The 57500-nt window shown below is 69.1% G+C and carries 47 protein-coding genes (1 of these 47 running past the window's edge); 21 read left to right on the top strand and 26 right to left on the bottom strand.

Annotation, left to right across the window (positions count from 1 at the left end; translation table 11 throughout):
- The 4 genes from AC1DBE_RS10265 to sufU form a co-directional block, all read left to right on the top strand.
- On the top strand, positions 1 to 1396 hold the 3' portion of the coding sequence (locus tag AC1DBE_RS10265; RefSeq protein ID WP_476970429.1) for a helix-turn-helix transcriptional regulator. 1319 nt of this gene lie to the left of the window's left edge; 1396 of the gene's 2715 nt are visible here — the last part of the coding sequence; its start codon lies beyond the left edge, outside the window; the stop codon is at positions 1394 to 1396.
- A 60-nt stretch (positions 1397 to 1456) separates the two neighbouring features.
- Positions 1457 to 4252: a LuxR C-terminal-related transcriptional regulator gene (locus tag AC1DBE_RS10260; protein WP_476970428.1), complete on the top strand. Its 2796-nt coding sequence runs from the start codon at positions 1457 to 1459 to the stop codon at positions 4250 to 4252.
- Positions 4253 to 4784: 532 nt separating this feature from the next.
- Positions 4785 to 6092 carry a SufS family cysteine desulfurase gene (locus AC1DBE_RS10255; RefSeq protein WP_476970427.1) on the top strand — a complete coding sequence of 436 codons (1308 nt, stop codon included), beginning with the start codon at positions 4785 to 4787 and terminating at the stop codon, positions 6090 to 6092.
- A gap of 12 nt (positions 6093 to 6104) precedes the next feature.
- Positions 6105 to 6575, top strand: coding sequence for a Fe-S cluster assembly sulfur transfer protein SufU (gene sufU, locus AC1DBE_RS10250; RefSeq protein ID WP_476970426.1), 471 nt, complete (start codon positions 6105 to 6107; stop codon positions 6573 to 6575).
- 107 nt (positions 6576 to 6682) lie between these two features.
- On the opposite strand, the gene AC1DBE_RS10245 is transcribed toward sufU, so the two are convergent.
- Genes AC1DBE_RS10245 through AC1DBE_RS10235 form a run of 3 tightly spaced genes read right to left on the bottom strand, consistent with a single transcriptional unit; the run spans position 6683 to position 8993 of the window.
- A complete protein-coding gene (locus tag AC1DBE_RS10245; RefSeq protein WP_476878853.1) occupies positions 6683 to 6904 on the bottom strand; it encodes an SCO4848 family membrane protein in 222 nt (73 codons plus the stop codon).
- A 3-nt stretch (positions 6905 to 6907) separates the two neighbouring features.
- Complete coding sequence (locus AC1DBE_RS10240) at positions 6908 to 7405, bottom strand: DUF2505 domain-containing protein (RefSeq protein WP_476878852.1); 498 nt, start codon at positions 7403 to 7405, stop codon at positions 6908 to 6910.
- A gap of 46 nt (positions 7406 to 7451) precedes the next feature.
- Positions 7452 to 8993, bottom strand: coding sequence for an SDR family oxidoreductase (locus tag AC1DBE_RS10235; RefSeq protein WP_476970425.1), 1542 nt, complete (start codon positions 8991 to 8993; stop codon positions 7452 to 7454).
- 220 nt (positions 8994 to 9213) lie between these two features.
- On the opposite strand from AC1DBE_RS10235, the gene mfd reads away from it, so the two are divergent.
- Together mfd and AC1DBE_RS10225 are read left to right on the top strand one after the other, a co-directional pair.
- Entirely contained in the window at positions 9214 to 12855 is a 3642-nt protein-coding gene (gene mfd, locus AC1DBE_RS10230; protein WP_476970424.1) for a transcription-repair coupling factor, read from the top strand.
- A 6-nt stretch (positions 12856 to 12861) separates the two neighbouring features.
- Positions 12862 to 13692, top strand: coding sequence for a metal-dependent hydrolase (locus AC1DBE_RS10225; protein WP_476970423.1), 831 nt, complete (start codon positions 12862 to 12864; stop codon positions 13690 to 13692).
- A 124-nt stretch (positions 13693 to 13816) separates the two neighbouring features.
- Here AC1DBE_RS10225 and AC1DBE_RS10220 read toward each other — a convergent pair whose 3' ends face one another.
- The 6 genes from AC1DBE_RS10220 to nirB form a co-directional block, all read right to left on the bottom strand.
- On the bottom strand, positions 13817 to 14041 hold the full coding sequence (locus AC1DBE_RS10220) for a hypothetical protein (protein WP_476878849.1): 225 nt from the start codon (positions 14039 to 14041) through the stop codon (positions 13817 to 13819).
- Between the two features lie 63 nt (positions 14042 to 14104).
- Positions 14105 to 14830, bottom strand: a complete 726-nt coding sequence (gene deoC / locus AC1DBE_RS10215; RefSeq protein ID WP_476970422.1) for a deoxyribose-phosphate aldolase — start codon at positions 14828 to 14830, stop codon at positions 14105 to 14107.
- A 114-nt stretch (positions 14831 to 14944) separates the two neighbouring features.
- Entirely contained in the window at positions 14945 to 15814 is an 870-nt protein-coding gene (locus AC1DBE_RS10210; RefSeq protein WP_476970421.1) for an FAD-dependent oxidoreductase, read from the bottom strand.
- A gap of 151 nt (positions 15815 to 15965) precedes the next feature.
- A complete protein-coding gene (locus AC1DBE_RS10205) occupies positions 15966 to 17114 on the bottom strand; it encodes a uroporphyrinogen-III synthase (RefSeq protein ID WP_476970480.1) in 1149 nt (382 codons plus the stop codon).
- Between the two features lie 14 nt (positions 17115 to 17128).
- Positions 17129 to 18157 (bottom strand): uroporphyrinogen-III C-methyltransferase, encoded by a 1029-nt coding sequence (gene cobA / locus AC1DBE_RS10200; RefSeq protein ID WP_476970420.1) that lies wholly within the window; start codon positions 18155 to 18157, stop codon positions 17129 to 17131.
- 2 nt (positions 18158 to 18159) lie between these two features.
- Positions 18160 to 20838: a nitrite reductase large subunit NirB gene (gene nirB, locus AC1DBE_RS10195; protein WP_476970419.1), complete on the bottom strand. Its 2679-nt coding sequence runs from the start codon at positions 20836 to 20838 to the stop codon at positions 18160 to 18162.
- A 295-nt stretch (positions 20839 to 21133) separates the two neighbouring features.
- Between nirB and nirD the strand changes: the two genes are divergently transcribed.
- Positions 21134 to 21517: a nitrite reductase small subunit NirD gene (gene nirD, locus AC1DBE_RS10190; protein ID WP_476970418.1), complete on the top strand. Its 384-nt coding sequence runs from the start codon at positions 21134 to 21136 to the stop codon at positions 21515 to 21517.
- On the opposite strand, the gene AC1DBE_RS10185 is transcribed toward nirD, so the two are convergent.
- Complete coding sequence (locus AC1DBE_RS10185; protein ID WP_476970417.1) at positions 21514 to 23256, bottom strand: phospho-sugar mutase; 1743 nt, start codon at positions 23254 to 23256, stop codon at positions 21514 to 21516. The genes nirD and AC1DBE_RS10185 overlap by 4 nt on opposite strands.
- Positions 23257 to 23454: 198 nt before the next feature.
- Here AC1DBE_RS10185 and AC1DBE_RS10180 point away from each other — a divergent pair, with 198 nt between their 5' ends.
- The gene (locus AC1DBE_RS10180) at positions 23455 to 23934 is read left to right on the top strand and encodes an RrF2 family transcriptional regulator (RefSeq protein WP_476970416.1); all 480 of its coding nucleotides are present in this window, start codon (positions 23455 to 23457) and stop codon (positions 23932 to 23934) included.
- A gap of 87 nt (positions 23935 to 24021) precedes the next feature.
- On the opposite strand, the gene AC1DBE_RS10175 is transcribed toward AC1DBE_RS10180, so the two are convergent.
- Complete coding sequence (locus AC1DBE_RS10175) at positions 24022 to 24840, bottom strand: purine-nucleoside phosphorylase (protein ID WP_476878841.1); 819 nt, start codon at positions 24838 to 24840, stop codon at positions 24022 to 24024.
- 76 nt (positions 24841 to 24916) lie between these two features.
- Here AC1DBE_RS10175 and AC1DBE_RS10170 point away from each other — a divergent pair, with 76 nt between their 5' ends.
- Entirely contained in the window at positions 24917 to 26338 is a 1422-nt protein-coding gene (locus tag AC1DBE_RS10170) for an NAD(P)H-quinone dehydrogenase (RefSeq protein WP_476970415.1), read from the top strand.
- A gap of 169 nt (positions 26339 to 26507) precedes the next feature.
- Here the strand turns inward: AC1DBE_RS10170 and AC1DBE_RS10165 are convergent, their stop codons facing one another.
- Together AC1DBE_RS10165 and AC1DBE_RS10160 are read right to left on the bottom strand one after the other, a co-directional pair.
- Entirely contained in the window at positions 26508 to 26741 is a 234-nt protein-coding gene (locus AC1DBE_RS10165) for an HNH endonuclease (protein ID WP_476878859.1), read from the bottom strand.
- Positions 26742 to 27188: 447 nt separating this feature from the next.
- A complete protein-coding gene (locus tag AC1DBE_RS10160) occupies positions 27189 to 27914 on the bottom strand; it encodes a hypothetical protein (RefSeq protein ID WP_476970414.1) in 726 nt (241 codons plus the stop codon).
- Positions 27915 to 28311: 397 nt separating this feature from the next.
- Here AC1DBE_RS10160 and AC1DBE_RS10155 point away from each other — a divergent pair, with 397 nt between their 5' ends.
- Genes AC1DBE_RS10155 through AC1DBE_RS10145 form a run of 3 tightly spaced genes read left to right on the top strand, consistent with a single transcriptional unit; the run spans position 28312 to position 30622 of the window.
- A complete protein-coding gene (locus AC1DBE_RS10155; protein WP_476878838.1) occupies positions 28312 to 29133 on the top strand; it encodes an amino acid ABC transporter substrate-binding protein in 822 nt (273 codons plus the stop codon).
- A 36-nt stretch (positions 29134 to 29169) separates the two neighbouring features.
- Positions 29170 to 29835 carry an amino acid ABC transporter permease gene (locus AC1DBE_RS10150; protein WP_476878837.1) on the top strand — a complete coding sequence of 222 codons (666 nt, stop codon included), beginning with the start codon at positions 29170 to 29172 and terminating at the stop codon, positions 29833 to 29835.
- The gene (locus AC1DBE_RS10145; protein ID WP_476903689.1) at positions 29822 to 30622 is read left to right on the top strand and encodes an amino acid ABC transporter ATP-binding protein; all 801 of its coding nucleotides are present in this window, start codon (positions 29822 to 29824) and stop codon (positions 30620 to 30622) included. Before AC1DBE_RS10150 ends, AC1DBE_RS10145 begins: the two co-directional genes overlap by 14 nt.
- A 45-nt stretch (positions 30623 to 30667) precedes the next feature.
- On the opposite strand, the gene AC1DBE_RS10140 is transcribed toward AC1DBE_RS10145, so the two are convergent.
- Genes AC1DBE_RS10140 through AC1DBE_RS10130 form a run of 3 tightly spaced genes read right to left on the bottom strand, consistent with a single transcriptional unit; the run spans position 30668 to position 35865 of the window.
- A complete protein-coding gene (locus AC1DBE_RS10140) occupies positions 30668 to 32221 on the bottom strand; it encodes an FAD-dependent oxidoreductase (RefSeq protein WP_476903690.1) in 1554 nt (517 codons plus the stop codon).
- Positions 32218 to 34419 carry a molybdopterin oxidoreductase family protein gene (locus AC1DBE_RS10135; protein WP_476970413.1) on the bottom strand — a complete coding sequence of 734 codons (2202 nt, stop codon included), beginning with the start codon at positions 34417 to 34419 and terminating at the stop codon, positions 32218 to 32220. The genes AC1DBE_RS10140 and AC1DBE_RS10135 overlap by 4 nt, the downstream gene beginning before the upstream one ends.
- A complete protein-coding gene (locus AC1DBE_RS10130) occupies positions 34420 to 35865 on the bottom strand; it encodes an MFS transporter (RefSeq protein WP_476878833.1) in 1446 nt (481 codons plus the stop codon).
- 295 nt (positions 35866 to 36160) lie between these two features.
- Here AC1DBE_RS10130 and AC1DBE_RS10125 point away from each other — a divergent pair, with 295 nt between their 5' ends.
- On the top strand, positions 36161 to 37573 hold the full coding sequence (locus tag AC1DBE_RS10125; RefSeq protein ID WP_476903692.1) for an MFS transporter: 1413 nt from the start codon (positions 36161 to 36163) through the stop codon (positions 37571 to 37573).
- A gap of 145 nt (positions 37574 to 37718) precedes the next feature.
- Here AC1DBE_RS10125 and AC1DBE_RS10120 read toward each other — a convergent pair whose 3' ends face one another.
- The 3 genes from AC1DBE_RS10120 to AC1DBE_RS10110 form a co-directional block, all read right to left on the bottom strand.
- Positions 37719 to 38450: a glutamine amidotransferase gene (locus AC1DBE_RS10120; RefSeq protein ID WP_476970412.1), complete on the bottom strand. Its 732-nt coding sequence runs from the start codon at positions 38448 to 38450 to the stop codon at positions 37719 to 37721.
- Positions 38451 to 38484: 34 nt separating this feature from the next.
- The gene (locus AC1DBE_RS10115) at positions 38485 to 40323 is read right to left on the bottom strand and encodes an acetyl/propionyl/methylcrotonyl-CoA carboxylase subunit alpha (protein ID WP_476903694.1); all 1839 of its coding nucleotides are present in this window, start codon (positions 40321 to 40323) and stop codon (positions 38485 to 38487) included.
- Positions 40324 to 40447: 124 nt separating this feature from the next.
- Positions 40448 to 41116: a Maf family protein gene (locus AC1DBE_RS10110; protein ID WP_476970411.1), complete on the bottom strand. Its 669-nt coding sequence runs from the start codon at positions 41114 to 41116 to the stop codon at positions 40448 to 40450.
- 149 nt (positions 41117 to 41265) lie between these two features.
- Here AC1DBE_RS10110 and AC1DBE_RS10105 point away from each other — a divergent pair, with 149 nt between their 5' ends.
- Positions 41266 to 42669: an HNH endonuclease gene (locus tag AC1DBE_RS10105; RefSeq protein ID WP_476880348.1), complete on the top strand. Its 1404-nt coding sequence runs from the start codon at positions 41266 to 41268 to the stop codon at positions 42667 to 42669.
- A gap of 109 nt (positions 42670 to 42778) precedes the next feature.
- On the opposite strand, the gene AC1DBE_RS10100 is transcribed toward AC1DBE_RS10105, so the two are convergent.
- From AC1DBE_RS10100 to AC1DBE_RS10090, 3 genes are all read right to left on the bottom strand, one after another.
- Positions 42779 to 45325, bottom strand: coding sequence for an MMPL family transporter (locus AC1DBE_RS10100; protein ID WP_476903696.1), 2547 nt, complete (start codon positions 45323 to 45325; stop codon positions 42779 to 42781).
- Position 45326: 1 nt separating this feature from the next.
- Positions 45327 to 46028, bottom strand: a complete 702-nt coding sequence (locus AC1DBE_RS10095; RefSeq protein WP_476880493.1) for a TetR/AcrR family transcriptional regulator — start codon at positions 46026 to 46028, stop codon at positions 45327 to 45329.
- A gap of 68 nt (positions 46029 to 46096) precedes the next feature.
- The gene (locus AC1DBE_RS10090) at positions 46097 to 46465 is read right to left on the bottom strand and encodes a YbjQ family protein (RefSeq protein WP_476880492.1); all 369 of its coding nucleotides are present in this window, start codon (positions 46463 to 46465) and stop codon (positions 46097 to 46099) included.
- Positions 46466 to 46652: 187 nt separating this feature from the next.
- On the opposite strand from AC1DBE_RS10090, the gene AC1DBE_RS10085 reads away from it, so the two are divergent.
- Entirely contained in the window at positions 46653 to 47225 is a 573-nt protein-coding gene (locus tag AC1DBE_RS10085; protein WP_476903697.1) for a hypothetical protein, read from the top strand.
- A 136-nt stretch (positions 47226 to 47361) separates the two neighbouring features.
- Here the strand turns inward: AC1DBE_RS10085 and AC1DBE_RS10080 are convergent, their stop codons facing one another.
- Positions 47362 to 48783 carry a dicarboxylate/amino acid:cation symporter gene (locus AC1DBE_RS10080; RefSeq protein WP_476880605.1) on the bottom strand — a complete coding sequence of 474 codons (1422 nt, stop codon included), beginning with the start codon at positions 48781 to 48783 and terminating at the stop codon, positions 47362 to 47364.
- Between the two features lie 246 nt (positions 48784 to 49029).
- Between AC1DBE_RS10080 and AC1DBE_RS10075 the strand changes: the two genes are divergently transcribed.
- The gene (locus AC1DBE_RS10075) at positions 49030 to 49392 is read left to right on the top strand and encodes a VOC family protein (protein WP_476880604.1); all 363 of its coding nucleotides are present in this window, start codon (positions 49030 to 49032) and stop codon (positions 49390 to 49392) included.
- Positions 49393 to 49428: 36 nt separating this feature from the next.
- On the opposite strand, the gene AC1DBE_RS10070 is transcribed toward AC1DBE_RS10075, so the two are convergent.
- The 3 genes from AC1DBE_RS10070 to AC1DBE_RS10060 are packed head-to-tail and all read right to left on the bottom strand — an operon-like array spanning position 49429 to position 53014.
- A complete protein-coding gene (locus AC1DBE_RS10070; RefSeq protein ID WP_476903698.1) occupies positions 49429 to 51138 on the bottom strand; it encodes a DUF885 domain-containing protein in 1710 nt (569 codons plus the stop codon).
- 53 nt (positions 51139 to 51191) lie between these two features.
- Positions 51192 to 51434 carry an acyl-CoA carboxylase subunit epsilon gene (locus tag AC1DBE_RS10065; RefSeq protein ID WP_476880235.1) on the bottom strand — a complete coding sequence of 81 codons (243 nt, stop codon included), beginning with the start codon at positions 51432 to 51434 and terminating at the stop codon, positions 51192 to 51194.
- On the bottom strand, positions 51431 to 53014 hold the full coding sequence (locus AC1DBE_RS10060) for an acyl-CoA carboxylase subunit beta (protein WP_476880234.1): 1584 nt from the start codon (positions 53012 to 53014) through the stop codon (positions 51431 to 51433). Before AC1DBE_RS10060 ends, AC1DBE_RS10065 begins: the two co-directional genes overlap by 4 nt.
- Positions 53015 to 53303: 289 nt before the next feature.
- Between AC1DBE_RS10060 and AC1DBE_RS10055 the strand changes: the two genes are divergently transcribed.
- From AC1DBE_RS10055 to AC1DBE_RS10035, 5 genes are all read left to right on the top strand, one after another.
- Positions 53304 to 54209: an SDR family oxidoreductase gene (locus tag AC1DBE_RS10055; RefSeq protein WP_476880233.1), complete on the top strand. Its 906-nt coding sequence runs from the start codon at positions 53304 to 53306 to the stop codon at positions 54207 to 54209.
- An 83-nt stretch (positions 54210 to 54292) separates the two neighbouring features.
- A complete protein-coding gene (locus AC1DBE_RS10050) occupies positions 54293 to 55210 on the top strand; it encodes a biotin--[acetyl-CoA-carboxylase] ligase (RefSeq protein WP_476880232.1) in 918 nt (305 codons plus the stop codon).
- Entirely contained in the window at positions 55203 to 55799 is a 597-nt protein-coding gene (locus AC1DBE_RS10045; RefSeq protein WP_476903699.1) for a PH domain-containing protein, read from the top strand. The genes AC1DBE_RS10050 and AC1DBE_RS10045 overlap by 8 nt, the downstream gene beginning before the upstream one ends.
- A 265-nt stretch (positions 55800 to 56064) precedes the next feature.
- Positions 56065 to 57108, top strand: coding sequence for an adenylate/guanylate cyclase domain-containing protein (locus tag AC1DBE_RS10040; RefSeq protein WP_476903704.1), 1044 nt, complete (start codon positions 56065 to 56067; stop codon positions 57106 to 57108).
- Positions 57109 to 57255: 147 nt separating this feature from the next.
- A partial coding sequence (locus AC1DBE_RS10035; protein WP_476970410.1) for a hypothetical protein occupies positions 57256 to 57500 on the top strand: 245 nt, incomplete at its 3' end.

The following is a 57500-nucleotide window of genomic DNA, read 5'->3' as shown; positions in this document are numbered from 1 at the left end:
CCCGCTGCACGAGTGGGTCGCGCTGCAGCTCCTGCGGGTGGAACTGGACCAGCGCAGTCCGATGGCCGGTGCCGGGGCGCTCGCCACACTGGGCCGGGTCAGGGAACGGCTCTACGGTCTTCCGGTGCAGAGCTCCGCCGCCCTGGAACGGTCCCGCGGGCAGGTGCGCCTGGCAGAGGCCAAGCTCGCCGTCTTCGAGGGCCGCTACGAGGACGTTCTGGCGGTCCGGGCAGGCCTGGACCCGGAGCTCGACAGCGAAACCGGCCTCCAGACCGCGAGCCTGCTCTGCGAGACGATGGCCGTCGGCGGCAACGTGCTGGGCGCCATGGCGCTGGGCAAACAAATCATGGCCGCGGCCGCCACCCTTCCGCTGTCCGACCGCACGGCCCGGGAGATCCGGGGCCGGTTCCTCCTGCTGTTGCTGCTGTCCGCGAAGTTCCGGGAGGCGGCGGCGTTCATTGCGGCCGCGTCAGGCTCGGCGGAGCCGCAGTCCCGGCTGGGCGGGATGTTCGAAATCGGGCAGGGTGTCCTGGACCTGCATGCCGGGCGCCTTGAGAGCGCAATTCCGTGGCTTGAGGCCGGCATGTGGCAGCTCCGGACCCAGGACCCGGACGGGCTCTCCGGCCTGGCGACCGCCGCGTGTGCGTACGCGGCCGGGCTGTCCGGCGACGAGGAACGGGCCATGGTGCTGCTCGAGGAAGTGGCGCAGCCGCAGCGGCACAACTCCTGGCTGGTCGGCCGGATGACGCGCTACTTCGAGCTTTCCGCGATGGCGGAACTCGGGCAGCGTGCCGCTGCCATCCGTGCGCTGTCCGCCGAGGCAGGCAGCGAGGCCGACGCCGGCGCGCCGGCTACCGCCCTGCTCTTCCTGTCCGCGGCGGCCAGGCTGGGGGACCGCCAGCTGTGCCAGCGGTTGTCCGGGCTGGCCGGCCAGGTCTCGGGCCAGTTCGCCCAGCTCTGCCAGCGCCTGGCCGACGGGGTCAAGGACGGCTCCGGCGAGCAGTTGCTGGCAGTGGCTAAAGACGCGGACGCCGCAGGGAACGCCATCTTTGCCCGCGACGTGGCGCGGCGGGCGGTGTACTGCGCCAACGAAGCCGGAAACCGGATCGCGCTGCGCATCTCCCAGCGCACCGAGCAGTCCCTTGATGACAGGTTCGGCAACCCCGGCAACGGGCTGCACTCGCTGACCACCTCCACCCTGACAGCCCGGGAGTGTGAAGTGGCGGTCCGGGCCGCCGCGGGAACATCCAACCGTAAGATCGCCGAGCAGATGCACGTCTCGGTCCGGACAGTGGAAGGCCACCTCTACCAGGTCTACTCGAAACTCCACGTCGCCAGCCGATCGGAGCTCAAAGATGTCATCGCAGCGCCGTCGGCCAGTGCCCGCATCGGCTGACCAGGACCTCAAGACCCCGGCCGGCCCGGGGCCGCTTGAACATGGCCTGGGAGGCTGACCATGGAAAGCCTGACAGAGGCGGCCACCCTGATCGGCCGTTCGGGGATCGTCCGGGAGATCGTGCACTGCCTGCGCGACGAAGGCCGAACTGGGGCGCTGATTGTCGGCAGCGCGGGGTCGGGCAAGACCGTCGTCGTCAAAGCCGTGCTGGCCGAGCTTCGTCCGCAGGGCCGGGTGATCAGGCTCGGCGCGACCCCGGCGCTCGCGGCCGTTCCGTTCGGGGCCCTGGCACCGTACCTGGCGGGCCTGCCGTCCCATGACCTGGACTCCTACCCGGCCGTGCTGGGCGCCGTGACGGCGAGCCTCCGGTCCGAACCGGCCCTGGCGCTGTTCGTCATTGACGACGCCCAGCACCTGGATCAGGGGACCATCCAGCTGGTGGCGCAGTCTGTGGCCACCGGCGCCGCCCGGCTGCTCGCCAGCTGCCGTCCCGGTCCGCTGGTCCCCGAAGAGTTCCTGGCCCTGTGGGGGGACGGCATCATCTCCAAGTTCGATCTGCCGGCCCTGAGCCGCGCCGAGGTGCACCAGCTCTGCGAGCAGATGCTCCAAGCGGATGTCTCCCCGTGGGTCAGTGAACTCTTCGCCCAGCTGACTGAGGGCAGCCCCTCAATGCTGACATCCCTGGTCGAGCACGCACGGGCCACCGGAGCCATCGGCCAGCGGCACGGAACCTGGTTCCTGCTGGCCCGGCCGGACCTGGGTGACATTCCGGCCGCGGACCTCGTGGACCATCAGGTCCGGTCCATGCCGCCGGAGGAGAGGACAGCGGCGGCCATCGTCGCGCTCGCCGGCCCGCTGTCCCTCGGCCAGCTCCTCAGATTCAGCAGCCCCCGGGCCGTCGATGCCCTCGAAATGGCCGGAATCATCCGGATCTCACGTGACCACGACCGCATCGTCAGCCCAGCCAGCCCCGTCATCGGCGAGATCATCCGCACCCGTGTGCCCGCCGGCCGGAGCGCCAGCCTCCGGTCCAGCCTGCAGTCGCTGCCGCGGGTCGGAGCAGTGGTTCCCGACGCCGTCCAGAACCAGTTGCGCTGGGCGCTCGACGCCGGCACGGATCCGGCGGATGCCGAGCTGCTGGATGCCGCATCCGCGGCGAACATCCGCCTGGACGCCGCCACGGCACTCCGGGCAGCGGGGGCCATCCGGGAGGAACGCCGTCCGGAGACCGGGGTCCAGCTCGCCTACGCGCACTACATTCTCGGCGCGGACGAAGACGCGGCCGCAGACCTCCTGGCCGCGCAGCCGTTCCCGTACGGGCGCGCCGCGTATCTCGGGGCACTCCTGGCCCACCGGCTCGGGGCCCTCGTCCCGGAGATCGACATCCAGCCGCAGCCGGTAGCGGGCTCCGCGGGAACCGGTACGGCACCCCCCGAGGCGGCCGTGGCCGGCGCAGCACCCCCCGGGGAGGCCGGGGCGGCGGAGACCGGCGCCGGCGCCGGCCAGCCGCAGCAGCCGGGGTGGGCAGCACCAGCTACCGGACTGGCCTGCGCCGTGCTGGCGGAGGAGTGGTCGGGGCGTCCGGCCGAGCTCGCAGGCCGGTTGCACGAGCTCATCGCCGCCGCCGCAGGGAATCCCGAAATCCGGGTCCCCGCGCAGTCCCGCCTCGCCGCCCTCCAGACCGCCCAAGGGTTCACGCTGGCGGCCCTGAGCCTTCACCGGGAGGCCTGGCGCGGGGTCAGGGACGACGGCGTGGTGCTTCCCCTGGTGTACGAGGACGTGCTGGGCCGGCACTGCCTGTGCCTGATCCGCGCCGGGGAATGGGAGGAACTCGCCACGGTCCTTGACGACTATTCCGCGGGTCTTCCCTCCCGCCTGCTGAACAGCGGCGGCCTGCTGCACGTCATGCGCGGCTACTCCCGGCTCCGGCAGGGCCGGATCACGGAGTGCCTGGCCGAGCTGCAGTTCGGGGTGGAAGAACTCCTGATCTCGGACCCGTGGGAACTGCTCGGTTTTGCCCGGGCGATCACGGCCTACGCGGCCGCCGCCGTCGGCCGCACGGAGGAAGCCGCCGAACAGGCGGAGGCGTACCGCCAGACGGACTACCGGGAGCCGGAGACCCTCCGCCTCCTCGCCGAGGCGTACTGTGCTGCGGCGGAGTCGGCTGCCAGGTCTGCCGTCCCGGCGGCAACCGGCGTCGCCACGGGCGCGGGGATCCACCTGGTGGCGGGCGCCGCTGCGGCCGGGGACGACGGCGGGGAGGTCGGACCGGAACTGGCACGGCTCGCAGCGGAGGCGCAGCGGCAAGGCCTTCGCGCCGTGGAGACGGACATCCGCCGGATCGCCGTGCGCGGGGGGAACACCGGGGCCGCGGAGGCCCTTGCCGCGAGCAGCGGCGCCGTCGAGGGCGCCGAGGCGAGGGCACTGCACGCCTACGCGCTGGCCGTGGCGGCGTCGGACTCAACGGAGCTGACCGCCCTCAGTGACCGGGCCATGGCCGCCGGTCACCTGCTGCTGGCCCTTGAAGCCGCCCAGCAGGCAGCACGCCTGCTGGAAAACGATCCGGAAAAATGGAAGCTCACCGCCGTCCAGCGCAAGGTGCACCAACGGATGCTGGCCACCGGCATGTCGGGCCTGCTGACCATCATCCACGGCGAGCACCACTCGGAACTGACCGCCCGGGAATCGGAAATCCTGAAGCTTGTGGCCGGCGGGGCCTCGAATGCGGAGATCGCCGAGCAACTGACCGTGTCCCAGCGGACCGTGGAGGGCCACCTGTACCGGATCTTCGGGAAACTCGGCGTCAGCCGCCGCGGCGAACTCGTGGACATGCAGAAGGACCTGCAGCCGCCCTAGCCACACACCCGCCGCCCCGGCCCGCGGCTCCCGCTCCCGGGGCCAGAGTGAGCCGTGGGAACCGGACAAGTATGGCCAAGTAGTGCCGCGGACCCGCCAGGGGAGAAGTCGGGTAAATGCTACTCGTGTGAAGATAATGGCTCCACGATTGACTTAAGTCAGTCCCAAGAACCACCTCACACTCCTTCAATGGAACCGTATGGTGCCGGAACCGGCAGCCATACCCCAAAGTCGGAGCCGGCGGCGTCAGAGCCTTCTGAGACCGAGGCTCTCCCCCCAGCCGCCGCCGGCTCCCTTCAACGGTCTGCACCACAGAAAGACGTGGAAAGCGGTAACGCTGCAACTGGCGCCCCGCCCGGGTTTACCACCCGCAGGCGGGGCGCGCCAGCGTTCCGGCAGACCCGTCCGGAGCCCGGCAACGAGGCGCGGCGCGGACGTGGGATAATTAGGTCTAATCTGCGTGACGTAATAGGGCTGGCCCTCCGGGGACCCCTGCTGCGCCGCAGCGAAAGCCGATCCAGGAGTCCCGCCCATGGTTGCCACACCAGCCCATCTCCTCCGCTCCGCCACGGCGCTGGGCAACGAGGAAGTCATGAGGATCCGCAACGACTTCCCGATCCTGCACCGGTCCGTCAACGGGCAGCCGCTGGTCTACCTGGACTCCGGTGCCACCTCGCAGAACCCGCTCAGTGTGCTCGAAGCCGAGCAGGAGTTCTACGAGCAGCGGAACTCCGCCGTGCACCGCGGCGCGCATTACCTGGCGGTGGAAGCCACCGAAGTGTTCGAGGACGCCCGCGAGACCGTGGCTGCCTTCATCGGCGCGGACCCGGACGAACTGATCTGGACCTCCAACGCCACCGAGGGCCTGAACCTGCTCAGCTACTCGTTCCTCAACGCCTCCCTGCCCGGCGCCCCGGCCGAAGCCGCCCGGTTCGCCTTCGCCGCGGGCGATGAGATTGTGGTGACCGAGATGGAGCACCACGCCAACCTGATTCCCTGGCAGCAGCTGGCCGAACGGACCGGCGCCACGCTGAAGTTCATCCCGGTGGACGACGCCGGGGCCCTGGACCTCGAGGCCGCCGCCCGCCTGATCGGCAGCCGGACCCGGGTACTGGCCTTCACCCACGCCTCGAACGTGCTGGGAACCATCAACCCCGTGTCCGCGCTGGTCGCGCTGGCCCGGGCCGCCGGTGCGCTGGTGGTGCTGGACGCCTGCCAGTCCGCCCCGCACCTGGTCCTGGACGTCAAGGCCCTGGACGTGGACTTCGCCGTCTTCTCCGGGCACAAGATGCTCGGCCCCACCGGAATCGGCGGCCTCTACGGACGCTCCGAACTGCTCAACGCGATGCCGCCGTTCCTGACCGGCGGTTCCATGATCACCACCGTCACCATGGAACGCGCCGGCTTCCTGCCCAGCCCGCAGCGCTTCGAAGCCGGGACCCAGAAGATCTCCCAGGCGGTGGCGCTCGCCGCGGCTGCCAACTACCTGAACGAGACCGGCGTCGCCCGCATCCACGCGTGGGAAGCGGTACTGGGCCAGCGCCTGGTGGAAGGCCTCGAAGCGATTCCCGGGATCCGCGTGCTGGGCCCCGCTGCCGGCCAGGAACGGATCGGCCTGGCCGCGTTCGACGTCGCCGGTGTGCACGCCCACGACGTCGGGCAGTTCCTCGACAGCCGCGGGGTCGCCGTCCGGGTGGGGCACCACTGCGCCCAGCCGCTGCACCGCCGGCTCGGGCTCACGGCCAGCACCCGGGCCAGCACCTACCTGTACAACACCACGGACGACGTCGACACGTTCCTCGACGCCGTCGCCGGTGTCCGCACGTACTTCCAAGCCTAAGGACGGCCCCGTATGAGTCTTGACCAGCTGTACCAACAGATCATCCTGGAGCACTCCAAGGCACGGCACGGCAGCGGCCTGGCAGGGGCGGAAACGCCGGCGGGCGCCAACAGCGGCCAGTCGCACCAGCTCAACCCGGTCTGCGGTGACGAAATCACCCTCCGCGTCTCGGTGGCGGACGGCAAAGTCAATGAGCTGCGCTGGGACGGGGAGGGCTGCTCGATCTCCATGGCCTCGGCCTCCGTGCTGACCGAGCTCGCCGAAGGCCTGGAGGCCGATGAGCTGCACCGGGTGATCGACAGTTTCCGCGAGGTGTTGCGCTCGCGCGGCAAGGTCGCGGCCGATCCCGAGGTCCTCGGCGACGCAGCGGCGTTCGAAGGGGTGTCCCGGTACGCGGCCCGGGTTAAATGCGCCATGCTTTCGTGGGTTGCCGCGGAGGACGCCCTCGGCCAGGCCCTCGCGCACCAGGACACAACTACCTAGGCGCCGGGCTTCCGGGCGTTAACGTCACTGGCCCGCAGCCGTTCGCGTTCTGAACAGTCAGAACGGGAACGGCTGCGGGCCAGTAGCGTTATCGGGGCCGGGGCCGGTCAGCTCAGCAGTCCCGCGATCCCGATGGCCGCCGTCGCCGCCCCGAGCAGCATCGAAATGCTGACGAGGACCACGTGGACGGTCAGGAAGCGGGTGGCTTTGCCGCCGGCGTCGCGCGCCCGCGGGTCCTTCATGACCCGGCGCAGGAACTGCGGCCAGACCACCAGGGACCAGATGCCGGCGATGACCAGGACAACGGCGAGGGCGGCGGGAAGCTCCACCGGCTAGTGGCTCTCGAGCCAGGCCTGGGCCTGGGTGGACTGGATGTTGAGGGCCTTGCCGACCATCGGCTCCGCCGCGTCGGCGATCTTGCCGCCCAGCAGCGGCACGGAGGAGGTGACGGTGCCCTCCAGTTCGATCCGGGTGCTGCCGCCGTCGGCGACCAGACGCTGGACGGCGTTGACGTCCAGCGGAGCGCCGGCGACCTTCAGGGAGATGGTGCTCTGCCGCGAGCCGTCGGCCTCGGGGGCCGCCCAGCTTTCCAGCTGGGTCACCTTGAGGCTCTCGCCGACGAACTTGCGGGCGAGGTCGGGCATCCGCGTCGTGGGGATGGTGCGGACGGTGGTGGTGTTGAAGGCACCGGCCGGGTCGCCGTCGACCGTGAACGATTCGAGGGTGCCGCCGACGAGTTCGCTGGTGTGGCGCAGGAAGTCCTCGTTGACAAAAACTGCCGTGACGCTCTCAACGCTGTGCGGAAGGGTGGTGGATGCACTCAGGGCCATTGGGGGTCCTCCATGGGGGGTCTGGACGTTTTGGGCTCCCAACATCTTACGCGGTTGGCTCTGCCGGTTCCGATTCGGCAGCTGGCCCTGTCTCTGCGAGACGCTGGGCCGCCGCCGCGATGTTCCGCGACATGGCGGGGAAGATGAGGCTGTGGAAGGGCAGCACGGCCAGCCAGTAGAGCTTCCCGCTCAGGCCCTTCGGGAAGAAAATGGCCCGCTGGAGGTAGCGGCTGCCGGTGCCCTCGGGTTCCACCGAGAGTTCCAGCCAGGCGCGGCCGGGTGCCCGCATTTCCGCGCGGAGCCGCAGGAGCCGGCCGCGGTCGATCCGCTCCACCCGCCACCAGTCCACCACTTCGCCCTCGGCCAACAGGTGCGGGTGCCGCCGGCCGCGGGCCAGGCCGGCGCCGCCGGTGAGCTTGTCCAGCCAGCCGCGCACACTCCAGGCCAGCGGCAGCGAGTACCAGCCGTTGCGGCCGCCGATGCCTTCGATGATGGTCCAGACGTGCTGCGGGTCCACGGCGCTGGAGTAGCTGCGTTCATCGACGTAGACCCGGTGGCCGGACCACTCCGGGTCGCTCGGCAGCGGATCGGCGTCGGCCCCCGCACTGGCCCACGTCGTCTCCACCTGGCCGTCCCGCTCCCGTCCCAGGGCGAGGGCCACGGCGCGCCGGTAGGGGGTCAGGCCGCCCTCGGGCATCGGGATGTAGGCGTCGATGTCATGCTCGCGCGATACGGCGTCGTGCTGCAGGGACTCCACAAGGGGCAGCGACATGGACAGCGGAATCGGCGTCACCAGCGCCACCCAGAGCCCGGCGAGCTTCGGGGCGGGGACGGGCAGCGCCAGGACCCAGCGCAGGGGCAACCCGGTTTCGGCCGCATACTCCTTCATCATGCCCGCGTAGGTGAGGACCTGCCGGGAGCCGATGTCGAAAGTGCGGTTGATGGGCCCCTCGAGTGCGGCCGCGCCGACCAGGTAATGCAGCACGTCCCGCACGGCGATGGCCTCGATCTTGTTCCGCACCCAGCTGGGGGCAGGCATCACGGGAAGGGTCTCGGAGAGGTGCCGGATCATCTCAAAGGACGCCGACCCGGAGCCGATCACCACGCCGGCCTGGAACACGATCGCGTCCACCGGCCCGTCGAGGAAGACCTTGCCCACGGCCTCCCGGGAGCGCATGTGCGTGGACAGGGCGGTCCCGGAGGGGTGCAGGCCGCCGAGGTAGACAATCCTTCCCACCCCGGCCGCCGCAGCAGCCCGCGCCGCTGTGCCGGCCATCTCCTTCTCCTTGGCCTCGAAGCCCGCGCCGCCGGCCATGGAATGGACCAGGTAGTAGAGGACGTCGACGCCGGCCAGGGCCTCTTCCAGCGCCGCGCCGTCATCGAGGCTGCTCTGGACCACGTCCACCTGGTCCAGCCACGGAACCCCGGCGATCTTCGCGGGCGTCCGCACCAGCACCTTCACCCGGTGCCCGGCCTCGAGCAGCCGGGGAACCAGCCTGCCGCCGATGTACCCGGTGGCTCCGGTGACCAGCACCGTCCTGGCGGCCGGAGCCGGGGGAGTGCCGTTCACCTGGGGAGTGCCGTTCATGGATGGCTCCTTCTCGTCGGGGATGTCAGCTGGCGCCTATAAGTGGTTCGGAGCGCCGGCCCGGCCGGACTGCAGCCTGCCGGACCATAGCCCGTCCCGCCAGCTTAGCCCCGGGTCGAGCCCCGCCGCCGGGTAGCGGTAGGCTGGAAGAACCCGGGATTCTTGCGAATTTCGGGTATTCGTGTTGCCTGCATGCCCGTGATCACTTCAGGAGTTCGCCATGAGCCTCAACGGCCCTTCCCTCACCGGTCTGCGGCGTGTCCTCGCCGAGGACACAACCTTTGCCCGGGTGCAGGCAGCCGCCTCCCGGCCGTTCACAACCCGCTCCGAGGACTACCAGATCAGCGCCCCCGCGGGCCTCCGCGCGGCGCTGCTCGCGGAGATGGCCGACGGCCTGGCAGCCGCGGGCGCTGCATCCGACGACGGCGGCAACCCCGTGGTGCTGGCGGTCACCGCCACCGGCCGCGAAGCCGAGGACCTGGCCGCCGCCCTGGGGGCCTTCCTGCCCGCCGACTCCATTGCCGAGTTCCCCAGCTGGGAGACCCTCCCGCACGAACGGCTGTCGCCGCGCTCGGACACCGTCGGCCGGCGCCTGTCCGTGCTCCGCCGCCTCGCACACCCCGACACTGCCGGCGGCGCCCTGCGGGTCGTCGTCGCGCCCGTCCGCGCCGTGGTCCAGCCCATCGTGGCCGGACTGGGTGAGCTGGTCCCCGTGACCCTGCACGTGGGCCAGGATGCCCCGTTCGGCGACGTCGTCAGGAACCTCGCCGACGCCGCCTACGCCCGGGTGGACATGGTGACCCGGCGCGGCGAATTCGCGGTCCGCGGCGGCATGCTGGACGTCTTCCCGCCCACCGAGGACCACCCGATCCGGGTGGAGTTCTTCGGCGACGAGGTCGAGCAGATGCGCTGGTTCGCTGTCGCGGACCAGCGCTCGCTGACCGCCCCGGGCGTGCACCACCCCACCGAGCTCCATGCCCCGCCGTGCCGCGAAATCCTCATCACGCCCTCGGTCATGTCCCGGGCTGCCATGCTCAAGGCGCAACTGCCGGCCGCGGCGGACATGCTGGAGAAGATCGCCGGGGGCATCGCCGTCGAAGGTATGGAATCCCTGGCCCCGGTGCTGGTTGATGCCATGGTGCCGTTCCTGGACCAGTTCCCGGCCGGTTCCATCTCGGTGGTGATCGAGCCCGAAAAGGTCCGTACCCGGGCCCATGACCTCGCCGCCACCAACGAGGAGTTCCTCGAGGCGGCCTGGTCCACGGCGTCCGACGGCGGAACGGCACCGCTGGATCTCAGCTCCGCCGCCTCCGAGGCCCTGCACTCGGCCAGTTTCCGTTCGCTGGGCGAGACGCGCACCACCGCGCTGGCCCACGGGGTGTCCTGGTGGTCCATCACCTCGCTCGCCAGCGACGAGGAACTGCTGCCCGACGTCGATGTGCTGAACCTGCACGCCCGCGAACCCCGCGGCTACCAGGGCGACGTGGCCGAAATGATGGAATTCATCGGCTCGCATGTGCGCAACCAGTGGCGGATCGTCGTGGCCACCGAGGGCCCCGGGCCGGCGCAGCGCCTCGCCGAGCTGTTCCACGACAACGACATCCCGTGCGCGCGGGTGGACACCCTCGACGCCGAGCCGCAGCCGGGCCTGATCGAGGTGACCACCGCCGCCGTCGGACGCGGCTTTGTCCTGGACAGCCTCAAGGTGGGCCTGCTGACCGAGGCCGACCTGCTGGGCCGGACCTCCGCCGGGTCAACGAAGGACATGCGGCGGATGCCCTCGAAGCGGCGCAACGCCGTAGACCCGCTGCAGCTGCTGGCCGGAGACTTTGTGGTGCACGAACAGCACGGCATCGGCCGGTTCGTGGAGCTGATCCAGCGCAAGGTGGCTGGCGGCGGCGACGGGGTGCGGGAATATCTTGTGCTCGAATACGCGCCCTCCAAGCGCGGCGCTCCGGGCGACCGGCTCTTTGTGCCCACCGACCAGCTGGACCAGGTCACCCGCTACGTCGGCGGCGACACCCCGGTCCTGAGCAAGATGGGCGGCTCGGACTGGGCCAGCACCAAGTCCAAGGCACGCAAGGCCGTCAAGGAAATCGCAGGTGAGCTGATCCGGCTGTACTCGGCCCGGATGGCCTCCCGCGGGCACGCCTTCGGCCCGGACACCCCGTGGCAGCGGGAGCTCGAAGAGGCCTTCCCCTACGTGGAGACCCCGGACCAGCTGACCACCATCAACGAGGTCAAGGCCGACATGGAGCGGGAGATCCCGATGGACCGGCTGGTCTCCGGCGACGTCGGGTACGGCAAGACCGAGATCGCCGTCCGCGCCGCCTTCAAGGCGGTCCAGGACGGCAAGCAGGTGGCGGTGCTGGTGCCCACCACCCTGCTGGCCCAGCAGCACTATGAGACGTTTACCGAGCGGTTCTCCGGCTTCCCGCTGCGGGTCAAGCCGCTCTCGCGCTTCCAGGGCGCCAAGGAAGCGAAGGAAACGGCCGAAGGGGTCAAGTCGGGGGCCGTCGATGTTGTCATCGGAACGCACCGGCTGCTGTCCAAGGACTTCGCGTTCAAGGACCTCGGCCTGGTGATCGTGGACGAGGAGCAGCGCTTCGGCGTCGAGCACAAGGAAGCGCTCAAGAAGATGCGCACCAACGTGGACGTCCTGGCCATGAGCGCCACCCCGATCCCGCGCACGCTTGAGATGTCCCTGACCGGTATCCGGGAGACCTCCACCCTGGCCACACCGCCGGAGGAGCGGCACCCCGTGCTGACCTACGTGGGACCGTACACGGACAAACAGACCTCGGCCGCGATCCGCCGCGAACTGATGCGCGAGGGGCAGGTCTTCTTCGTCCACAACCGGGTCTCCACGATCGAACGCACCGCGGCGAAGATCCGCGAACTGGTCCCGGAAGCCCGCGTGGAGGTGGCGCACGGCAAGATGTCCGAGGGCCGGCTGGAGCAGATCATCGTGGACTTCTGGGAGAAGCGCTTCGACGTGCTGGTCTGCACCACCATTATCGAGACCGGCCTGGATATCTCCAACGCCAACACCCTGATCGTGGACGGTGCGGACAAATACGGGCTCTCCCAGCTGCACCAGCTGCGCGGGCGCGTGGGCCGCGGCCGGGAACGGGCGTACGCCTACTTCCTGTACCCGTCGGAGAAACCTTTGGGCGAAGTGGCGCTCGAACGGCTCAAGGCTGTCGCCACGCACAACGAGCTCGGCGCCGGCATGCAGCTGGCCATGAAGGACCTCGAGATCCGCGGCGCGGGCAACCTGCTCGGCGGGGAACAGTCCGGCCACATCCAGGGCGTGGGCTTCGACCTCTACATCCGGCTGGTGGGCGAGGCCGTGGCGGACTACCGCGGCGAAGCCGAAGAGAAGGCCGCGGAGATGAAAATCGAGCTGCCCGTCAACGCGCACCTGCCGCACGACTACGTGCCCGGCGAGCGGCTGCGCCTGGAGGCCTACCGGAAGCTGGCCGCCGCCCTCAGCAACGAGGCGATCGACGAGGTTGAGGCCGAACTCGTGGACCGCTACGGCGAGCTGCCGCTGCCCGCGAAGAACCTCACTGCCGTGGCCCGCTTCCGGGTGGGCGCACGCGGGGCCGGGCTCACCGACGTCGCGCTGCAGGGGAACTTCATCAAGTTCTCGCCCGCCCAGCTGCCGGAGTCCAAGCTCATGCGGCTGGCCCGGATGTACCCCGGTTCGCAGGCCAAACCGGCCCTGGACGCGGTGCTGATCCCCAAGCCCAAGACCGCCCGGATCGGCGGCCGCGACCTGCAGGACGCCGAGATCCTGGCCTGGGCCAACGGCGTCATCGAGGCGATCTTCTCCGACGTCCCGCTCTCAGTGGGCTAGGCCGTGATGGGAGGACACCACGCCGCGTCCGGGGCCGCGGCGTGGGTGGCTATTGCCTCGACCGGGCCCTACGCGCTGGGCTGGTATCCGCTGGATGCCACCGGGATCGTGATCGGCGGGATGGCGACGGCGGGCACAGCGCTGGTCTGCGACTGGGACCACCGCTCCAGCACGGTGGCCCATGCCCTCCCGCCGCTCTCCAACCTGATCGCCGTCGGGATCGAAAACGCCTCGGGCGGCCACCGCCAGGGCACCCATTCGGTGATCGGCGCGGCGTTTTTCGTGCTGCTCGCCGCCATGGCCGGGCAGCTCCAGCTGCAGACGGACTGGGGCCTGCTGTCCGTCGGTGCCGGGCTGCTGTGCATGTTCATGATCAACATCGCCGCGAAAGCACTGAAGCTCTTTCCCAAGTACGGCTGGATCAGCAACTGGATCTTCGCCCTGGTCATGGCCGGGCTGGTGACCTGGTTCGCGCCGCACCAGTGGTCCTGGTTGCCGGTATCCATGCTCACCGGCGTCCTCGTGCACATTGTGGGGGACATGATCACCACCGGGGGAGTGCCGCTGCTCTGGCCGCTGGTCGCCAAGCCGTCGAAGTTCCTGCGCAAACTGCCCCTGGTCAAGGACATCTGGAAGGCCAACGGCGCGTTCTCCATCCCGCTGCTGGGCCGTGCCGGGTCGCGGCGCGAGTGGTTTGTCCTCATCCCGGTCAGCGCCTACGCGATGATCGGCGTGTTTTCCGCCGTCCTCGCCCTGGCCAAGGGCCACTTCCCGGCCGCCGTGGCTCTCGGGACGGCCCTGGTGAACCGGCTGCTCAGCGCCGTCGGGGCCGGCTAGGCCGCCCAGGGGGTCTGCTGCCCAGGACGCCGGGGCCCAAACAAACAAACCGCCGCCCGGACCGGCCGTTAAACAGCTGAAGCCCCGGATAACCGGGGCTTCAGCGGAAAATCCGGGGGAGGGCCTAGCTCTCGCCTGCGGAGTCGGAGCGTCCCGTGATGGTCTGCGGGATCCAGAACGCCAGGGCGAAGAGGATCAGGCAGGCGGCCATCGGCCAGGGGTTGCCCAGGGTGAGGAAGGACAGGGAGTACAGGGCACCGAAGAACAGCGCCATCATGATCACGAAGATCACAACGCTGGATGCCAGGGTGTTCTCGCCCTGCGGGGTCTTGGTGGTGTTGCTGGACATTCGTTCCTCCTCGGCCCCGCGGGGCTCAAAAACTGTGGCGGCAGCGGCAGTAGCTCGTGCGGGTCAGTACGCGGATGAACCCTGTTCACCCTTGACGATCGCGATGCCGGAGCTGGCGCCAATACGTGTTGCACCTGCAGCAATCATAGCCTGAGCGTCGGCGAGGGAGCGCACGCCGCCCGAGGCCTTGACACCGAGGCCGGCACCCACGGTGCGGCGCATCAGGGCCACGTCCTCGACGGTGGCGCCGCCGCCGTTGAAACCGGTGGAGGTCTTGACGAAGTCCGCGCCGGCTTCGACGGAGGCCTCGCAGGCCAGGACCTTCTGGGCGTCGTCAAGAAGCGCGGTCTCGATGATGACCTTCAGGATGGCGCCGCCGGCGTGGACCGCCTCGGCCACAGCACGGATGTCATCGACCAGGGCGCCCTTGTCGTTGGCGCGGGCGGCCGCGATGTTGATGACCATGTCGATCTCGTCCGCGCCGTCAAGCACCGCACCGCGGGCCTCGAAGGCCTTGACGTCGCTGGGGGTGGCGCCCAGCGGGAACCCGATCACGGAGCAGGTCAACACGCCGGAGCCCTTGAGGGCGGTCTTGACGGACTTGACCCAGATCGGGTTTACGCAGACGGACTTGAACTGGTACTCGGCGGCCTCGGCGCAGACCTTGAGGACTTCGGCTTCACTGGCCTCCGGCTTGAGCAGGGTGTGGTCAATGTACGAGGCAATGTTGCCTCCGGCCTGGTTCCCGGTGCTGGCGGCGCCGGCCGCCGTGGTGGCTTCGTTGCTCATGGTGGTCCCTTTCGTGGCGGACCTGGATGGTGCCCGGTCCGGCCTGCTGACACGTCGTGTGTCGTGGCTTCTCAGTGCACCATCTTGCCATAACAGCCGCGGCCCGCGTCGGCACTAGGCGGCCTGGACCAGGGGCGCGGACAGGCCTGCCTGGAGCAGCCCGGCGGCGCAGGCCCCGGCCGCTGAAGCGGCGGCCACCAGCAGTCCCAGCCGGACGCCGTCGTACGCCGCGGCGTCGCCGATCGCCCAGATCCCGGGCACGGAGGTACTGAAGTCCTTGCCCACCACGATCCCGCCCTGGGCCGCAGTGGCCAGGCCGGCGGTGCGGGCAAGGCCGTCGCGCGAAACGCGCTCCTCGGCGAGGACCACCAGGTCCGCGCTCATGCTGGAGCCGTCCTCGAACACGATGCCGGCGGCCGGCAGCGCGGACCCGGCGAGGGTGGGAACGACGGCGGAGGGCCGGAGGGTGGTGCGGACGGGCCGCACCCCGCGGGCCCTGAGTACCGCCTCGGCCTGGCCCGCGGCCGTTCCGGTCCCCACCAGGATGCCCAGCGGCCGGCGGCCGAGGACCCGGGTGACATCCTTGACGGCGTCGCCCAGCCGGGTCGCGTCATCGATGGTGGAGTAGCTCAGGCAGCGGCCCTCACCTTCGATCGGGGCCTGGGCGGGCGCGGACCCGGTGGCGATCACCAGCTGGTCGTAGCCGAATTCCATGCCGTCCGCCGTTGTGACGCGCTGCGCCGTGGCGTCGATGAAACTGGCCGGCTGGCCGAAGCGGACCGAAACCTGGGGCAGCGCGGCCAGTTCCAGCAGCTCTTCAGGGGCGTCGTCCCGGTTGCTGAGAACCGTGATGCCGCCGGCGAACGGTGTGCGGGTGAGCTGGCGGACCAGTGCCTGCGCCGCGGGCCCGGCGCCGGCGATCACGATCCGCGGCCGGGTCTGGGAAGTGGCGGACGGCGTGGCGGTGGCTTCGGTAACGGACATGTGCTGGCCCTTTCGCTGGCGGGCCGCTGGTTGTGGCCCGTGTTCTTGATGTTCCCCAGCGTAGGAGGCTGTTTTTTCGCGCAGGTTACCGGGCTGTTGCAGTATTTAGCCCGGCCGTTCGCCAGTTGTTACCAGCTGGTAATGCCGTGGGTCACACGCGGATCCGGTACCCGCGTTTCACCACTGTTTCCACCAGGCTGCCGTCCGGCAGGGAGGACCTGAGCCGGCTGACTGTCATATCCAGCGCGTGGACGGATCCGCGCAGTTCCAGCAGGTCCGAGAGGGCCTCGCGGGACAGGACGGCCCCGCCGGCGCCGAGGAGGGCACGCAGCAGGAGCAGCGGCGCCGGGGCGAGTTCCACGGCCTCGCCGTCGATCCGGAGGGAACGGCCGCGCAGCTCCACCGCCCCGCTGCTGGTGTCCAGTCGCCGCACGTGGTTCAGGGCCAGGTGTTCGCTGACCAGCCGGATGAGGGCACCCATCCGGAACCGTTCCGGGATGAGCGGCTGCACGCCGGCGTCGACCAGCGGCTGGGCGGTGATGGGGCCGACGACGGCGGTGGCAACGGTGGTCTTCAGGCTTTCCACCAGCTGCTTGTACAGGCCCATCTCGTGCGCGGTGCTCCACAGCGCGTCCACGGCGGGGGCGCTGGTGAAGGTCAGCACGTCCAGGTTGCCGCTGCAGGCCGCCTCGATCAGCTTCGGCAGCCGGTCGGCGCCGTCGGGTTTGACCCAGCGGTACGGGGTGACCGTCATAACGTGCGCGCCGGACATCCGGAGGCGTTCCAGCTGGCGGACATCGGTGTAGCCGTGCAGCTGCACGGCGACGGTTTTGCCGCGCACCCCCTCGGCCAGCAGCATGTCCACCAGCGTGGCCGTGGTCTCGTCGCTGCTGATCCCGACGTCGGCGAGCCCGGCGGCACGCACGGCGCCCCGCGCTTTCGGCCCGCGGACAAACATCCGGGTCGCGGAGAGAGTCTCCAGCAGCTGCTCGCCGATGCCGAAGGTGTCCGCCGCCTCGCACCAGCGGCGCATGCCGTAGGCCGTGGTGGCGATGCAGAGCTCCGGACGGGCCTCGATGATGGCGCGGGTGTCCTCGATCAGCCGGAGGTCCTCCTGGACCGGGGCGATCTTCAGCGCCGGGGCGTGCAGGACCTCCGCGCCGCGCCGTTCCAGGGCCTCGATCAGGTCCTGGGAGCGGCGGTGCGAGGTGACCCCGATCCGGAAGCCCTCCAGCGGCAGTTCGGCCTTTCCGGCGGGTGCCTCTGCCGTGTCGGCCAGGGTGGGGGCCAGGGCGTCCAACGCGCCCACGGCGCTCACGCCCCCACCAGGGACGCGGCGAGCCGGCCCAGGTCCGCTTCGGCGCAGCCCCGGTTGGCCTCGGCCACCTTCACGACCTCGCCGATGACCAGGACCGCGGGGTTGCTGCAGCCGGCGGCCGCCGCAGTGATGGTGCCCAGTTCGGCGATGGTGGTCCGCTGCCCGGGCCGGTAGCCGCGTTCGACGACGGCCATCGGCATATCGGCGCGCATCCCTGCCCGCCGGAGGCCCGCGGCGAGGTGGTGCAGGGTGCCGATGCCCATCAGGACCACAATGGTGCCGCCCAGTCCGGCCAGGTGCTGCAGTTCGTCCCCGGTCAGCGGGGCGTGGCCGGAAACCACTGTGAACATGTGGCTGACCTCGCGGTGCGTGACCGGGATCCCTGCGGCGGCCGGCACCGAGATGGCGCTGGTCACCCCCGACACCACACGGACCGGAACCCCGGCGGCCACGCAGGACGCGACCTCCTCGCCGCCGCGGCCGAACACGTACGGGTCCCCGCCCTTGAGCCGGACCACGTTGTGGCCGGCCAGCGCACTGTCCACCATCAGCCGTTCAATGTCGGCCTGGCTGACTTTGTGGTGGCCGGGCTTCTTGCCCACGTCCACGAGTTCCGCGGAGGTCAGGGACGCCAGCTCCTGGTAGGGGGCCAGCCGGTCGTAGAAGACCACGTCGGCGTCCCGCAGCGCGTCGACCGCGGCGACGGTCAGCAGCTCGGCGGTGCCGGGTCCGCCGCCCACCAGCGTGACGTGTCCCGCGGGGCCGGCTGCCGGCTCGGCGGCGACCGGGACGCCGGCGGCGCGGTACCGGTCCAGGACGGGCTCCCAGCCGGGCCGGCCGTCGTCGACGGCGGCGACCAGGAACGGGCGTGCGGGCGCCGGACCGTCGAGGACAGTGCCCTCGGGGGTTCGCTGGCGGTGAACCACCGCGCCGGCCGCGGCGTACCGGCGCACGGCCTGCCGGGCGGCGTCGTCGGAGCCGGTGACCAGCACGTCGCGTCCGGTGGGGTCGATGCTGAGCTGCATGGCTATACCTCGTTCTCGTCGAGCAGGTCCGCGGTGGCGCGGCGGACGGGAATGGAGGCCCCGATCAGGACCGGCTGCTGTGCCTTTTCCGCGGCCGTGGCGGGGCGCATCTGGCCGCGCTCGTCGGGGACGAAGGTGATGGAGTCGTCCTTCTGGTCCGGGGCGTTGACGAAGGACCGGAACCGGCGCAGGCGCTCGGGGTCCTTGAGGGTGTCGGCCCACTCGTCGACGTAGGTGTCCACGTGGTTGGCCATGGCGGCCTCGAGGTCCTCGGCGATGCCAAGGGTGTCGTGCACCACCACGTCCTCGACGTGCCGGATGCCGCCGTCGAGCTCTTCCTGCCAGCGTGCGGTGCGCTGCAGGCGGTCGGCGGTGCGGATGTAGTACATAAAGTAACGGTCGATGTACTTGATCAGGGTCTCGTCGTCGAGGTCCTTGGCCAGCAGCTGGGCGTGCGCCGGGGTGGCTCCGCCGTTGCCGCCCACGTACAGGTTCCAGCCGTCGGCGGTGGCGATCACGCCCACGTCCTTGCCGCGGGCCTCCGCGCATTCGCGGGCGCAGCCGGAGACGCCCATCTTCAGCTTGTGCGGGCTGCGGAGGCCGCGGTAGCGCAGCTCCAGCCGGATGGCCATGGCCACCGAGTCCTGGACGCCGAAACGGCACCAGGTGGAACCGACGCAGGACTTTACGGTGCGCAGGCTCTTGCCGTAGGCCTGGCCGGATTCGAAGCCGGCATCCACCAGCACCTTCCAGATTTCCGGCAGCTGCTCCAGCCGGGCGCCAAACATGTCGATCCGCTGGCCGCCCGTGATCTTGGTGTAGAGGCCGTATTCCTCGGCCACCGCCGCGATCACTCCCAGTTTCTTCGGGGTGATCTCGCCGCCGGCGATCCGCGGGACCACCGAGTAGGTGCCGTCCTTTTGCATGTTGGCCAGGGCGCGGTCGTTGGTGTCCTGCAGGGTGCCGCGGCCGGCGTCCAGGACGTAGGCGCTGTTCTGGCTGGCCAGGATGTTGGCGATGGTCGGTTTGCAGATGTCGCAGCCGGCCCCGGTGCCGTACTTGGCCATGATCTCCTCGAAGGAGGTCAGTTCCAGGACGCGGATGGTCTCGAAGAGCTCCTGGCGGGACAGTTCAATGTGTTCGCAGAGTGCCTTGGAGACCTCGACGCCGGACTTGGTCAGCTCGGTCTCCAGCAGTTTCTTGAGCATCGGCACGCAGGATCCGCAGCTGGTGCCGGCACGGGTGCAGCCTTTCAATTCGCCGAGGTCCCGGACGGGTGCGTTGCCGTCGCAGCTGCCGCAGCCGTTGACGGTGTCCCGGATGGTTCCGGCGGCCACGTTGTTGCAGGAGCACAGGATGGCGTCGTCCGGCAGTTCGGTCTCCGGGGCGTCTCCGCCGCCGGCCGCCGTGAGGTATGCGCCGGGTTCGGCGGCCAGTTCGCGGCCCAGCATGGGGCGCAGGGACGTGTAGGGCGCCGCGTCGCCGACGAAGATGCCGCCGAGGAGGGTYTTGGCGTCGTCSGTGGTGACGATCTTCTGGTASACGCCGCGGGCSGGGTCSGCGTAGACGATTTCRAGGGCGTGCTCGGTCCGGGCGAACGCGTCGCCGAAGCTGGCGACGTCGACGCCGGAGAGCTTGAGCTTGGTGGCGGTGTCGAAGCCGGGGAAGGTCGCGTCGCCGCCGTGCAGCCGGTCCGCCACGATCTCGGCCATGGTGTTGGCCGGGGCCACGAGGCCCAGGCACATTCCGCCGAAGTTGGCGACTTCACCGATGGCCCAGATGCCGGGAATTTCGGTGGAGCAGTCCTCGGCGATCACCACTCCGCCGCGGGGGCCGAGCTGGAACTGCCCGGCGGTGCCTTCGGGGGCGCGGAACAGCTCGTCGCGCGGCTTGACGCCGATCGCCACGATCACGATGTCCGCGTCGATGATCCGGCCGTCGGCCATCAGGACGCCGGTGACCTGGCCGTCGTCGTCGGCGAGGACCTCGGAGGGGAACACGCCGCCGTGGACGGTGAAGCCCTTGGCCTCGATGAGGCGGCCGAGCGCCTGGCCGGCGCCTTCGTCCAGCTGGGTGTTCATCAGCCACGGGGAGCCGTTGATGACGATCGGGGTGGCGCCGAGCTGTTCGGTGCCCGCCGCGGATTCGAGTCCCAGGAGGCCGCCGCCGATGGTGACCGCGTTGACTTTGCGGCCGAGCTTGGCAGTGAGGCCGGCGATTGCCTGGTTGATGGCCCAGACGTCCTCCAGCGTGCGGTAGACGTGGGTGTGTTCGGCGCCCGGGATGGGCAGGCGGGCGGCATCCGAGCCGGTGGCGACCACCAGCTCGTCATACGGGTACACCGTGCCGGCGGCGGTTTCCACGGTGCGGGCGGCGGTGTTGATGCCGGTGACGCGCTCGCCGCTGCGCAGCTCCAGTGCGTCGTGGTCCCACATCGAGGCGCTGCCGAGCGTGAGGTCCACTGTGGAGTCCGTGAGTGCCTTGCTGAGCGCCACCCGGTCGTAGGGGAGGTGCGTTTCCTCGGTGAGGACCGTGACGTGCCAGCCGTCGAGTCCGCGGGCATGCATGGCGTCGGCGAAGCGGTGCGCGGCGGGGCCGCCGCCGGCGACGACGACGCGGCGGGGGGTCTGCCGGGAAGCCCGGGGGCTTTCGTTCTCGGGGCTGGCGGTCTGTCCGGTCACGGGTGGCCTTTCGTTGGGCCGCAGGCGGTGCGCTGCAACGGTTCAAAGCCAGCTGTGCTGATCTGCAGGTGAGTTCAGCGGGTCCATCAGCTGGTCCGTTCAGCCTAGGGAGCCGCAGTTTCGCGTCAGTTTCCCTTTTGTTTCGTGAGCTTAACTTCTGCATCACGGATACATTTCCGGCGGCGTGAGGTCTCTTTTACCGGCCGGACACATTGGCCGCACGCCGTTGAAACACCGCGGTCCTAGCGTGGAGGCATGGCCGCAGCCGTGGCCGGACCTTTGAGAGGGGCATCAAATGACAGCCGTACTGGAAAGCGCTGCCCGCAGTTTTGTGGAGCGCATCGCGGGCGACGGCGGGACGGCCTGGTACCGCGTTTGTTCCGTCGAGGACCTCGAGCCCGGCTGGGGTGAGGCGGCGCTGATCGCCGGACGCCAAGTGGCCCTGATCCGCACCGCCGCCGGTGAGGTTTTCGCCGTCGAGCAGGCCGACCCGGCCACCGGTGCGCACGTGATGGCCCGCGGAATTACCGGGTCCCGCGGCGCCCGCCCGACGCTGGCCTCACCGCTGCATAAGGAGGTTTACGACCTCGCGACGGGGGAGTGCCTCGGCAACCCGGAACTGCGGCTTGGCACGTTTCCCGCCCGGATCGCGGACGGGTACGTCGAGGTGGAGCTCTAGAGCCCCAGCGCCTCGCGGACGTCGGCCAGGACCCCGTCCAGGGCGGCCCGGGCCTCGAGCCGGGCCTCCGGCAGCTCCGCGGCGGAACCGACGCTGCGGATCACCTCGAGGTAGCACTTGAGTTTGGGTTCGGTGCCGCTCGGGCGGATGATGACGCGGGTGCGGTCCCTGGTCAGGTAGAGCAGTCCGTCAGTGGGCGGCAGCTGTTCGCTGCCCTCGGCCAGGTCCGCGGCGGTCTCGACGGCGGATCCGCCGAACGATTCCGGCGGGCTCACGCGCAGCCGGTTCATCATGGCGTCCAGCAGGCCCAAGTCCGCGACCCGGATGCTGAGCTGGTCGCTCGCGTGCAGGCCGTGCACCAGGTAGAGCTCGTCCAGGGTGTCGAAGATGGTCTTGCCCTCGGCCTTCGCGGCTGCGGCGAGTTCGGCGATGAGGACGGCGGCCGAAATGCCGTCCTTGTCCCGCACCAATGAGGGCGCCACGCAGTAACCCAGCGCTTCCTCGTAGCCGTAGAGCAGCCCCGGCACGCGGGCAATCCACTTGAACCCGGTGAGGGTCTCCTCGTGGGCGTAGCCGGCGGCACCGGCAACCTGGGCCAGCAGCCGCGAGGAGACGATCGAGTTGGCGAAGACGCCCTCCACGGTGCCCTCGCCGGCCGCGGCCAGGCGGGCCACAACGTGCGCGCCGAGCAGTGCGCCTACCTCGTCGCCGCGCAGCATCCGCCAGGTCCCGGTGTCAGGGTCCTTGGCGGCGACGGCCGCACGGTCGGCGTCGGGGTCATTGGCGATGACAATGTCGGCGTCCACCCGGCCGGCCGTTTCCAGCGCCAGGTCCAGGGCGCCCGGTTCCTCCGGGTTGGGGAAGTTCACGGTGGGGAAGTCGGGGTCCGGGTCTGCCTGCTCGGCGACCAGCGTGACATCGGCGAAGCCGGCGGCGTTGAGCACGGCGACGGCGGTTTCGCCGCCCACCCCGTGCATGGGGGTCAGGACAATTTTGAGGTCGCGGGCCGGGAACGGCTCCGGGAGGGCCAGGGCGGCGACGGCGGCCTGGTAGTCGTCGGCAATGGACGGGTCGAGGACCGTCCAGCCCTGCGCGGCGAGGGTGATCGAGTCCAGTTCACCGACGGCGTCGATGCGGGCGGCGATCAGGGCATCGTAGGGCGCCACGATCTGGGCGCCGCGTCCGCTTTCCTCCACGGCGTGCCGGCCGAGGTAGACCTTGTAGCCGTTGTCCTGCGGCGGGTTGTGGCTGGCCGTGACCATCACGCCGCCGTCGCAGTCCAGGGCGCGGACCGCGTAGGCGAGCAGGGGAGTGGGCAGTGCCGCGGGCATCAGGAACGTGTCGATCCCGGCGGCCGTGAAGATCGCGGCGGTTTCCTCGGCGAAGATGTCCGAGTTGTAGCGGGCGTCGTAGCCGACGACGGCGCGTGGTGTGGTTCCGGGGGCGGCTTTCGCGACGGCGTCGGCCAGGAAGGCGGCGAGCCCGGCGGCGGCGCGGCGCACCACCACGCGGTTCATCCGGTTCGGTCCCGGTCCGAGGGCCGCGCGCAGGCCGGCGGTGCCGAACTGGAGCGTGCCGCTGAAGCTGTCCGCAAGTTCCTGCCGGGCCCCGGCCGTCCCCTCGTCGGCGAGGCGGACCAGCTCGGCCAGGGCGGCCGCGGTGGCGGGATCCGGATCCTGGGCAGCCCAGGCCCGGGCGTCGCTGAGGAGTTGGGTCAATGCGGCATCGGAAGACGTCATGGGTACCAAACTAGCGCCAAACCCGGGGCCGGCGCGCGCCGACAAGCGCGGTCCCGCCTCACAGTTCCATCACACTGGCCCCGCCGGAGCGATTCCCGGGCGGCGCGGCGCAGGGCCGGCGAAGGATCCGCGCAGGAGTTCGGCGGCAGGGGTTCGGGTCGTTGACACCCAATTTTCCGGACACGTAACGTCTGGAATATGAAAATGGGCCGTGGGGTGGAATGGGCCGTGCACTCGTGCGTCAACATGTCCTGGACGCCGCCCGGGGAGGCCGTGAACAGCGCCCGGCTGGCCGCCTACTACAAGCTTCCGGCAGCGTATTTGAACAAGCAGCTCCAGGCCCTGGTGCGCGCCGGGATCCTGACCTCGGTCTCCGGCCCGCGCGGCGGATTCCACCTGGCGCGCAGACCCGAGAACATCACGGTGCTGGATGTGGTCCTGGCGCTCGAAGGCCAGGAGCCGGCGTTCCGCTGTGAGGCGATCCTGGGTGATGCGCCGGAAGCGGACCGGCAGGAGAATTTTATGCGGACGTGCCTGATCTCGCAGACCATGCGGCAGGCGGAGCTGGCGTGGCGGCAGGCCCTGGCCCGGCAAACCATCGCCGGGATCGCCGATTCCATGGACCGCCGGCTGCCCGGGGACCGGGACAAGGCTGTGCGGCACCTCGCCGCCGGCTGACCCCCGGACAGGAACCGCCGGACAGGAGCCCCCGAACAGGGGCCCCTGATTAGGAGCCCCCGAACGGCAGCCCCCGGCTGACGTGTCCTAGAGCTTGGCGATGATCTCCGCGAGCAGCTTGGAGATCCGCGGGCCGGCGGCCTGGCCGGCCTCGAGGACCTCCGCGTGGCTCAGCGGCACCGGGCTGATGCCGGCCGCGAGGTTGGTCACCAGGGAGATGCCGAAGACCTCCATACCGGCGTGGCGGCCCGCGATGGCTTCAAGGGCGGTGGACATACCCACCAGCGAGGCCCCGATCCGCTTGGCGTACTGCACCTCGGCGGGGGTTTCGTAGTGCGGGCCGGTGAACTGGGCGTAGATGCCCTCGTCCAGGCTGGGGTCCACCTCGCGGGCCAGTCCGCGTATCCGCGAGGAGTAGAGGTCGGTGAGGTCCACGAACGTGGCGCCCTCGAGCGGTGACGTGGCGGTGAGGTTGATGTGGTCGCTGATCAGCACGGGGGTGCCGGGCGCCCAGTCCTCATTCAGGCCGCCGCAGCCGTTGGTCAGGACCAGGGTCTTGCAGCCGGCAGCCGCTGCGGTGCGCACGCCGTGCACCACCGCGCGGACCCCCTTGCCCTCGTAGTAGTGCGTGCGGGCGCCCAGGACGAGGGCGCGCTTGCCTTCGCGGGTCAGCACCGAGCGGATGGTGCCCACGTGGCCCACTACGGAGGGGGAGGAGAAGCCGGGGACCTCGTCCGCGGACAGGGTGGCGGTGGTCTCGCCGATCAGTTCGGCGGCGTCGCCCCAGCCCGAGCCGAGCACCAGTGCTACGTCGTGGCTGTCAACGCCGGTCTCCGAGGCAATGTAGTCCGCGGCCGCGCGGGCGGCGTCGAAGGGGTCCGTGTTCAGGAATTCTGTATTACTCACTGGTACAAGCTACCGTGCCGGTCCCGCGCTGCCCAGCACCTTTATTGGTGGCGCCGGTTCGGATGATGGAGAATGGATGATTGTGACTACGCATCCCGATTTCAACGCACCCCGTATCGCAATTCTCGGCGGAGGTCCTGGCGGCTATGAAGCCGCCAGCGTTGCCGCCTCCCTGGGAGCGCAGGTCACCATCATTGAGCGCGCGGGACTCGGCGGATCCGCCGTGCTGACCGACGTCGTGCCCTCCAAAACCCTGATCGCGACGGCGGACCTCATGACCCGCGTTGGCGAGGCAGGGGAGTTGGGCGTCAAGTTCGACCTCGACGGCGGCGACTGCACCCCGACGATGCGGGCGGACCTGAAGCACATTAACGACCGCCTCCTCGGCCTGGCACGGCAGCAGTCCTCCGACATCCAGAAGGGCCTGGAGGGCCAGGATGTGCGCATCCTGCTGGGCTCCGGCCGGATGCTGGACAGCCACACCATCGAGGTCCTCACCGCCGACGGTACCGAGACGATCGAAGCCGACGCCGTCCTCCTCGCCGTCGGCGCCCACCCGCGCGAGCTGCCCACGGCCCGCCCCGACGGTGAGCGCATCCTGAACTGGGCGCAGATCTACAACCTGGACGAGCTTCCCGAGGAACTGATCGTGGTGGGCTCCGGCGTTACCGGCGCCGAGTTCGCCTCCGCCTACAACGGCCTGGGCTCCAAAGTCACCCTGATTTCCTCCCGTGACCGGGTGCTGCCCGGCTCGGACACGGACGCCGCCGAGGTCCTCGAGGGCGTTTTCGAACGCCGCGGCGTGAAGGTGCTGTCCCGGGCCCGCGCCGAGACCGTGGAGCGCACGGACGACGGCGTTGTGGTCACCCTCGGCGACGGCTCCAAGGTCACCGGCAGTCACTGCCTGGTTGCCGTCGGTTCCATCCCGAACACCGCGGGCATCGGCCTCGAGGAAGCCGGCGTGGCGCTGACCGAGAGCGGCCATATCAAGGTCGACGGCGTCTCCCGCACCACAGCCCCGAACATCTACGCTGCCGGCGACTGCACGGGCGTGCTGGCCCTGGCTTCGGTCGCGGCCATGCAGGGACGGATCGCGATCGCGCACTTCCTGGGCGACAGTGTCACCCCGCTGAAGCTGCACCAGGTGGCGTCGAACATCTTCACCTCGCCGGAGATCGCCAACGTGGGTGTCTCTGAAGCCGAGATCGATTCCGGCAAGTATCAGGGCGACGTGGTCAAGCTGTCGCTGAAGAGCAACGCCCGCGCCAAAATGCGCAACCACAAAGACGGCTTCATCAAGATCTTCGCCCGGAAGGGCTCCGGAACGGTGATCGGCGGCGTTGTGGTGGGCCCGAACGCCTCCGAACTGATCTTCCCGATCTCGCTGGCCGTCACGCAGAAACTGCACGTCGACGACGTCGCCAGCACCTTCACCGTGTACCCGTCGCTGAGCGGCTCCATTTCCGAGGCCGCCCGGCGCCTGCACGTCCACATGTAGTTGGGAGGCGGCCCGGGCTGTGACGTTCGGCCCTAGCACCCCGCCGCGGGCCGCGGAGACAGTGGAGCATTGCCAACGTTTACGTTCCGTACGGAACGGTGGAGGGCCGGACCGCCCGGATCGCCGAGTACATTGTCCTTTGAAGGGCGTCGCCTCCTGGGCGTCCCTGTCACCGACGGGTAGTAAGCCCAGCAGACTTTGAACGGTTGCATGGCCCACAAAGTACCTGGAGATTCTCAGCGTTACTACTCCCGCCCATCTTGAGCGGAATGATGTGGTCGTACTGCAGCTCGGTTGTTGATCCGCAGGACCGGCATCGACCCTCATCGCGAGTCCAGATGTACTGCTTCAGATCATCGGGAATAGCCCGCCGAACTGAGGAACTCCGTGGCGTGGCCCCCATGGCGACAGTGGCTTGGGCCCGGTCGATAGTTTGCCTGGAACGCTGCTGTCGAGTTACCGCCAGGGCGTGTACTTCGTCAGCAGTAAGCCCGTCATTTTCCCAGTACATCCGGTTCGCGAACATCCAATAGCGTCTACCGCCTATGGTGGTGATCCTCAGCGGGCGTCTCCGTTGGAAGTCTAGACGCTCGGCAAATTCTTCACGGGTCCACTTGCCTAGTTCATAGACGCTCCTACCAATTGCAAGCACGGCCCGCCCCCGCCCGGTCAGGAAGTTGACTCGCTCCAGCGAGTAGGTGACATTGTCGGCCCTTCGAAGCATCCCCAAATACCTGCCTAATCAGCCTGCCGAACAGGCTCGACTGCCTTCGGTCAGATTCCAGCAGAGCCTACTACCTCCTTTAGTGAGCCCGATAATGAGCCGGGATGTGCAAGGATTCTTGGCCCATCAAGGATTGGTTCCCATCATGAGACTCGTGCTCTCGGAGAGGCCTCGCGCACGCCGCAGCCGAGTAATGAAACCAAACTGTCGATAGAGCAGGACGGTGCCCGTATCGGGCTGGCGCTCTATTTTCCCGAAGTAGCGCAGAACCCTAGCAACGTCCGAGTCGGTTATGCCCCCGGCTTTGAAAAGCGCGTAACGACCCGCGTTCTGCTCCGAAGCGCCAAGAACGCGCACGGAGAACTTCTGGCTGGGAAACTGAGTGCGAAGGGACTCGTCAAGAGCAGGCACCAGCCTCAAGAGGCTGTTGAAGGATCGCGAGGCCTCCCCATCCAAACCTGGGCCCGTGCCTTTCGTGCGAGCGCCGAGTTCAAGAACGACCGTAGGTACGTGTCGGTCGAGAACTTTGTTGTCGAGCTTCTTCCTGACCGCCCTCCACTTGGCGGTGACTCCTAGGGCGAAGCCAATCGCAGCGGACGCGATCTTCTGCAAGGCTTCCCAATTTTCTTGAACCCACAGGTACACATCCATCCATGGGCCGCCCGCGGCGGCGCCCAAACCGCCAATGAGGCAGCGGCGGGTTGGCACCCCACGCGACTCAAAGAAGTCCTCAACGACCTTGGCCACTTGGCCCTCAAGCTTCCGCTCGTCGTATATCTGAGCGGCGCTCACGAGAGCCGCATAGTCGACTCCGGAGAAGTTGTCAGGGGCGCTGCCATCCATCGGATACATACATTGAATGTATTAGAGGGAGATGGTGCCCTTTGACCCGACACGCACGAGCTACTTACGACGTCAGACCTCGGCCTGGAGCATCTACTTGAGATGTGCTTGACAGGGTTTCGGCCTAGCCGAGTTGGGCGCTTTGCAAAGCCCCAAGATCGCCCTCGCCGTGGTTGCCAGCACCCTCACTCCGGCGGGGCATCGGCCAGCAGGTCCTCCCGACGGAGGGCGTTCGCGCGGGTAACGCGGGAATCCCGGCCCCCGTCAACTCCGTCTCACGCCCGCGCGTCACATGCCGTCATTCAGGGTCTTCCATCGACGGGCGAACTTGCTATCGTCGCAGGTAGGAATGCCGCCCTGCGGCTAAGCTGGCGAGCCGGTAAGGGCGCCTGGACGAAGGACCATCATGAAGCGCACACGACTTTCCGTCATCGGCCTGATTGCAGCTGCAGGACTGGCCCTGGCCGGGTGCGGGTCGGCGTCCACCACCCCCGCCAGCTCGGCGCCGGCCGGCGGTCCGGACACCTCCCTGAGCGACGTCAAGAGCGCCGGCGTTCTCCGCGTCGGCACCGAGGGCACCTACAAGCCGTTCTCTTTCCACGCCAACGGCAATGGCGAACTGACCGGCTACGACGTCGAGGTCATCACCGCCGTCGCCGGCAAGCTCGGCGTGAAGCCGTCGTTCCAGGAGACCCAGTTCGACGCCATCTTCGCCGGCCTCGAAGCCAAGCGGTTCGACGTCGTCGCCAACCAGGTGTCCATCACTGATGAGCGCAAGGCGAAGTACGAATTCTCCACCCCGTACACCGTGAGCACGGGTGTGATCGTCACGAAGTCCGACAACTCCGACATCACCTCGTTCGACAGCCTCAAGGGCAAGACCACGGCGCAGTCGCTGACCAGCAACTGGTACAAGCTGGCCCAGAAGAGCGGTGCCAACGTGCAGTCCGTCGAGGGCTGGGCCCAGGCGATCACGCTGCTGAAGCAGGGCCGGGTGGACGCCACCATAAACGACAAGCTCACCTACCTTGACCAGCAGAAGACGGCACACGACGACAGCATCAAGATCGCCGCCGAAACCACCGACAAGTCGCTCAGCGCCTTCGCCTTCCGCAAGGGATCAACCAGCCTGTCCGCCGCCGTCGACAAGGCCCTCACCGAACTCCAGGCCGACGGCACCCTCAAGAAGATCTCGCAGAAGTACTTCGACGCCGACATCTCCAAGTAACCCGATGGAGACCGCCGAAGAACGCAGCGCAACGCCATGACGGTGAACTGGGACCTCGTCTGGGGCTCCCTGGGCCCCATCCTCTCCGGCGCCATCACCGGCACCATCCCCGTGGCGCTGTCCTCCTTCGCGTTGGGGCTGCTGTTGGCCCTCATGGTCGCCCTGATGCGGCTCAGCCGGAACCCGGTCCTGTCCGCGATCGCCCGGGTCTACATCTCGGTGATCCGCGGGACGCCACTGCTGGTGCAGCTGTTCGTGATTTTCTACGGGCTGCCGTCCATCGGGGTCACCATCAACCCGTGGCCCAGCGCGATCATCGCCTTCTCCCTGAACGTGGGCGGTTACGCGGCCGAGGTCATCCGGGCCGCCATCCTGTCTGTCCCGAAGGGCCAGTGGGAGGCCGGGCACACCATCGGCATGTCCCGGCGCCAGTCGTTGATCCGGATCATCCTCCCGCAGGCCGCGCGGGTCTCGGTCCCGCCCCTGTCCAACACGTTCATCAGCCTGGTCAAGGACACCTCCCTGGCATCGCTGATCCTGGTAACCGAGCTGTTCCGCCAGGCCCAGCAGGTGGCCGCCTTCAGCCAGGAATTTATGCTGTTGTACCTGGAAGCGGCCGTCATTTACTGGATCATCTGCCTGGTCCTCGCCGGCGGACAGTCCGTCCTCGAGAAGAGATTGGACCGCTATGTCGCCCACTGAATCCGGCCAGCCCGACGCCGGTCTCCCGGACTCCGCGCCGCTGCTTTCAGTCCGCGGACTCCGCAAGGCCTTCGGCGACCACGAGGTCCTCAAATCCATCGACGTCACCGTGCGCCGGGGCGAGGTGGTCACCCTGATCGGGCCCTCGGGCTCGGGCAAGACGACGGTCCTACGGTGCCTGAACGGACTCGAAGTGCCCGACGGCGGCGTGGTCGCGTTTACCGGTGACCTCACCGTGGACTTTTCCGCGGCCGTGTCCAAGAAGCAGCTGGCGGCCATGCGGGACCGCAGCGCGATGGTGTTCCAGCACTACAACCTGTTCCCGCACAAAACCGTCCTGGAGAACGTCATCGAGGGCCCGGTCCAGGTGCAGAAGCGGCCCAAAGCCGAGGCCGCCCAGGAGGCGCGCGAGCTGCTGGCCCGGGTGGGGCTCGCCGACAAGGAAAAGAGCTACCCCTTTGAACTCTCCGGCGGCCAGCAGCAGCGCGTCGGCATCGTCCGCGCACTGGCCCTCCGGCCGCAGCTTCTGCTTTTTGACGAGCCGACGTCGGCGCTGGACCCGGAGCTCGTGGGCGACGTCCTGACGGTCATCAAGGAACTCGCGGACGAGGGCTGGACCATGGTGGTGGTCACCCATGAGCTCGCGTTCGCCCGTGAGGTGGCCGACGAGGTCATCTTTATGGACGGCGGCGTTGTGGTGGAACGCGGCCACCCGGACACGGTGCTCCGCGACCCGCGCGAGGAACGCACCCGGCAGTTCGTGGACCGGCTGCTGAACCCGTTCTAGCCGGCACCACTTCCGCCCGGGCCCTTCCTAGGCGAGTTCGCCCGCCTAGGCGGGTGCGCCCTGGAAGTGCTTCTCGATAATCCCCTTGATGTCCCCATGGCAGCCGCCGCAGCCGGTCCCGGCGCGGGTGGACGCGGAGACCTCGGCCACCGTCCCACACCCGCCGGTCACCGCGCCGGCAATGGCCGCGCCGCTCACCCCGGCGCACCGGCACACGGTCCGTTCCGGGTCGGCCGTGGCAGCCGTTTCCTGGTCCGGCCCGTCCAGGCGCAGCAACAGCGACCGGTCCGCGGGGAGTTCCGCTCCGCGTTCGAACAACTGCACCAGCTCGGCCGCAGTGCGCGGCATGCCCACTGCCACCAGGCCCTCCAGCACCCCGGCGCGGGTGGTCATCTTGACGTACCGGCCGTGCTCGGGATCGGACCACTGGGCTACCTGCAGCCGGGGCCGGCCGGTCACGGCGCCGGCCGTCAAAGCGTCCTCGTCCCACGGCTCGGCGGCGACGTCGCCGGCCACCGCCATGGTCAGCCCGCGGGCTTTCAGGAGCACCACCCCCGGCCTTTCGGCCGGCAGCGGCGCCAGGGTTTCCGCCTCGGCGGTGGCGCCGGAGGCCAGGGCAGTAAGGTACCCGGCGAGCCATTCGGCCTGCCGCCAGCCCGGTCCCACCAGGCCGGACGGGCCCCGGGCGGTCCGGCAGGGGAGGCAGTCGGGGTCGGGGCAGCGGACTTCGGCGCAGTCGCCGATCGCGAAGATGTGCGGCTCGTGGTGCGCCCGCAGCCGGTGGTCCACCAGGATGCCGGCAGCGGTGGACAGGCCGCAGCCGACTGCGAGTTCGGTCCGCGGCCGGACACCGCAGGAGAGCACCAGCAGGTCGCCGTCGATCGCGGAACCGTCGGCCAGCAGCAGCGCCGAGAACCCGCCGTCGGGCCCGGTCTCCACCGCAACCGAGCGCGCGTTGCCGGCCACCCGCACCCCGCAGTTCCGCAGGGACGCCGCAAGGACGGCCCCGCCGCCGCGGTCGATGTTGCGGCCCAGGGGGTGCGGGCCGTTGTGCACCACGGTGACGGTGGCGCCCTCCTCGGCCGCGGCCAGCGCTGTTTCCAGGCCGAGCACTCCGCCGCCGAGCACCACCACGCGCTTGCCGCCGGCCACCGCGGCCTGCAGCGCTGCCGCGTCGGCCAGGTCCCGCAGCGCCGTGACGCCAGCGGGGAGCACCGGGGCTGTCGGGTCCGGGTTCAGCCCGGTGAGATTGGGAATCACGGGGCGGGAACCGGTGGCGAAAACCAGGCGCTCGTACCCGGGGGAGGTGCCATCGCTCAGCACGACCCGCTGCCGGGCCCGGTCCACCCGGCGGACCCGGACGCCGAGCCGGACGTCCACACCGTCGGCAACCAGGGCCGCCGCGTCCGCGAGGGCCAGGGCGCCGGCCGTGGTCCGGCCCACCCCGAGGTCGGCCACAAGGACACGGTTGTAGGCCGGCGCCGTTTCCTCTCCGACCACAGTCAGTTCCACGGATCCGTCCCGCACTGCCGGCAGCAGCTCGTCGATCAGCCGTGCCGCGACCGGGCCGAAGCCCACCACCACAATCCGTTCCGTCACAGGGCACCTTCCATCTGCGGCACGTCGGCGCGCAGTCCAGCCGCGGCCGCCCGTACCCATACGTTGCTGGTCTTGAACTCAGGCATTCCGGAGACGGGATCAGTGGCCGCCTCGGTGAGCCGGTTGGCGCTTCCAAGCTCCGGGAAGTGGAAGGGAAGGAACACCGTTTCGGGCCGGATCGTGGTGCTCAGTTCCGCCCGGCAGAGCACTTCGCCGCGGCCATTGGTTATGGCGACGACGTCGCCCTCGGCGATGCCCTGGGCCGCGGCGGCGGCGGGATGGATCTGCAGCCGGGCCTCGGGCTGCGCGGCGGCCAGGGCCGGGACGCGGCGGGTCTGGGCGCCGGACTGGTAATGCTCCAGGAGCCGCCCGGTGATCAGGGTCATGGGCGTCCCGGCCGCTCCCGACGTGCCTGACTCCGCGGCAGATGACGGGCGACGGCGGGGCGCCACCGGAGTGAACACGGCCCGGCCGTCCGGATGCGCGAACGAGTCCCGGAAGAGACGGGGGGTCCCCGTACTGCCGGCCGGATAGGGCCAGTAGGCTTCCTCGCCGCGGTCCAGCATGGCGTAGTCCATCCCGGAGTAGTCGGCCAGCCCGCCGGCCGAGGCGAGCCGGAGCTCCTCGAACACCGTCTCCGGGTCCTCGCTGAACGTTGAGGGCGCCTCCAGGAGCGCTGCGACGCGGGTCATGATCCAGAGCTCGCTGCGGACGCCCGGCGGGGGAGCGATGGCCCGGCGGCGGCGCAGCACCCGGCCCTCGAGGTTGGTCAGGGTCCCTTCCTCCTCGGCCCACTGGGTCACCGGCAGGACCAGGTTCGCCTCGGCGGCCGTCTCGGAAAGGAAGAAGTCGCAGACCACCAGGAAGTCCAGACTGCGCAGACCTGCGATCACCGCGTTCGCGTCCGGGGCGGAGACCGCAACGTTGGCGCCGTGCACGAAGAGGCAGCGGACGCCGTCAGGCTGTCCCAGCGAGGCCAGGAGCTGGACGGCCGGGAGTCCTGGGCCGGGAATGGCGGACTCCGGCACCCCCCAGACTGCGGCCACGTGGGCGCGGGCAGCGGGGTCGGTGATTTTGCGGTAGCCGGGAAGCTGGTCCGCCTTCTGGCCGTGCTCCCGGCCGCCCTGGCCGTTGCCCTGCCCGGTGAGGGTGCCGTAGCCGCTGCGCGCCGAGCCCGGCAGGCCCAGCAGCAGGGCAAGGTTGATGGCGGCCGTGGCGGTGTCCGTGCCGTCCACGTGCTGCTCCACGCCGCGGCCGGTGAGGATGTAGCTGCCGCCCCGCCGCGCGCCGTCGGCCAGCCGCCGGGCGGTGTCGCGCAGCAGCCCGGCCGGAATCCCGGTCAGGGTCTGCACCCGCTCGGGCCAGAACGGGGCGACGCTGCGGGCCAGGGCCGCGTAGCCGGTGGTCCGGTACGCGACGTAGAGCTCATCCGCGAGGCCCTCGTGAATGACCACGTGGGCGAGGCCCAGCAGCAGGGCGAGGTCGGTGCCCGGCAGCGGCTGCAGGTGCAGTCCGCCGCCGTCGGCCGTAAAGGCCGCGGTCGCGGACCGGCGGGGGTCGACGACGATCAGGCCGCCGGCGTCGCGGGCACCCTGCAGGTGCTGGACGAACGGCGGCATGGTTTCGGCGACGTTCGAGCCCAGCAGCAGGATGGTGCTGGCGGTATCGAGGTCCGTCAGCGGGAACGGCAGGCCCCGGTCCAAGCCAAAGGCGCGCATCCCCGCCGCGGCCGCCGAGGACATGCAGAACCTGCCGTTGTAGTCGATCCTGGAGGTTCCGAGCGCCAGCCGGGCGAACTTGCCCAGCTGGTACGCCTTCTCGTTGGTGAGTCCGCCGCCGCCAAACACCCCGACGGCGTCCGGACCGTACGTGGCGCGGGTGCGGGTGACGGCCGCCGTGATGAGCTCCAGCGCCGCGTCCCAGCTGACCGGGCGGTGCACGCCGTCGGGGCCCTTGAGGAGGGGCTCCGTGACGCGCCCGGCGTGGCCCAGCAACGACGCCGACGTCCAGCCCTTGCGGCAGAGGCCGCCGCGGTTGGTGGGGAAGTCCCGTCCGGCGACCTCCAGTGGAGCGTCCGACGGCGGGGCGTCCGCCGGCGCGCCGGGGGTTAGAGCCCCGGCGGCTCCGGCCGGAACGGTCAGCGTCATGGCGCACTGGAGCGCGCAGTACGGGCAGTGGGTCGCGGCGCCGTCGGCCATTTAGACGTGGTCCTTCCCGTGGCGGGTGGCCGGGCGCAGGTAGCAGGCCCAGCAGACGGCCAGCATCACCACGTAGGCGGCGACGAAGCCGTAGAACGCCGGTGTGTAGGATCCGCTGGCCGTGTTGGAGGCGTTCAGGACCTGCGGGATCACAAATCCGCCGTAGGCGCCGATCGCGGAGATCAGGCCCAGCGCCGACGATGCCAGCCGCTGTGTGGCCACCGTGCTGGCCCCGGACAGGGCGGCGCGGCTGTGGAGGGCGAAGATCACCGGGATCATCCGGTAGGTGGCGCCGTTGCCGAAGCCGCTGGCGGTGAACAGGGCCAGGAACAGGACGAGGAAGAGCCAGAAGTTGCCCAGCGGCAGGGTCCAGACCATGGTCAGGGTGATCACCGCCATCGCCGCAAACGCGGTCACGGTCATCCGGGCCCCGCCGAGCCGGTCCGCCATCCGGCCGCCGTAGGGCCGGGCCAGCGATCCCACCAGCGGGCCGAGGAAAGCCAGGGACAGGGCCACGGTCCCGACGCCGAAGGTGGAGAACGCCGGGAAGTAGTCCTTGATGAGCTTCGGGAACACTCCGGCGAAGCCAATGAAGGAACCGAAGGTGCCGATGTAAAGCAGCGCCATGACCCACAGGTGCGGTTCCTTGACCGCCGCCAGTGAGCCCGCGACGTCACCCTTGGCGCTGGTCAGGTTGTCCATGTACTTCCATGCACCGAACGCGGCGAGCAGGATCAGCGGGATCCACATCAGCCCGGCCACCGGCAGGTTCACGGCCCCGGCGGCCAGGACCGTGATGGCCACGGGCACGGCGAGCTGTGCGACGGCGGCGCCCAGGTTTCCGCCTGCGGCGTTCAGTCCCAGCGCCCAGCCTTTTTCGCGGGCCGGATAGAAGAACGTGATGTTTGCCATCGAGCTGGCAAAGTTGCCGCCGCCGAACCCGGCCAGGGCGGCCACCAGCAACATCACGCCGAACGGTGTGCCGGGGTTCGCGACGCACAGCGCCAGCCCGGTCGAGGGGACCAGCAGCAGCATGGCCGAGACGATGGTCCAGTTCCGGCCGCCGAAGCGCGGGACCATAAATGTGTAGGGGATCCGGAGGGTGGCGCCCACCAGGCTGGGCATGGAGATCAGCCAGAAGATCTCGTTGGTGGAGAACCGGAACCCGGCCGCGGGAAGCTGCACCACCACAATGGACCAGAGCTGCCAGACCACGAAGCCCAGGAACTCGGCGAAGATGGACCAGTTCAGGTTCCGGCGTGCGATGCCGCGGCCCACGGACTCCCACTGGGCTTTGTTCTCGGCGTCCCAGTTGGCGATCCAGCGGCCCGGGCGGAACTCCAGTGCGGGGGCGCCGGCTGCGGTGCGTACGGAGCCGCCGTCGGGGCCGGCGTTGTGGTTCGGGGAAACACCGGTAGCGGCGTCTGCAATGCGGTCAACAGTCACGGGGACCTCCTTCAGGTGTCCCTCCAAACTAGGGAGGCCGCGTTTCCGGGACGCTCGCGCTTTGTTAACGTGCTGTGACGTTTGGCTATCGGCGCTTTTGTGACGGTGTGAGGCGTTAGTGCAGGCCGCCGTCGGGGTGTCCATGACGCGGGACGACACGCCGCGTCCAAATAGTGGAACATTTGTCCATTGACTGGACGGGGGGAACTATTATCAGACATATATCCACTCCCTTGCCGGACGTCCCCGCGCAGCCTGTGCGGTCGCCAGCCGGTCTCGATGAAAGCGTCACTACATGTCATCCACTGCCACTTCGACGGAGCAGGCGCCTGCCAAGAAGGTGAACTCGCGCGGCCGCGTGATCGTCGCCAGCCTGATCGGCACCACCGTTGAGTTCTACGACTTCTACGTCTACGCCACGGCCGCCGTGCTGGTCTTCCCGAAGCTCTTCTTCCCGGGCCAGAACGAAACCACCCAGCTCCTGAGCTCCTTCGCCGTCTTCGGCGTCGCGTTCATCGCCCGCCCGCTCGGCTCGATCGTGTTCGGCCACTTTGGTGACAAGTTCGGCCGCAAGGGCACCCTCGTGGCGTCCCTGCTCACCATGGGCATCGCCACCTTCCTGATCGGCTGCCTTCCGACGGCGACCGTCCCTGGCTGGTCCTTCTGGGCCCCGGCCCTGCTGGTGGTCATGCGCTTCGCCCAGGGCCTGGCCCTCGGCGGTGAATGGAGCGGCGCAGCCCTGCTCGCCACCGAGAACGCCCCGGCCAACAAGCGCGCCATCTACGGCACGTTCCCGCAGCTGGGCGCCCCCATCGGCTTCATCATCGCCAACGTGATCTTCCTGGTCTTCAGCTACACACTGACCCCTGCGGCCTTCGAGTCCTGGGGCTGGCGTGTGCCGTTCCTGGTCAGCGCCGTGATGGTCATCATCGGCCTGTACGTCCGCCTGAAGCTGATCGAAACCCCGGCCTTCACCAAGGTCATCGAGTCCAACGAGGTCGCGAAGCTGCCCCTGGGCCGGGTCTTCAAGAGCAGCTGGCGCCAGCTGATCCTGGGCACCTTCATCATGCTGGCCACCTACGTGCTCTTCTACCTGATGACCACGTTCACCCTGACCTACGGCACCCGCGCATCCAGCCTGGATGCCGCTAAGGCCGCCGCGGAGAAGGCCGGCAAGCCGATGACCGATGCGGCAGCCGCCGCCTTCGTCCCGGGCCTGGGGTTCACCCGCAACGACTTCCTCTGGATGCTGATTGCCGGCGTCGTCTTCTTCGGCATCTTCACCCTCGTCTCCGGTCCGCTGGCTGAAAAGTACGGCCGACGCAAGATGCTGATCGCGGTCACCGCCGGCATCTTCGTCTTCGGCTTGCTGTTCGTGCCGCTCTTCAGCGGCGGCTTCGTGGGCACCATGGCCCTGCTGATCATCGGCTTCTCGCTGATGGGTCTGACGTTCGGGCCGATGGGTGCGCTGCTGCCGGAACTGTTCCCGACCAACGTCCGCTACACGGGTTCGGCCATCAGCTACAACTTCTCCAGCATCCTGGGCGCTGCGGTGGCACCGTTCATCGCCGTCTGGCTCTGGGAAGCTGCCAAGGGCAGTTCGGTGCTGGTGGGCGTCTACCTCACCGTTATGGCCGTTCTGACCCTGGTCGCCCTGTTCGTAAGCAAGGAAACCCGCGACCTGGACTACGAGAACAACGTAGCCTGACGCTCCGGCCTTGGCTGGCGAAAAATGCCCGGTGTGTTCGCTGAACACGCCGGGCATTTGCGTGTCGCGGCAGGCGCGGGGATACGGGCCGGGACACCAGTGCGGGTGTACGACGGCGGCGCGCCCGGCACGCCGGACTAACTACCTAGCGCGCGTACCGCTCGACGAAGTTGTGCAGGATCTTCATCGGCTCCGTCGCGCTGAACTGCCGGGCGTCGTCCATCAGGTCCTCGGCCGAGTCGCGCGGGAAGTAGCCGGCGTGCCGGTAGATGTCGATCCGGGTGATCAGGCCCTCGGCGTCGAGTTCGGGGTGGAACTGGGTGGCGTAGAGGTTGGCGCGGATCCGGAACATCTGCACAGGGCACGCCGCGGAGCCTGCCAGCAGCACGGCGCCGGGCGGCAGCACGGTGCACGCTTCCTTGTGGCCGACGAAGGCCGTGAACTGTTCCGGCAGGCCGCGCAGGAGCGGGTCCTGCCGGCCCTCCTGCGTCAGGCTGATGGTGACGCCGCCCAGCCCCTCGCCGTATGTCCGGTCAATCACGGCGCCCTGGTGCAGGCCCAGGGTGCCGACGCCGTAGCAGGCGCCCAGGAAGGGAAAGTCCTCAGCCACAATCCGGTCCAGAAGAGCAGCTAGTTCCCGCTCCACCCGGTGCTGGACGGCGCTTTTCCCGTCCGCGGGGTCGCTGGAGGTGAAGGGGCTGCCGCCGACGATCACGCCGGAGTACTTATCAAGGTCCAGGCGGGGGAGCGGGGCCGCCTCCATCCGGATCCTGTGCAGATCGGCCTTGTCCAGGCCGGTGTAGCGCAGGTAGGCGAGGTATTCGTCGTCGGCGGCGGCGTCCTCGGCGCGGGAGGCGAGGAGCAGGAATGGCTTCACGTAGCTAAGTCTGCCCCCGCCACCGGCGCCGGACCTATTCGGCCGTTTCGCCGTCCTCGATCATGGCGATGACAGCGCCCGCGGACACCGTTTCCCCGGCCGACGCGGAAAGCCCGATGACGATGCCGGCGCGGTGCGCGGTGAGCGGCTGCTCCATCTTCATGGCTTCCAGCACCACCACGAGGTCACCCTCGGACACACGGTCGCCTTCGGTGACGGCCACCTTCACGATGGTGCCCTGCATCGGCGAGGTCAGGGCGTTGCCGCCGGCCGGTGCAGCCGTGCCGGCGCTGCGGGAGCGCTTCTTGGCCTTGGCTGGCTTGCTGCCGCCGCTGATGGTGCCCAGCGAGGCCGGCAGCACCACTTCTAGGCGCTTGCCGCCGACCTCGACGACGACGCGCTGGCGTTCGCCGGCGTCGGCCGCCTCCTCGGCGGAGCCGGTCGGCGTCCATGCCGGGATGTCGTTGACGAAAGCGGTTTCGATCCAGCGGGTGTGGACCTTGAACGGCCCTTCGGCGGGGGCGAAATCGGGGTTGCTGACCACGGCGAGGTCGAACGGGATGACGGTGGGGATACCCTCGACCACCATCTCCTCAAGCGCGCGCCGGGAGCGCTGCAGGGCCTGGGCGCGGGTGGCGCCGGTGATGACCAGCTTGGAGAGCATGGAGTCGAAGTTGCCGCTGATCACGTCGCCCTGCTCCACGCCGGAGTCGATCCGTACGCCCGGGCCGGTGGGGTTCAACAGCTTGGTGATGGTGCCGGGGGCGGGCATGAAGTTCCTGCCCGGGTCCTCGCCGGTGATGCGGAACTCGATCGAGTGGCCGCGGACCTCGGGGTCGCCGTAGCCAAGTTCCTCGCCGCGCGCCAGCCGGAACTGTTCGCGGACCAGGTCGATTCCGGTGACTTCTTCGGATACGCAGTGCTCCACCTGGAGCCGGGTGTTGACCTCRAGGAAGGAGATGGTGCCGTCCTGGCCSACGAGGAAYTCGCAGGTGCCGGCGCCGAGGTAGCCGGCTTCCTTCAGGATGGCCTTGGAGGATTCGTAGAGCCGCTGGTTCTGCTCGGCGGTGAGGAACGGGGCCGGGGCTTCCTCGACCAGCTTCTGGTTGCGGCGCTGCAGGGAGCAGTCGCGGGTGGACACGACCACCACGTTGCCGTGGGCATCGGCGAGGCACTGGGTTTCCACGTGTCGCGGGGCGTCCAGGAAGCGTTCGATGAAGCATTCGCCGCGGCCGAACGCGGCCGTGGCTTCGCGGACGGCGGATTCGAAGAGCTCGGGGATTTCCTCCCGGGTCCGAGCCACCTTGATGCCGCGTCCGCCGCCGCCGAAAGCCGCCTTGATGGCCACGGGCAGGCCGAACTTGTCCACGAACTCGAGGATTTCCTCGGCGGATTCGACCGGGTCGGCGGTGCCGGGGACCTGCGGCGCGCCCACCTTTTCGGCGATGTGGCGGGCCTGGACCTTGTCGCCGAGGGCGGAGATCGCCTCGGGGGAGGGGCCGATCCAGGTGATGCCCGCGGCGATCACCTTGGCGGCGAATTCTGCGTTTTCGGCGAGGAAACCGTAGCCAGGGTGGATGGCATCGGCGCCGGAGCGCCGGGCCACCTCGATCAGCTTGTCCATCACCAGGTAGGACTCCGCGGCGGTGTTGCCGCCCAGGGCGTAGGCCTCGTCGGCGAGTTTGACGTGCAGCGCGTCGCGGTCCGGGTCCGCGTATACGGCCACGGAGCCGATGCCTTCGTCGCGGGCGGCGCGGATGATGCGCACGGCAATTTCACCGCGGTTGGCGATCAGCACCTTGCTCAGGCGGTGGGTTCCCGGCGTGGTGGCGGCGGGCACTGGCGTTGCGGACTGCTCCGAATTAGCTGACAAGGCGTCTCCTTCTTTCCTTCAGGGAGCCTAGCGCGGTTTTGTGGGTTCCGCCGATATTACTTGCGGATTCCGCGCGTAAACGGCTGATCCTTTGTGGGTTTCCTACAAGGTGGTGCGAAATGGCTCACTCGGCGCGGATGTCGGCGGGGCTGGCTGCGCCGCCGGTCCAGAGCTCCGTGACGCCCACCTTGGCCTGGCCGAGGAGGCCGCGGAGGGTGGAGATGGAGAGCCCGACGACGGCGTGCGGGTCGCCGTCGACCTTGCGGATGAAGGCCCCGCCGTAGCCGTCGATGGTGAAGGAACCGGCGCACTGGAGCGGTTCGCCGGTGGCGATGTAGGTGTCGATCTCCGCCTCGCTCATCTCCATGAAGTGGACCTCGGCGGAGGAGACGGCACCGAGGGTCGCTCCGGAGCCGGGGCTGATGTCGGCGTCGGTGTCGCGGCAGTCCACCAGCCAGTGGCCGGTGTGCAGCACCCCCATGCCGCCGCTCATCCGGAGCATCCGCTCCTTGGCGACGTCGGCGGTGTAGGGCTTGCCGTGGGCCTCGCCGTCGAACTCGAAGACAGAGTCGCAGCCGAGCACCAGTGCGCCGTGCGCCTCCGGGAGCGAGGCGACGGCCTCGGCCTTGGCGCGGGCCAGCAACAGGGCCGTGTCATGCGGGTCGGTCACGCCGTACCGGGCCTGCACGGCGTCCTCGTCAACATCGGAAACCAGGACTTCGTGGGCGATGCCGGCGTTGGCAAGCAGCTTGGTGCGGGCGGGGGACTGGGAGGCAAGGATGAGGCGGGTCACGGCACCAGCGTAGTGCCTTGGGGTGACAGTGTGGCGGGATAGGTAGCAGCCGTCGGCGGCAGAGCTCGACGGATCTCGGCCGAATGGCAGGAGCGCGACTCTATAGGGCGCGGCCTTATATTGTCAGACCCCTCCGATTGAATTGAGTCATGGAAGGCGATCGGAAGCTTTTCGGGGATTCTGTCGCTTCGGGCCAGGTGGTGGGAGACGCGGCGGCGATCATTGACGAGCTCCGGGCTTTGGAAGATCGCAAGTCCGCGATCTCAGCCAGACAGGCCTGCCTGGCCGTGGAGCTGGATCTTGCGCGGCGGCGGGAACAAGCCGACGCCGGGATGTCGGCGGACAAACTCGGTGCCGGGGTCGGGGCCGAAGTCGCCCTCGCGCGGCGCGAATCCCCCGCCAAAGGCTCGAGGTTGCTGGGCCTGGCCCGGGCGCTCGTAACCGAGATGCCGCACACCCTCGCCGCTTTGGAGTCGGGGCAGTTGAACGAGTGGCGGGCCACGCTCCTAGTCCGCGAAACCGCCTGCCTGGACGCAACCGACCGGGCCGCTGTCGACGAAGAACTCGCCGCCGACACCGGCACGTTCGACGGCGCCGGCGACCACGCCATCGTCTCCGCAGCCAAATCCGCCGCCTACCGCCACGACCCCCGCTCCGTCACCCAACGCGCCGCCCACGCCGACACCGAACGCAGCGTCAGTCTCCGCCCGGCCCCGGACACCATGTGCTACCTCACGGCCCTGCTCCCCGTCGCAGCCGGAGTCGCCGCCTACGCCGCCCTCAGCCGGCACGCCGACAGCGCCCGCGCCACCGGAGACCCACGAACCCGCGGCCAGGTAATGGCCGACACCCTGGTCGAACGGGTTACCGGCACCCCGGGAGGGATCACCGGCATCGAAGTCCAACTCGTCATGACCGACCGGACCCTCCTGACCGGAGGCAATGTGCCCGCCCGCCTCCCCGGCTACGGCATCGTCCCTGCCGGATGGGCCAGAAAACTCCTGGCGAGTAAGGGTGAAAACCCCGAGTTCGGAACTTGGGTTCGGAGGCTCTACACCGCTCCAGGCACCGGCGAACTCATCAGCATGGACTCGCGGGCCCGACTGTTCCCCGCCGGGCTGCGCCGTTTCATCGAAACCCGCGACAGCACCTGCCGCACGCCTTACTGCGACGCGCCCATCCGGCACCTGGACCACATCGTCCCCTGGTACCGCGGCGGAGAAACCACAGCAGCCAACGGCGCCGGGCTCTGCGAAGCCTGCAACCAAACCAAAGAAACCCCCGGCTGGACCGCACAGCAACGCCCCGGACCCGGGCGGCACACCATCCAGCTCACCACCCCCACCGGCCACAGCTACCGCTCCACAGCAGCCCCGCTGCCGGGGACCGGACCACCTAGCAGGTTTATTCGGGGGAGTGCCGTGGCGGAAGTTCGAAATCCGGAATCGGACCCCGACCCGGAAGCGGACCCGATCAGCAAACGCCGCCGCGCTCGCCACCGACGGGCAAAAACCCTGCTGCAGGCTCGCGTGGCGAATCGGGCTGCGGCTTGAGGGTACATCCAGCCAACAACCGGTTCGCCCGCCCACCAACAAAGCCGCCCGCCGATCGCAATGATCGACGGGCGGCCAGGTCGGACCAAACGGCCCCGGGCGCCTACCGTTACCGGGCCGCGGCCGCCGCTGGCTCGGCGTCACCGGCGTCAGTCTCCGCGGCGGACGCGGGCTTGCGCAGCTTGGCGCCTTCGACGTCGACGTCCGGCAGGATGCGGTCCAGCCACTTCGGCAGCCACCAGGCCTTGCTGCCCAGCAGGTACATCACGGCCGGGACGATGGTCATGCGCACCACGAAGGCGTCCACCAGCACACCGAAGGCCATCGCGAAGCCCAGCGGCCGCACCATGTTCAGGTGCGAGAATATGAAGCCGGAGAACACGCTGACCATAATGATCGCGGCCGCGGTGACCACGGCCGAGGCGTGGCTGAACCCGGTGCGGACCGCGTGTTTGGCCGTTTCGCCGTGCATGTAGGACTCCCGCATGCCGGAGGCGATGAAGACCTGGTAGTCCATGGCCAGGCCGAACAGCACACCGATAAGGATGATGGGCAGGAAGCTCAGTACCGCGCCGGGGTTCTCGACGCCGAACACGGAGCCCAGCCAGCCCCACTGGTACACCGCCACAACGCCGCCGAACGCCGCCGCGAGCGAGAGCAGGAAGCCGCCGGTGGCCAGCAGCGGCACCACGATGGATCGGAACACCAACAGCAGCAGGATCAGGGACAGCCCGACGACGATCGCCAGGTACGGCGGGAGCGCGTCACCGAGTTTGGTGGAGACATCCACGTTGCCGGCGGTCTGGCCGGTCAGGCCGATGCTGACGCCGGTGCTGTCCTTGATCTGGCCCTTCTCGGCGCGCAGCTCGGAGACCACCTTCACGGTGCTGGCGCTGGCCGGGCCTTCGGTGGGCAGGACCTGGAACACCGCGGTCCGGCGGTCCTCGCTGAGGGCCAGCGGGATGGCGGCCGCCACGTTGTCCGTGGCGCGCAGGATGTCCGCGACGTCGAGCTGTTTGCTTTGTGCTTCGGCGGCGGTCAGCCCTGCGGGGAAGTCGCCCACCACGATGATCGGGCCGGTCATGCCCTCGCCGAAGCTGCGCTTGGTGACGTCATAGGCCTTGAACGCCTGCGAGGCCACCGGCTCGGAGCTGGCGTCGGGAAGGGCCAGGCGCAGCTGGCTCGCGGGCAGCGCCACCACTCCCAGCAGCAGCACCCCGGCCAGCAGCGACAACCACGGGTGCCGCGTGACCACGCCGCCCCAGCCGTGGCTGCTGCGGTATTCGTCCCGGGCCCGGTCCTCGGTGTCGTGGCCCGGCGCGGCGTTGTGCCGGTCAGCCTTCGCCCAGGCGCGCTTGGAAACCAGCCGGCGGCCCACCAGCGACAGGACGGCCGGCGTCAGGGTCAGGGCAACGACGACGGCGACAGCCACCGTGGCGGCGGCGGACAGGCCCATCACGGCCAGGAACGGCAGCCCCGGCACCACCAGGGCGGAGAGGGCGATGATCACCGTGAGGCCGGCGAAGAGCACGGCGTTTCCGGAGGTGCCGGTGGCCAGGGCCACGGATTCCTCGGTGTCCATGCCGGCGAGCAGCTGGCCGCGGTGCCGGTTGACGATGAAGAGGGAGTAGTCGATGCCCACTGCGAGGCCGAGCATCAGGGCCAGCATGGGGGAGATCGAGCTCATGTCGAAGGCGCCGCTGAGCGCGAATGTGCCGCCGACGCCGACGGCTACACCGACGATCGCCATCAGCAGGGGCAGGCCTGCGGCGATCAGGGTGCCGAGCATCACGATCAGGACCAGGGCCGCCACGGCGATGCCGATGATCTCCGCGGTGCCGAAGATCTCGGAGATGTCCTCGCTGATTTCCTTGCTGGGCAGCGCGGTCACGTTGGCGGCGGATACTTCCTTGACGATGTCTTGGACGTTCTGGCGCACCTCCGGCTTGAGCCCGTTGATCGAGGTCTTGAACTGGACCTGCGCGATCGCGGCCTTGCCGTCCTCGGAGACAAACCGCAGGCCCTTGGAGGCGTCCAGCTGGCGTTTGCCCAGGGCCAGTTTGGCGTCACCGGACGCTAGTTCCTTCTTCCCGGCGTCGAGCTTTGCCTGGCCAGCGGCGAGGGCTGCCTTCTGCTGCCCGAGTTGGGCCTCGATGGCAGCGGGCGGCAGGCCCGCGGCGGCCATCTGCTTCTCGGCGTCGGCCAGCTGGGCCTTGCCGGCGGCGAGCTCGGCGGCGGCCTTGTCCAGCTGGGTCTTGCCGGCAGCGGCTTTCTGCTGGCCCGCGGTGAGGTCGGTGGAAGCCTTGTCCAGCTGGGCCTGGGTAGTGAAGGGGTCCACGGTGCCCTGCACGTCGGGGAGGGTCTTCAGCTTGGCCAGGGCCGCCGAGACGGCCTCCTTGCCGGCCTGGGAGAACTGCGCGTCATTGGCTTCGAAGACGATGCTCGCGGATCCGCCGGAGGAGGACGGGAGTTCCTTCTTGAGCTTGTCCGCCATCTGCTGGGTCTCGGTGCCCGGGATCTGGAAGTTGTTGGACAGGGTGCCGTGGAAGGCCGCCGCGGCTCCGCCGACGGCCACCATAACGGCGAGCCAGAGGGAGATGACCAGCCAGCGGTGGCGGTAGGAGAACTTGCCGAGGCGGTAGAGCAACAGAGCCATGTCAGGACCGATCTTGGGAAGGGGCGGGGCTGGAGGCCGCGGGGGCCGCCGGGATGGCGAATCCGGAGCCCAGCAGGCTCATGGAGTCGATAAGGAGCTGGCGAAGCGTGGACAGCGACTCCGCGGACAGGGAGCCCCCGCAGCGGTCGAACCAGACGTCCATGGCGGCCTTGCCGCAGTAGATGACGGAGCCGGCCAGTGCGCGCAGGTACAGTTCGTCGACCTCGACGCCGGTGCCCGGGGTGAAGCGTTCCCTGGCGGCGTCGATGATCTCGGCCGCGCAGTGGTCCCACGCTTCGAGCTCGGACCGGTTCAGCTGCGGGTTGGACTGGCTGAGGCTGTAGAGCTCGGCCAGCGGGGCCACGGTCATGGGGTCGGCCAGGGCAACCAGGGCCGCCCGGGCCGATTCCAGGATGGGCTCGGTGGAGGGGCGGAGCCGGAACTGCTGCAGCGCGGTGTCCAGGAACCCCTGCGTGACCGAGGCGATGGCACCCTCGGTGCTGCTGAAGTAGTTGAAGAACGTCCGACGGGAGATCCCGGCGGTCTCGGCGATGTCCTCCACCGTAAAATTGCCGGGACCTTTGTCGCGGAGCAGGCCGTGCGCGGCGTCCGTGATGGCCTGCCGGGTGGCGGTCTTGTTCAGTTCACGGCGCGACGGCGGTGCGGCTGTGCCCGGCGGGCCCGCGAGGGGAGGAGTAGGCATGCGCTTACACTATGTGCATGTTTGCACTCCGTGCAACTTTGTGGCGACGGGATACGCCCCGGAAATCGTCAGCTGCTGAGCTGGATGGACTGGCCCGTGGCGCCGGGCTCGCCCTCGCGCAGCGGAATCGCGAAGACCGCCGTCCCGTAGGCGCAGATCTCCGTCCAGTTGTTGGCCATATGCGCGGTATCGAACCGCATGGCCACAATGGCATTGGCGCCCCGCTGGGCGGCCTCGGCGGTCATTCGGGCCATGACCTCCTGCCGGCTCTCGTAGAGCACCTGCGTCAGCTCGCGCAATTCACCGCCGGCCAGGGACCGGAGGCCCGCGACCACCTGAGCGCCGACGTCCCGCGACCGGACGGTCAGGCCCATAACTTCGCCGAAGACGGCGTCGATCCGGTGGCCGGGGATCTCGTTGGATGTGACGATCAGCATGACCTGAGCCTAGCCACCCGGCGGCCCTGTGCAAGGGGCCGGTGCGGGAAATGCGCACCAACATTCACAGGAACATAAAAGGTTCCCAACAGCTCCCACAGAACCTCGTGGCCCAGACTGGAAGTACCTTGTGAGTAGGACGTAGGCAACGGAGCCGTCGCTGGACGGCAGATCCAGGAGAGCGCACATGACACGCACGAAGAGCATCACGCTGGGCATTTCGGCCGGTGTCCTCGCCATCGGCGCGGGCCTTGGTATCGCCGGGATGGCCTCCGCCACCACGACGCCGGCGCCCAGTCCCAGCGCCAGCGCCTCGCCCGATGCGCGGAACGGGGAGCCGGGCGACGGGATGGGGATGCGCGGTGGCCATGGCCACGGCGGCGAACGGGGAGGTTTCGGCGGCGTGCGCGTCACGGAACTCGCCACCAAGCTCGGCGTTGACAAGACCAAGCTCACCGACGCTTTGAAGGCCTTCCGCGACGCCCACAAACCGGCTGAGCGGCCGGCCGAAGGAACCCGACCGGACCGCACGGCCCTGGAGGCAGAACTGGCCAAGTCCCTCGCGTCGTCGTTGGGCATCGACGAGGCCAAGGTCAAGACGGCCCTGTCCGAACTCCGCACCGCTGAGCAGGCCGACCACGCCGCGGCCCTGAAGAGCAGGCTGGACAAGGCCGTCAGTGACGGGAAGCTGACGCAGGCCGAAGCCGATGCGGTCACCAAGGCCGTTGAGAAGGGCGTCATCGGCGGCGGCGGGCGCTGACACAACACCTCCGGCCCCGCGAACCACGCCTGAGCACCGAATCTGAACACAAACGTAGTCCCCGGGAGAAGATCCCGGGGACTACGTTCGTTCGGCGGAGAGTGCAGCGGCGGAGAGGGCAGTTTCTGCCCGCGGCCTAGGCGGAGGTCCCAGCCAGCTCGCGCTCGCGTGCCGGGGCGCCGTCGTCGGCAGCGTCAACAGCGTCATCGGTGAACGGGTCGCCGTTGCGCGGGGCGTTGTACAGCGCCTCATCCAGGATGCCCTGGCGCTTGGCAACGATGGTGGGGACCAGCGCCTGGCCTGCCACGTTGACGGCGGTGCGGCCCATGTCCAGGATCGGGTCGATGGCCAGCAGGAGCCCGACGCCGGCCAGCGGCAGTCCCAGGGTGGAGAGCGTCAGGGTCAGCATCACCACGGCTCCGGTGGTTCCGGCGGTCGCAGCGGAGCCCAGCACGGAAACCAGGGCGATCAGCAGGTACTGGCTGAAATCGAGCTGGATGCCGAAGAACTGGGCCACGAAGATCGCGGACACAGCCGGGTAAATCGCGGCGCAGCCGTCCATCTTGGTGGTGGCGCCCAGCGGCACGGCGAAGGAGGCGTAGCCGCGGGGAACACCGAGGGAGCGTTCGGTCACGCGCTGGGTCAGGGGCAGCGTGCCCACCGAGGAGCGGGAGACGAAGGCCAGCTGCACGGCGGGCCAGACGCCGGAGAAGTACTGCTTGACGGAGAGGCCGTGGCTGCGGACCAGGATGGGGTAGACGACGAACAGCACCAGGGCCAGGCCGGCGTAGATGGCGACCGTGAACTTCCCGAGCGAACCGATGGTGTCCCAGCCGTAAACGGCTACGGCGTTGCCGATCAGGCCGACGGTGCCGAGCGGGGCGATCCGGATGATCCACCACAGGACCTTTTGGATCACGGCCAGGGCCGAGGCGTTGAGGTTCAGGAACGGCTCGGCGGCCTTGCCCACCTTCAGGGCGGCGACACCGACGGCGATCGCGATCACCAGGATCTGCAGCACGTTGAAGCTCACGACGGTGGTGGTGGCGCCGTCGGCGACCGTGGTGCTCGCACCCAGGCCCAGGAAGTTCTTCGGGAAGAGTCCGATCAGGAAGGCCCACCAGCTGCCGACCTTGGTCGGGGCCTCGCCCTGTCCGGAGATGCCGGTGTTGGCGCCGGGCTGCAGGATGACGCCCAGACCGATGCCGATCAGCACCGCGATCAGCGAGGTGATGGCGAACCAGAGCAGCGTGTTCCAGGCCAGCCGGGCTGCGTTGGAGACGGCGCGGAGGTTGGAAATGGAGCTGACGACGGCCGTGAAAATCAGCGGCACAACGGCGGTCTGCAGCAGCGAGACGTAGCTCGAGCCGATGGTCTGCAGGGTGGCGCCGAGGGCGTTGGGGTTGGTCTTCGTGCTGCCCGTGTACTTCGCGAGCAGGCCGAGGCCCAGGCCCACGATCAGGGCGGCGATGATCTGGAAGCCGAAGGAGCCGGCCCATTTGGGCAGCTGGAAACCGGGCTTGCCTGCGGTGGCGGGGGTGCTTGTCTGAGTGGTCACCCGGCTACGCTAGGACCGTGGCTTTTAGCACGGCCAACGAACGTTGAGAAATGTTACGCGTTGCCGCTCCGTCGCCCGCGCCGAAACCCCCGGAATTCCGCCGAAAGACCATGCGTTTGTGAAGTTATTCCAGCCCGGGGTGTGGTGATTGTCTCGCCATCGGGGTGGCGCTTCGCGGCAACTTTTCCGAAAAACGTTGCCGCGAAGTGCTGTCTCGATGCGGAACCGGCGCCTAGAGTGATCGCCATGGCTATCGCACGCTTCCCGACCGTCGTCCTGGATTGTCCCGACCCCAACGCCCTGGCGGAGTTTTATGGCGCCCTGCTCGACTGGAAGGTCGAGCACGACGACGACGGCGGCTGGAGCTCGGTCCGCGCCGAGTACGGCGATTCGATGAGCTTCCAGAAGGTGGACTCCTTCCGGCCGCCGCAGTGGCCCGGCCAGGAAGTCCCGCAGCAGATGCACCTCGACTTGGTCGTCGATGACCTGGACGACGCAGAGGCGGCGGTGCTCGGGCTCGGCGCTGCCAAGCACGAACACCAGCCGGGGACCACCTTCCGGGTCTTCCTCGACCCGGCCGGCCACCCCTTTTGCCTCTGCCTCAGCTAAACCCGCCCGCGGACAAGAGTGCGGGCGGGAGAACGCCTACCCCAGCAGCGCCCGCTTGAGGGTGTCCAGCCCCACGGAGCCCATGTTGAGCGCCTTGGTGTGGAAGGCCTTGAGGTCGAAGCCCGGACGGGATTCGAGCTCGGCGCGGATCTGCTCCCAGAGCCGCTGGCCCACCTTGTACGACGGCGCCTGCCCCGGCCAGCCGAGGTAGCGGGTGAACTCGAACTTGAGCTGGCCCTCGCTGATGGCGAGGTTCTGCTTCAGGAACTCGTACCCGGTGTCCGGAGTCCAGGTGCCCGACCCCCAACGCTCGGGCACCTCCAACTCCAGGTGCACGCCGATGTCGAACACCACCCGGGCGGCCCGCATGCGCTGCATGTCCAGCATGCCCATGTGGTCGCCCGGATCCTTCAAATAGCCAAGCTCCTGCATCAGCTTCTCCGCATACAGGGCCCAGCCTTCGCCGTGGCCGGACGTCCAGCAGACGTTCCGGCGCCACTTGTTCAGCAGCTCGCGGCGGTAGGTGGCGGTGGCCACCTGCAAGTGGTGGCCCGGAACACCCTCGTGGTAGACCGTGGTGGTCTCGGCCCAGGTGGTGAAGGTGTCCTCGCCCGGCGGGACTGACCACCACATGCGGCCCGGACGGCTGAAGTCGTCCGACGGTCCGGTGTAGTAGATGCCGCCTTCCTGGGTGGGGGCGATCTTGCACTCGAGGGTCTTCATGGCCTCCGGGATGTCAAAGTGCACGCCGGCGAGGTCCGCGACGGCCTTGTCGGAGAGCTCCTGCATCCAGGCCCGGAGGGCGTCGGTGCCCTTGAGCTGGCGGGAGGGGTCGTTGTCCAGGATTTCCTTGGCCTCCGCGATGGAGGCGCCCGGCCGGATCTGGTTGGCGACCCGCTCCTGTTCGGCGATCAGGCGGTCCAGCTCCTGGACACCCCAGGCATACGTCTCCTCCAGGTCCACGGTGGCGCCGAGGAAGGACCGCGAGGCCAGGGCGTAGCGCTCGCGGCCGACGGCGTCCTTCTCCGGGGCGGCCGGCAGCAGTTCGGCTTCCAGGAAGCCGGCGAGCCGGGCGTAGGCAGCGCGGGCGGCGGCAGCACCGGCGTCGAGCTTGGCCTGCACGTCCTCGGGGAGCGGGCCCTCGGCGGTGGTTGCCTCGGCGGCCAGCTTGGCGAAGAACCCGTCGTCGGCGGCGTGCTTGGTGGTCTGTTCGATGACGATCCGCACCTGCCGGGCCGCGGAGACGCGGCCGGCGTCCCGGGCCGTACGCAGGGACACGATGTAGCCGTCCAGCGCGGGCGGAACGTTGTGGGCGCGGCCGGCAATGTGGTCCCACTGCGCGGCCGTGTCCATCGGCATCAGGTCAAAGATCGCCCGGATTTCCTGCGCGGGGGAGGCGATGTTGTTCAGGTCGGCCAGGTCCCAGCCCGAATCGTGGATTTCCAGCTGCAGCCCCAGGCGTTCCCGCATGGCATCGAGGGTAACGGCGTCGACGTCGTCCGCGGGCTCCAGGCCGTCCAGCGCGGCGAGGGCCTCGCGCGCGGCGGCAGCGAACTCCTCGTGTCCGGCCGGGGAGAAGTCCGGGTACTCGGTCTCGTGGCCCGGCAGGCCCAGCTCGGTGGCGAAACTCGGGTTAAGCCGGATCAGCGTGTCCGTGAACGCGTCGGCAACGCCGTCGATCGCGGTCTGCGGGCGCGACGGCACCGGGGTGGCGGGGGAGGTGTTGTGGTTTGTTTCGGTAGTCACCCGATCGAGACTAGCCGCACCGGGCCAGTTATGAAAGGGTTACTGAACTTTTCTTAGCCGCGGCTGCGCTTCCACGAACCCGGGCCCGGTTTCGGTGCCAGCTGGAGCTGCTGCCGCCGGATCCAGTGCCGCGCGGTCGGCTTCTCCGCAGCCGCCGCCTCGCCGCTCCCGAGGGCGAGGACGACGGCGGTCAGCGCCGCAAGTTCCTCCGCCGTCGGCTCGCCCTTCGCGATGGCGAGCAGCGGCTGCTCCGGTGCCGTCAGGCCGGGTTCGCCGGTGCTGTCGGGGGCGGTCACAGCGGGATGTTCCCGTGCTTTTTGGCCGGCAGGCCGGCGCGTTTGTCGCGCAGGGCGCGCAGGCCTTTGATGATCTGCAGGCGGGTTTCCGACGGCGCGATGACGGCGTCGACGTAGCCGAGCTGGGCGGCCTGGTACGGGTTGAGGAGTTCCTCCTCGTACTGCTGGATGACCTCGGCACGCTTGGCCTCAACGTCGCCGCCGGCCTCGGCGACGGCGGCCAGCTCGCGGCGGTACAGGATGTTCACCGCGCCCTGGGCGCCCATCACGCCGATCTGCGCGGTGGGCCAGGCCAGGTTGAGGTCGGCGCCGAGCTTCTTGGACCCCATCACGATGTACGCCCCGCCGTAGGCCTTGCGCGTGATGACGGTCAGCTTGGGAACCGTGGCCTCGGCGTAGGCGTAGAGGAGCTTGGCGCCGCGGCGGATGATGCCCTGGAACTCCTGGTCCTTGCCCGGCAGGAAGCCCGGAACGTCCACGAGGGTGATGATCGGGATGTTGAACGCGTCGCAGTGCCGCACGAACCGGGCGGCCTTCTCCGACGCGGCAATGTCCAGCGTGCCGGCGAACTGCATGGGCTGGTTGGCGACGATGCCGACCGTGTGGCCCTCGACGCGGCCGTAGCCGATCATGACATTCGGCGCGTACAGCGACTGCATCTCCAGGAAGTGCCCGTCGTCGACGATCTGCTCGATCACCTTGCGCATGTCGTAGGGCTGGTTCGCGGAGTCCGGGATGAGGGTATCCAGGGCGAGGTCGTCGTCGTCGGTCTCCGGCTGCTGGCTGTGCTCGAGCACCGGAGCTTCGGCGAGGTTGTTGGACGGCAGGAAGTCCAGCAGTTCGCGGACGAACTCGACGGCGTCCGCCTCATCGGCGGCGAGGTAGGTGGACGTGCCGGTGTTGGCGTTGTGCTGCCGTGCGCCGCCGAGGGTCTCCATGTCCACGTCCTCGCCGGTGACGGTCTTGATGACGTCCGGACCGGTGATGAACATGTGCGAGGTCTTGTCCACCATGACCACGTAGTCGGTCAGGGCGGGGGAGTAGGCCGCGCCGCCGGCGGAGGGGCCCATGATGAGCGAGATCTGCGGGACGACGCCGGACGCGTGGACGTTGTTGCGGAAGATGTCCGCGAACATGGCGAGGGATGCCACGCCTTCCTGGATGCGGGCGCCGCCGCCGTCGAGGATGCCCACCACGGGGCAGCCGTTGCGGAGCGCGAACTCCTGGACCTTGACGATCTTCTCGCCGTTGACCTGGCTCAGGGAGCCGCCGTACACGGAGAAGTCCTGGCTGTAGACCGCCACGGGCCGGCCATCGACAGTGCCGTAGCCAGACACGAGGCCGTCACCCAGCGGCTTCTTCTTCTCCATACCGAACGCCGTGGAGCGGTGCACGGCGAGGGCGTCCAGTTCCACGAAGGAACCGGCGTCGAGGAGGAGGTCGATGCGCTCGCGGGCAGTGTTCTTGCCGCGGGCGTGCTGTTTCGCGACCGCTTCCGGGCCGGAGGGCTGCTCGGCACGGGCCTGGCGGTCGCGGAAATCGGCAATCTTTCCCGCGGTCGTGGTCAGATCGTGGCTCATCAAGTGTCTCCGGCTCTGTTGTTCTAGCGGTTGTACTCTGTGCTGGTGCTCGGCGGCCGCGCTTAAGTGGATTCCACACAAAAACCTGGCCGTGCTGGCAAGTCTAATGACGGTTTTGGTCCAAGCCGCTGTAGAAAACCTACAATTTTCCCTCGACGTCCCGCCGCACCCCCGCATTCCGCGGGAGTCCGGGCTGGTCCGCTTCCGCCGGCGTCGGCGCCCCAACTGTGGCCCGGCCACCCGGGAATCCACTATGTTACTGGCCGGTAACATCGGCTAGAGTGTGCGTATGACTTCAAGCAACGACGCTTCGGACAGCACCCAGCACCCGGGCCCGCAGGGACCCTACCAGGCCACCGGCTCCCTGGCGGGCCGCACCATCCTGATGTCCGGCGGCAGCCGGGGAATCGGCCTGGCGATCGCCACCCGGGCCGCCCGCGACGGCGCGAACATTGTGCTCCTGGCCAAGACCGGGCAGCCGCATGCCAAGCTCGAAGGCACGGTGTACTCCGCGGCCGAGGCGATTGAGGCCGCCGGGGGCCAGGCGCTGCCGCTGGTGGGCGATGTCCGCAACGACGCCGACGTCGCCGGCGCGGTGGCGTCCGCCGTCGAGCGTTTCGGCGGGATCGACATTGTCATCAACAACGCCTCCGCGATCGACCTCTCCAAAACCGACGGCCTGGACATGAAGCGGTATGACCTGATGCAGGACATCAACGTCCGCGGCACGTTCCTCCTCTGCAAGCTCGCCCTGCCGGCGCTGCGCGAATCCACCGCCGGGCAGATCCTCACCCTGTCCCCGCCGCTGAACCTTGACCCCAAGTGGGCCGGCCTGCACCTGGCGTACACCATGGCCAAGTACGGCATGAGCCTGACCACCCTGGGCCTGGCCGAGGAGTTGAAGGTGGACGGGATCAGCGTGAATTCGCTGTGGCCGTGCACCCTGATCGACACCGCCGCGATCCGCAATATGCCCGGCGGCGAGCAGATCGTCCGCGGCGCCCGCGGTCCGCAGATCATGGCCGACGCTGCCCACGCCATCCTCACGGCCGGCAACGCGATTCCGGCCTCCGGGAGCTGGAGCGGGAATTTCTACACCGACGAGGAGGTCCTGGCCGCGGCCGGGGTCACCGACTTCGCGCCGTACAGCCTTGGTGCGCCCGAGGACCGGCTGGTACCTGACATTTTCCTCTGAGTTTCCGGCGGGTTCGCACCTTTAAGAGGCTCTGCGGTGCCTGGCCAGGCGCCCTCCAGGCGGTTACTCGGTAGGATTCAAGCATGGAAGACGCACAGGAGTCACCGGACCGTCCGCCCCTGGACCAGGGCGCCCTGGGCGATGCCGCCTTCCTGTCCGCGAACGGTATTGCGCAACTGACCGTCGTCGAATCCACCGGCTCCACCAACGCGGACCTGCTGCGCGGCGTGAGTGTCGATCCCAATGCCTGGCCGGACCTGTCCGTGCTCACCGCCGAATTCCAGACCGCCGCCCGGGGCCGTCTGGACCGGCAGTGGGAAGCGCCGGCCCGCAGCTCCATCTCCGTCTCGATCGTGCTCCGGCCTGTCAACGCCGAGGGCAGGCCCTTGCCCACCCAGACGTACTCATGGCTGTCGCTGCTCGCGGCCCTCGCGCTGCGGGAGGCGCTGCTGGAGACCGCCGGGATTCCGGCCGAACTCAAGTGGCCCAATGATGTGCTGGTCCGCGGCAAGAAGATCGCCGGCATCCTCGCCCAGCTGGGCCCCATGGGCGACGGCGCCGTGCCCCCTGTCATCCTTGGCACCGGCCTGAACGTCACCCTGACGGCGGCAGAACTCCCGGTCCCCACCGCCACCTCGGTGCTGCTCGAGGGCCCCGCCACCGTGGACCGGACCGTCCTGCTCAAGAGCTACCTGTCCCGCTTCGCCACGCTGTACCGCAGCTTCTGCAACGCCGATGGCGACCCCGCCGCCGGGATGGCCGGCGGCCCCTCGCTGCACAAGCGCGTGGAGCACGTCCTGACGACCCTCGGCAAGCAGGTGCGCGCCCAGCTCCCCGGCGACCACGAGATCATCGGCCATGCCAGCCGGCTGGATGAATACGGATCCCTGCTGGTGGTCGACGCCGCCGGGCACGAGCACGTGGTGACCGCCGGCGACGTCGTACACCTGCGCCCCTGGACCCCGCCCGGCGAGGCCGCCGGCGAAAGCGGCTATGCGTAAAGAGCTCCTCCCGGGCGAACAAGTAATTGTTGTGACCCGCCCCCAGCCCCGGACGCTGATTGGTCCGGCCCTGGTCCTGATCGTCGTCTCAGCCCTCACGGCCTTCGCCTGCGCCTGGATTGTGAAGGGCGGCCCGGTCCGGCTGATCCCGCTGGCCACCCCGGGCTGGACGCCGTGGCTGATCGGCCTCTGCCTGGCGCTGGCCGCCTGGGTGCTGCTGGCGTACTGCCTCCCGAGGACCGTGTCCTGGCATGCCAGCCGCTACACCCTGACCAGCCGGCGCCTGATTGCCCGTTACGGGATGCTGCGGCGCCGCGACCAGCAGATTCCGCTGGCCGCCGTGCGTAATGTGTTCATCGAACAGACCCTGCTCCAACGGACCCTGCGCTCGGGGAATATATCCTTGGATACCGGGTACCCCGCCAACACGGTGATTCCGGACGTCCCGGAGGTCATGACGTTCCGGAGCTTCATCCTCGACGCACTTGATGAACTTCCGGAGGGTGAAGTGTTTGACGCCCGCGACACGGTGCGCGGTCCCGACGATTGGCCCCTGGACATGAGAGAAGGTGGAAGAGATGAACGCTGAGCACGTGCACCCTGACACCGGACTCCTGGCCGCCGATCCCTCGGATGTCCCCGACGTGGTGCTCGACGCAGCCTCCCTCGAGGCCGCCGTCCTCGATTCCGTTGCGGCCTCCGACGCCGTTGACCCGGCGGACGCCGTTGATCCGGCGGACGCCGGGCCCGACGCCGAGCTGGACACCGACACCGACGCCGATCCGGGCACAGCCGCCGCCGATTCGGACGCCGACGCCGGCGCGGAGCCGCCGGTTGCCCCGCCCACCAGCACCATGTCCGCCGAACGGCTCGCCGCCAAAGCACTGGAGCAGCGCCTCCTCGGCGGCGAACGCAAGCTGCGCCGCCGCGAAATTGCCGCCGGGGCAGGGCTCTCGCTCCTGTCCGCCCGGAAACTCTGGCGCGCCCTCGGATTCCCCAATCTTGGCGATGAGGACGTCGCGTTCACCGAACGGGACCAGACGGCGCTGAACACGATTGTGGACCTGGTCCGCACCGGCAAACTCACCGAGGAAGCCGCTATCTCCGTGACCCGCGCCATCGGCCAGATGACGGACCGGATGGTGGTCTGGCAGATCGAGGCGCTGGTGGAGGACATGGTCCACCAGCAGGGGGTGACGGACGCCGTCGCCCGCAAACGGCTGGTCAGCGAACTGCCATCACTGGTGGACGCGCTGGAAGAAATGCTGGTCTACTCCTGGCGCCGCCAGCTCAACGCCGGAGTCCAGCGGCTGGCCGTGCGCGCCGAAGCCGGTCTTGCCTCCAGCGAGGAAGGCCGGGAAGGGGACGAGGACGACGCGCCGCTGCCCCTGGCCCGCGCCGTCGGTTTCGCGGACCTGGTCTCCTACACCAGCCTGTCCCGCCGCATGAACGAGAAAACCCTCGCCCAGCTGGTGCAGCGCTTCGAAAACAAGTGCGCCGAGATCATCTCCGTCGGCGGCGGCCGGCTGGTCAAGACCGTGGGCGATGAAGTCCTCTACATCGCCGAAACCCCGGCCGCCGGCGCCGAGATCTCCCTGGCCCTCGCCCAGGCCTTCAACGAGGACGAGATCCTGCCCCAGGCCCGCGTTGCCATGGTGTGGGGCCGGATCCTCTCCCGGCTGGGCGATATCTACGGGCCCACCGTCAATCTCGCCGCCCGGCTCACCGCGCTGGCCGATCCCGGGACCGTGCTGGTGGACTCCATGACCGCGGCCGCCCTCGAACGCGACGAACGCTTTGTGCTGCTGCCGCGGGACGCGGAAAACGTCCGGGGATTCGGCGAAATCCACCCGGTCGAGCTGCAGCGCGGCAGCGGAAGGGGCCTGGTCCTGGACTAGGCGCCCACGGGACACGCGCCCGGGCTTCCGTAACCCCGCGCCGGGGGTTTCTCTATTCGATGGTCAATATGTCATAGTCGTGGTTATCCGGCCACGCCAAGGCACTTCACCGCGCCCGCCGGGCGTGACTCTGGGGGACAGCAGCACATGAAGAACATCCTCGATACCGTGCGGGCACTAACACGCCCCGGTTTCCGTGCTGCCCCGCCCGTCTCCGCTGCCCGGCCCTCTGCTGCCCGTTCACGTGCGGGTCGGCGTCGTGTGGTGGTGGGGTCTTTTGTGGTGGCTGGTGTGGTGTTGGTGGCGGGTGCGGTGATTTATCCGGGGTTTAAGACCACTGAGGTGGATTTGAACGATGGTGGTGTGTGGGTGGTGTCGAAGGCGAAGAATGC

It is taken from the genome of Arthrobacter sp. 10T416 (genome assembly GCF_056394165.1).
Note: the sequence above shows the minus strand (reverse complement) of the source record. Positions and strands in the feature narration are given on the sequence as shown.

Bases quoted from the DNA above. Each gene is read 5' to 3' on its own strand.
- sufU (WP_476970426.1), top strand. From the start codon at position 6,105: ATGAGTCTTGACCAGCTGTACCAACAGATCATCCTGGAGCACTCCAAG.
- AC1DBE_RS10160 (WP_476970414.1), bottom strand. From the start codon at position 27,914: ATGTATCCGATGGATGGCAGCGCCCCTGACAACTTCTCCGGAGTCGAC.
- AC1DBE_RS10055 (WP_476880233.1), top strand. From the start codon at position 53,304: ATGACTTCAAGCAACGACGCTTCGGACAGCACCCAGCACCCGGGCCCG.
- AC1DBE_RS10180 (WP_476970416.1), top strand. From the start codon at position 23,455: ATGAAAATGGGCCGTGGGGTGGAATGGGCCGTGCACTCGTGCGTCAAC.
- deoC (WP_476970422.1), bottom strand. From the start codon at position 14,830: ATGAGCAACGAAGCCACCACGGCGGCCGGCGCCGCCAGCACCGGGAAC.
- AC1DBE_RS10085 (WP_476903697.1), top strand. From the start codon at position 46,653: ATGACACGCACGAAGAGCATCACGCTGGGCATTTCGGCCGGTGTCCTC.
- AC1DBE_RS10220 (WP_476878849.1), bottom strand. From the start codon at position 14,041: ATGTCCAGCAACACCACCAAGACCCCGCAGGGCGAGAACACCCTGGCA.
- AC1DBE_RS10225 (WP_476970423.1), top strand. From the start codon at position 12,862: ATGGGAGGACACCACGCCGCGTCCGGGGCCGCGGCGTGGGTGGCTATT.
- AC1DBE_RS10260 (WP_476970428.1), top strand. From the start codon at position 1,457: ATGGAAAGCCTGACAGAGGCGGCCACCCTGATCGGCCGTTCGGGGATC.
- AC1DBE_RS10125 (WP_476903692.1), top strand. From the start codon at position 36,161: ATGTCATCCACTGCCACTTCGACGGAGCAGGCGCCTGCCAAGAAGGTG.
- cobA (WP_476970420.1), bottom strand. From the start codon at position 18,157: ATGCAGCTCAGCATCGACCCCACCGGACGCGACGTGCTGGTCACCGGC.
- AC1DBE_RS10050 (WP_476880232.1), top strand. From the start codon at position 54,293: ATGGAAGACGCACAGGAGTCACCGGACCGTCCGCCCCTGGACCAGGGC.
- AC1DBE_RS10040 (WP_476903704.1), top strand. From the start codon at position 56,065: ATGTCCGCCGAACGGCTCGCCGCCAAAGCACTGGAGCAGCGCCTCCTC.
- AC1DBE_RS10095 (WP_476880493.1), bottom strand. From the start codon at position 46,028: ATGCCTACTCCTCCCCTCGCGGGCCCGCCGGGCACAGCCGCACCGCCG.
- AC1DBE_RS10170 (WP_476970415.1), top strand. From the start codon at position 24,917: ATGATTGTGACTACGCATCCCGATTTCAACGCACCCCGTATCGCAATT.
- AC1DBE_RS10165 (WP_476878859.1), bottom strand. From the start codon at position 26,741: ATGGGGGCCACGCCACGGAGTTCCTCAGTTCGGCGGGCTATTCCCGAT.
- AC1DBE_RS10100 (WP_476903696.1), bottom strand. From the start codon at position 45,325: ATGGCTCTGTTGCTCTACCGCCTCGGCAAGTTCTCCTACCGCCACCGC.
- AC1DBE_RS10150 (WP_476878837.1), top strand. From the start codon at position 29,170: ATGACGGTGAACTGGGACCTCGTCTGGGGCTCCCTGGGCCCCATCCTC.
- AC1DBE_RS10240 (WP_476878852.1), bottom strand. From the start codon at position 7,405: ATGGCCCTGAGTGCATCCACCACCCTTCCGCACAGCGTTGAGAGCGTC.
- mfd (WP_476970424.1), top strand. From the start codon at position 9,214: ATGAGCCTCAACGGCCCTTCCCTCACCGGTCTGCGGCGTGTCCTCGCC.
- AC1DBE_RS10045 (WP_476903699.1), top strand. From the start codon at position 55,203: ATGCGTAAAGAGCTCCTCCCGGGCGAACAAGTAATTGTTGTGACCCGC.
- AC1DBE_RS10255 (WP_476970427.1), top strand. From the start codon at position 4,785: ATGGTTGCCACACCAGCCCATCTCCTCCGCTCCGCCACGGCGCTGGGC.
- AC1DBE_RS10135 (WP_476970413.1), bottom strand. From the start codon at position 34,419: ATGGCCGACGGCGCCGCGACCCACTGCCCGTACTGCGCGCTCCAGTGC.
- AC1DBE_RS10210 (WP_476970421.1), bottom strand. From the start codon at position 15,814: ATGTCCGTTACCGAAGCCACCGCCACGCCGTCCGCCACTTCCCAGACC.
- AC1DBE_RS10060 (WP_476880234.1), bottom strand. From the start codon at position 53,014: ATGAGCCACGATCTGACCACGACCGCGGGAAAGATTGCCGATTTCCGC.
- AC1DBE_RS10105 (WP_476880348.1), top strand. From the start codon at position 41,266: ATGGAAGGCGATCGGAAGCTTTTCGGGGATTCTGTCGCTTCGGGCCAG.
- AC1DBE_RS10090 (WP_476880492.1), bottom strand. From the start codon at position 46,465: ATGCTGATCGTCACATCCAACGAGATCCCCGGCCACCGGATCGACGCC.
- AC1DBE_RS10155 (WP_476878838.1), top strand. From the start codon at position 28,312: ATGAAGCGCACACGACTTTCCGTCATCGGCCTGATTGCAGCTGCAGGA.
- AC1DBE_RS10185 (WP_476970417.1), bottom strand. From the start codon at position 23,256: ATGACGTCTTCCGATGCCGCATTGACCCAACTCCTCAGCGACGCCCGG.
- nirD (WP_476970418.1), top strand. From the start codon at position 21,134: ATGACAGCCGTACTGGAAAGCGCTGCCCGCAGTTTTGTGGAGCGCATC.
- AC1DBE_RS10235 (WP_476970425.1), bottom strand. From the start codon at position 8,993: ATGAACGGCACTCCCCAGGTGAACGGCACTCCCCCGGCTCCGGCCGCC.
- AC1DBE_RS10145 (WP_476903689.1), top strand. From the start codon at position 29,822: ATGTCGCCCACTGAATCCGGCCAGCCCGACGCCGGTCTCCCGGACTCC.
- AC1DBE_RS10075 (WP_476880604.1), top strand. From the start codon at position 49,030: ATGGCTATCGCACGCTTCCCGACCGTCGTCCTGGATTGTCCCGACCCC.